The sequence below is a fragment of the Pseudomonas sp. IT-P4 genome (assembly GCF_949767755.1).
Lineage (GTDB): Bacteria > Pseudomonadota > Gammaproteobacteria > Pseudomonadales > Pseudomonadaceae > Aquipseudomonas > Aquipseudomonas monachiensis.
Window position 1 is genome coordinate 1 of record NZ_CATKPX010000033.1, and the last position, 56,868, is coordinate 56,868.

At 60.2% G+C, this 56,868-nt stretch carries 52 protein-coding genes (1 of these 52 only partly in view); 24 read left to right on the forward strand and 28 right to left on the reverse strand.

The window, feature by feature from the left end:
• Positions 1-133: 133 nt before the first annotated feature.
• Positions 134-733, reverse strand: a complete 600-nt coding sequence (locus ACM6IT_RS13125) for an FMN-dependent NADH-azoreductase (protein ID WP_046043697.1) — start codon at positions 731-733, stop codon at positions 134-136.
• Positions 734-898: 165 nt separating this feature from the next.
• Positions 899-1,213 carry a hypothetical protein gene (locus ACM6IT_RS13130; RefSeq protein ID WP_056721393.1) on the reverse strand — a complete coding sequence of 105 codons (315 nt, stop codon included), beginning with the start codon at positions 1,211-1,213 and terminating at the stop codon, positions 899-901.
• 49 nt (positions 1,214-1,262) lie between these two features.
• Between ACM6IT_RS13130 and ACM6IT_RS13135 the strand changes: the two genes are divergently transcribed.
• The 5 genes from ACM6IT_RS13135 (at position 1,263) to aqpZ (ending at position 6,492) form a co-directional block, all read left to right on the forward strand.
• Positions 1,263-2,186, forward strand: a complete 924-nt coding sequence (locus ACM6IT_RS13135; protein ID WP_008018223.1) for a LysR family transcriptional regulator — start codon at positions 1,263-1,265, stop codon at positions 2,184-2,186.
• A 14-nt stretch (positions 2,187-2,200) separates the two neighbouring features.
• Positions 2,201-3,004: an alpha/beta fold hydrolase gene (locus ACM6IT_RS13140; RefSeq protein ID WP_056721391.1), complete on the forward strand. Its 804-nt coding sequence runs from the start codon at positions 2,201-2,203 to the stop codon at positions 3,002-3,004.
• Positions 3,005-3,007: 3 nt separating this feature from the next.
• Complete coding sequence (locus tag ACM6IT_RS13145) at positions 3,008-3,565, forward strand: peptidylprolyl isomerase (RefSeq protein ID WP_056721389.1); 558 nt, start codon at positions 3,008-3,010, stop codon at positions 3,563-3,565.
• A gap of 94 nt (positions 3,566-3,659) precedes the next feature.
• Positions 3,660-5,492 carry an ABC transporter ATP-binding protein gene (locus ACM6IT_RS13150; protein ID WP_409079343.1) on the forward strand — a complete coding sequence of 611 codons (1,833 nt, stop codon included), beginning with the start codon at positions 3,660-3,662 and terminating at the stop codon, positions 5,490-5,492.
• A gap of 301 nt (positions 5,493-5,793) precedes the next feature.
• Positions 5,794-6,492 carry an aquaporin Z gene (aqpZ, locus tag ACM6IT_RS13155; protein ID WP_056721385.1) on the forward strand — a complete coding sequence of 233 codons (699 nt, stop codon included), beginning with the start codon at positions 5,794-5,796 and terminating at the stop codon, positions 6,490-6,492.
• Between the two features lie 11 nt (positions 6,493-6,503).
• On the opposite strand, the gene ACM6IT_RS13160 is transcribed toward aqpZ, so the two are convergent.
• Positions 6,504-7,628: a GNAT family N-acetyltransferase gene (locus ACM6IT_RS13160; protein ID WP_056722284.1), complete on the reverse strand. Its 1,125-nt coding sequence runs from the start codon at positions 7,626-7,628 to the stop codon at positions 6,504-6,506.
• A gap of 280 nt (positions 7,629-7,908) precedes the next feature.
• On the opposite strand from ACM6IT_RS13160, the gene ACM6IT_RS13165 reads away from it, so the two are divergent.
• Positions 7,909-9,240 (forward strand): putative porin, encoded by a 1,332-nt coding sequence (locus tag ACM6IT_RS13165; protein WP_056721383.1) that lies wholly within the window; start codon positions 7,909-7,911, stop codon positions 9,238-9,240.
• Positions 9,241-9,471: 231 nt separating this feature from the next.
• Here the strand turns inward: ACM6IT_RS13165 and ACM6IT_RS13170 are convergent, their stop codons facing one another.
• From ACM6IT_RS13170 to aceK, 3 genes are all read right to left on the reverse strand, one after another.
• A complete protein-coding gene (locus ACM6IT_RS13170) occupies positions 9,472-10,593 on the reverse strand; it encodes a beta-ketoacyl-ACP synthase III (protein WP_056721381.1) in 1,122 nt (373 codons plus the stop codon).
• Between the two features lie 344 nt (positions 10,594-10,937).
• On the reverse strand, positions 10,938-14,849 hold the full coding sequence (gene hrpA / locus ACM6IT_RS13175) for an ATP-dependent RNA helicase HrpA (RefSeq protein WP_414918147.1): 3,912 nt from the start codon (positions 14,847-14,849) through the stop codon (positions 10,938-10,940).
• A gap of 161 nt (positions 14,850-15,010) precedes the next feature.
• Positions 15,011-16,729 carry a bifunctional isocitrate dehydrogenase kinase/phosphatase gene (gene aceK, locus ACM6IT_RS13180; RefSeq protein ID WP_056721377.1) on the reverse strand — a complete coding sequence of 573 codons (1,719 nt, stop codon included), beginning with the start codon at positions 16,727-16,729 and terminating at the stop codon, positions 15,011-15,013.
• Positions 16,730-16,888: 159 nt separating this feature from the next.
• Here aceK and ACM6IT_RS13185 point away from each other — a divergent pair, with 159 nt between their 5' ends.
• Positions 16,889-17,797, forward strand: coding sequence for a DMT family transporter (locus ACM6IT_RS13185; RefSeq protein ID WP_414918148.1), 909 nt, complete (start codon positions 16,889-16,891; stop codon positions 17,795-17,797).
• Between the two features lie 114 nt (positions 17,798-17,911).
• Here ACM6IT_RS13185 and ACM6IT_RS13190 read toward each other — a convergent pair whose 3' ends face one another.
• The 3 genes from ACM6IT_RS13190 to cysK all read right to left on the reverse strand — a co-directional run bounded on the left by ACM6IT_RS13190 (position 17,912) and on the right by cysK (position 21,417).
• The gene (locus ACM6IT_RS13190; RefSeq protein WP_056721373.1) at positions 17,912-18,775 is read right to left on the reverse strand and encodes a DMT family transporter; all 864 of its coding nucleotides are present in this window, start codon (positions 18,773-18,775) and stop codon (positions 17,912-17,914) included.
• 465 nt (positions 18,776-19,240) lie between these two features.
• Positions 19,241-20,179, reverse strand: a complete 939-nt coding sequence (locus ACM6IT_RS13195; protein WP_056721371.1) for an aspartyl/asparaginyl beta-hydroxylase domain-containing protein — start codon at positions 20,177-20,179, stop codon at positions 19,241-19,243.
• Between the two features lie 263 nt (positions 20,180-20,442).
• Positions 20,443-21,417, reverse strand: coding sequence for a cysteine synthase A (gene cysK / locus ACM6IT_RS13200; RefSeq protein WP_056721369.1), 975 nt, complete (start codon positions 21,415-21,417; stop codon positions 20,443-20,445).
• Positions 21,418-21,547: 130 nt separating this feature from the next.
• Between cysK and ACM6IT_RS13205 the strand changes: the two genes are divergently transcribed.
• The 3 genes from ACM6IT_RS13205 to ACM6IT_RS13215 all read left to right on the forward strand — a co-directional run bounded on the left by ACM6IT_RS13205 (position 21,548) and on the right by ACM6IT_RS13215 (position 24,807).
• A complete protein-coding gene (locus ACM6IT_RS13205) occupies positions 21,548-22,624 on the forward strand; it encodes a DUF748 domain-containing protein (RefSeq protein ID WP_414913217.1) in 1,077 nt (358 codons plus the stop codon).
• 146 nt (positions 22,625-22,770) lie between these two features.
• Positions 22,771-23,616, forward strand: coding sequence for an AAA family ATPase (locus ACM6IT_RS13210; RefSeq protein WP_007911294.1), 846 nt, complete (start codon positions 22,771-22,773; stop codon positions 23,614-23,616).
• Positions 23,617-23,628: 12 nt separating this feature from the next.
• Entirely contained in the window at positions 23,629-24,807 is a 1,179-nt protein-coding gene (locus tag ACM6IT_RS13215; protein WP_056721361.1) for a vWA domain-containing protein, read from the forward strand.
• A gap of 117 nt (positions 24,808-24,924) precedes the next feature.
• Here ACM6IT_RS13215 and ACM6IT_RS13220 read toward each other — a convergent pair whose 3' ends face one another.
• The 4 genes from ACM6IT_RS13220 to ACM6IT_RS13235 all read right to left on the reverse strand — a co-directional run bounded on the left by ACM6IT_RS13220 (position 24,925) and on the right by ACM6IT_RS13235 (position 28,661).
• A complete protein-coding gene (locus ACM6IT_RS13220; RefSeq protein ID WP_414918149.1) occupies positions 24,925-25,851 on the reverse strand; it encodes a biotin-dependent carboxyltransferase family protein in 927 nt (308 codons plus the stop codon).
• On the reverse strand, positions 25,848-26,552 hold the full coding sequence (locus ACM6IT_RS13225; RefSeq protein WP_056721357.1) for a 5-oxoprolinase subunit B family protein: 705 nt from the start codon (positions 26,550-26,552) through the stop codon (positions 25,848-25,850). Before ACM6IT_RS13225 ends, ACM6IT_RS13220 begins: the two co-directional genes overlap by 4 nt.
• A complete protein-coding gene (locus tag ACM6IT_RS13230; RefSeq protein WP_056721355.1) occupies positions 26,549-27,301 on the reverse strand; it encodes a 5-oxoprolinase subunit PxpA in 753 nt (250 codons plus the stop codon). The genes ACM6IT_RS13225 and ACM6IT_RS13230 overlap by 4 nt, the downstream gene beginning before the upstream one ends.
• A gap of 73 nt (positions 27,302-27,374) precedes the next feature.
• The gene (locus tag ACM6IT_RS13235; protein ID WP_056721353.1) at positions 27,375-28,661 is read right to left on the reverse strand and encodes an MFS transporter; all 1,287 of its coding nucleotides are present in this window, start codon (positions 28,659-28,661) and stop codon (positions 27,375-27,377) included.
• 146 nt (positions 28,662-28,807) lie between these two features.
• Here ACM6IT_RS13235 and ACM6IT_RS13240 point away from each other — a divergent pair, with 146 nt between their 5' ends.
• From ACM6IT_RS13240 to ACM6IT_RS13255, 4 genes are all read left to right on the forward strand, one after another.
• A complete protein-coding gene (locus ACM6IT_RS13240) occupies positions 28,808-29,737 on the forward strand; it encodes a LysR family transcriptional regulator (RefSeq protein WP_056721351.1) in 930 nt (309 codons plus the stop codon).
• Positions 29,738-29,850: 113 nt separating this feature from the next.
• On the forward strand, positions 29,851-31,773 hold the full coding sequence (locus ACM6IT_RS13245; protein ID WP_414913214.1) for an IucA/IucC family protein: 1,923 nt from the start codon (positions 29,851-29,853) through the stop codon (positions 31,771-31,773).
• Positions 31,763-32,974 (forward strand): MFS transporter, encoded by a 1,212-nt coding sequence (locus tag ACM6IT_RS13250; RefSeq protein WP_414918150.1) that lies wholly within the window; start codon positions 31,763-31,765, stop codon positions 32,972-32,974. The genes ACM6IT_RS13245 and ACM6IT_RS13250 overlap by 11 nt, the downstream gene beginning before the upstream one ends.
• Positions 32,975-32,987: 13 nt before the next feature.
• Positions 32,988-35,099, forward strand: coding sequence for a TonB-dependent receptor (locus ACM6IT_RS13255; protein ID WP_414918151.1), 2,112 nt, complete (start codon positions 32,988-32,990; stop codon positions 35,097-35,099).
• A gap of 44 nt (positions 35,100-35,143) precedes the next feature.
• On the opposite strand, the gene ACM6IT_RS13260 is transcribed toward ACM6IT_RS13255, so the two are convergent.
• From ACM6IT_RS13260 to ACM6IT_RS13270, 3 genes are read right to left on the reverse strand one after another with little or no spacing between them, the layout of a single operon-like run.
• Positions 35,144-35,686: a DUF2937 family protein gene (locus ACM6IT_RS13260; protein WP_056721343.1), complete on the reverse strand. Its 543-nt coding sequence runs from the start codon at positions 35,684-35,686 to the stop codon at positions 35,144-35,146.
• An 11-nt stretch (positions 35,687-35,697) separates the two neighbouring features.
• Positions 35,698-36,474, reverse strand: coding sequence for a class II glutamine amidotransferase (locus ACM6IT_RS13265; protein ID WP_414913211.1), 777 nt, complete (start codon positions 36,472-36,474; stop codon positions 35,698-35,700).
• A gap of 32 nt (positions 36,475-36,506) precedes the next feature.
• Positions 36,507-37,004 carry a hypothetical protein gene (locus ACM6IT_RS13270; RefSeq protein ID WP_056721340.1) on the reverse strand — a complete coding sequence of 166 codons (498 nt, stop codon included), beginning with the start codon at positions 37,002-37,004 and terminating at the stop codon, positions 36,507-36,509.
• Between the two features lie 125 nt (positions 37,005-37,129).
• Between ACM6IT_RS13270 and ACM6IT_RS13275 the strand changes: the two genes are divergently transcribed.
• The gene (locus tag ACM6IT_RS13275; RefSeq protein WP_414918152.1) at positions 37,130-39,184 is read left to right on the forward strand and encodes a S9 family peptidase; all 2,055 of its coding nucleotides are present in this window, start codon (positions 37,130-37,132) and stop codon (positions 39,182-39,184) included.
• A gap of 118 nt (positions 39,185-39,302) precedes the next feature.
• Entirely contained in the window at positions 39,303-39,776 is a 474-nt protein-coding gene (locus ACM6IT_RS13280; protein WP_056721336.1) for a cyclic nucleotide-binding domain-containing protein, read from the forward strand.
• Here ACM6IT_RS13280 and ACM6IT_RS13285 read toward each other — a convergent pair.
• Complete coding sequence (locus ACM6IT_RS13285) at positions 39,773-40,063, reverse strand: hypothetical protein (protein ID WP_056721335.1); 291 nt, start codon at positions 40,061-40,063, stop codon at positions 39,773-39,775. The two genes, ACM6IT_RS13280 and ACM6IT_RS13285, sit on opposite strands and share 4 nt — an antisense overlap.
• Positions 40,064-40,158: 95 nt before the next feature.
• Here ACM6IT_RS13285 and ACM6IT_RS13290 point away from each other — a divergent pair, with 95 nt between their 5' ends.
• The 4 genes from ACM6IT_RS13290 (at position 40,159) to ACM6IT_RS13305 (ending at position 42,393) form a co-directional block, all read left to right on the forward strand.
• Positions 40,159-40,845: a spermidine synthase gene (locus tag ACM6IT_RS13290; RefSeq protein WP_056721332.1), complete on the forward strand. Its 687-nt coding sequence runs from the start codon at positions 40,159-40,161 to the stop codon at positions 40,843-40,845.
• Positions 40,846-40,895: 50 nt separating this feature from the next.
• Positions 40,896-41,267: a YajD family HNH nuclease gene (locus ACM6IT_RS13295; RefSeq protein WP_007898702.1), complete on the forward strand. Its 372-nt coding sequence runs from the start codon at positions 40,896-40,898 to the stop codon at positions 41,265-41,267.
• A gap of 198 nt (positions 41,268-41,465) precedes the next feature.
• Positions 41,466-41,936, forward strand: a complete 471-nt coding sequence (locus ACM6IT_RS13300; RefSeq protein WP_007993783.1) for an RNA methyltransferase — start codon at positions 41,466-41,468, stop codon at positions 41,934-41,936.
• 79 nt (positions 41,937-42,015) lie between these two features.
• Positions 42,016-42,393 carry a DUF2892 domain-containing protein gene (locus ACM6IT_RS13305; RefSeq protein ID WP_414918153.1) on the forward strand — a complete coding sequence of 126 codons (378 nt, stop codon included), beginning with the start codon at positions 42,016-42,018 and terminating at the stop codon, positions 42,391-42,393.
• Between the two features lie 113 nt (positions 42,394-42,506).
• On the opposite strand, the gene ACM6IT_RS13310 is transcribed toward ACM6IT_RS13305, so the two are convergent.
• Entirely contained in the window at positions 42,507-43,736 is a 1,230-nt protein-coding gene (locus tag ACM6IT_RS13310; protein WP_414918154.1) for a hypothetical protein, read from the reverse strand.
• A gap of 35 nt (positions 43,737-43,771) precedes the next feature.
• Positions 43,772-44,221 carry a YcgN family cysteine cluster protein gene (locus ACM6IT_RS13315; RefSeq protein WP_095945369.1) on the reverse strand — a complete coding sequence of 150 codons (450 nt, stop codon included), beginning with the start codon at positions 44,219-44,221 and terminating at the stop codon, positions 43,772-43,774.
• A 164-nt stretch (positions 44,222-44,385) separates the two neighbouring features.
• Here ACM6IT_RS13315 and ACM6IT_RS13320 point away from each other — a divergent pair, with 164 nt between their 5' ends.
• Positions 44,386-44,979, forward strand: a complete 594-nt coding sequence (locus ACM6IT_RS13320; RefSeq protein ID WP_414918155.1) for a nitroreductase family protein — start codon at positions 44,386-44,388, stop codon at positions 44,977-44,979.
• Between the two features lie 91 nt (positions 44,980-45,070).
• Here the strand turns inward: ACM6IT_RS13320 and ACM6IT_RS13325 are convergent, their stop codons facing one another.
• The 6 genes from ACM6IT_RS13325 to ACM6IT_RS13350 all read right to left on the reverse strand — a co-directional run bounded on the left by ACM6IT_RS13325 (position 45,071) and on the right by ACM6IT_RS13350 (position 51,616).
• Positions 45,071-46,003 (reverse strand): D-2-hydroxyacid dehydrogenase, encoded by a 933-nt coding sequence (locus tag ACM6IT_RS13325; protein WP_414913206.1) that lies wholly within the window; start codon positions 46,001-46,003, stop codon positions 45,071-45,073.
• Between the two features lie 121 nt (positions 46,004-46,124).
• Positions 46,125-46,418, reverse strand: coding sequence for a YcgL domain-containing protein (locus ACM6IT_RS13330; protein ID WP_056721318.1), 294 nt, complete (start codon positions 46,416-46,418; stop codon positions 46,125-46,127).
• Positions 46,415-47,548, reverse strand: a complete 1,134-nt coding sequence (rnd, locus tag ACM6IT_RS13335; protein ID WP_056721316.1) for a ribonuclease D — start codon at positions 47,546-47,548, stop codon at positions 46,415-46,417. Before rnd ends, ACM6IT_RS13330 begins: the two co-directional genes overlap by 4 nt.
• 123 nt (positions 47,549-47,671) lie before the next feature.
• Positions 47,672-48,322, reverse strand: coding sequence for a class I SAM-dependent methyltransferase (locus ACM6IT_RS13340; protein WP_056721314.1), 651 nt, complete (start codon positions 48,320-48,322; stop codon positions 47,672-47,674).
• A 72-nt stretch (positions 48,323-48,394) separates the two neighbouring features.
• Entirely contained in the window at positions 48,395-50,044 is a 1,650-nt protein-coding gene (locus ACM6IT_RS13345) for a phosphoethanolamine transferase (protein WP_414918156.1), read from the reverse strand.
• Between the two features lie 189 nt (positions 50,045-50,233).
• Positions 50,234-51,616: a glutamine synthetase family protein gene (locus ACM6IT_RS13350; RefSeq protein ID WP_414913204.1), complete on the reverse strand. Its 1,383-nt coding sequence runs from the start codon at positions 51,614-51,616 to the stop codon at positions 50,234-50,236.
• A gap of 472 nt (positions 51,617-52,088) precedes the next feature.
• On the opposite strand from ACM6IT_RS13350, the gene ACM6IT_RS13355 reads away from it, so the two are divergent.
• The 3 genes from ACM6IT_RS13355 to ACM6IT_RS13365 all read left to right on the forward strand — a co-directional run bounded on the left by ACM6IT_RS13355 (position 52,089) and on the right by ACM6IT_RS13365 (position 55,256).
• Positions 52,089-53,273, forward strand: coding sequence for a cyanate transporter (locus tag ACM6IT_RS13355; RefSeq protein ID WP_414918157.1), 1,185 nt, complete (start codon positions 52,089-52,091; stop codon positions 53,271-53,273).
• A gap of 13 nt (positions 53,274-53,286) precedes the next feature.
• A complete protein-coding gene (locus ACM6IT_RS13360; protein ID WP_056721307.1) occupies positions 53,287-54,204 on the forward strand; it encodes a DMT family transporter in 918 nt (305 codons plus the stop codon).
• 113 nt (positions 54,205-54,317) lie between these two features.
• A complete protein-coding gene (locus ACM6IT_RS13365) occupies positions 54,318-55,256 on the forward strand; it encodes a LysR substrate-binding domain-containing protein (RefSeq protein ID WP_414918158.1) in 939 nt (312 codons plus the stop codon).
• Between the two features lie 3 nt (positions 55,257-55,259).
• Here the strand turns inward: ACM6IT_RS13365 and ACM6IT_RS13370 are convergent, their stop codons facing one another.
• The 3 genes from ACM6IT_RS13370 to ACM6IT_RS13380 all read right to left on the reverse strand — a co-directional run.
• Positions 55,260-55,625: a 5-carboxymethyl-2-hydroxymuconate Delta-isomerase gene (locus tag ACM6IT_RS13370; protein WP_414913202.1), complete on the reverse strand. Its 366-nt coding sequence runs from the start codon at positions 55,623-55,625 to the stop codon at positions 55,260-55,262.
• Between the two features lie 57 nt (positions 55,626-55,682).
• The gene (locus ACM6IT_RS13375) at positions 55,683-56,609 is read right to left on the reverse strand and encodes a LysR substrate-binding domain-containing protein (RefSeq protein ID WP_056721301.1); all 927 of its coding nucleotides are present in this window, start codon (positions 56,607-56,609) and stop codon (positions 55,683-55,685) included.
• A 136-nt stretch (positions 56,610-56,745) separates the two neighbouring features.
• Positions 56,746-56,868, reverse strand: the 3' portion of a protein-coding gene (locus tag ACM6IT_RS13380) for a YegP family protein (protein ID WP_056721298.1). 69 nt of this gene lie beyond the right edge of the window; the window shows 123 of its 192 coding nt (coding positions 70-192); the start codon falls outside the window, past its right edge; it ends in the stop codon at positions 56,746-56,748.

Below are 56,868 nucleotides of genomic sequence, written 5' to 3' on the forward strand. Positions count from 1 at the left end.
GATCTCGCTAAAGCGTTCAATCGGGCCAGGGCACTCAGGAGCAACCAGTGCGAAGGGAGGTTCGATGCGCGTACAGGCTTGAAGGGTTGCGCCAGGTCACTAGACCATCCAGCGATTATCTGGCGATTAACCGTCAGGCCACTTGCGAAAGCTTGGCGTTCGCCTGGTTCAGGCCTTTCTCCTGGAAGTCGCCGCCCAGGTTCATGCCTTCGGCGTGGATGAACGTCACGTCGTGGATGCCGATGAAGCCCATGACCTGGCGCAGGTACGGTTCCTGGTGATCGGCGGTGCTGCCGGCATAGATGCCGCCGCGAGCCGTCAACACATAGGCACGCTTGCCGCTGAGCAGGCCTTGCGGACCGGTCTCGGTGTACTTGAAGGTCACGCCGGCACGCAGCACATGGTCGAGCCAGGCTTTCAGGGTGCTGGGGATCGCAAAGTTGTACATGGGCGCGGCCATGACCAGTACGTCGGCAGCGAGCAATTCATCGGTCAACTGGTTGGAACGCTCCAGGGACGCCTGCTCGATGTCGCTGCGCTGCTCGGCGGGCTTCATCCAGCCACCCAGCAGGTTGATGTCCAGGTGCGGCACGGGCTTGACGGCCAGGTCCCGGACGGTGATCTGGTCATTCGGGTGAGCGGCTTTCCACTGGCTGATGAAGGTCTGGGTCAACTGGCGGGAAACCGAGTCTTGCTGACGGGCACTGCTTTCGATGATCAGAACGCGGGACATGGGATGTAGCCTCCATCTGAGAATGCGGTAGGTCGATGGAGTGAAGGTTAAACAGAGTCATATCGATGAAAAAGCGCAAATAACTGCTATAACCCATCAAGAAATTCGTTTATAAGCTCTGCATACCCTGTGAGAGCGGGCTCGCTCCCACAGAAGAGCCTGGCGTCATTTCGGGGTGCAGGTCAGCTCGATGCGCAATTTGATGATGTTGCGGCTGAATTTGGCCGTGGCGTTTTTGTGTTTGCCGGCCGGTACATCGATCTTGCGAGTGCGGGGGGCTTCCGGGCCATTGCTGAAAACCGCCTTGCAGCTCGCATCGACGTCGCCGTAGTTGGCGACCCGGATGGAGCCGATATCGCTGTCGGTGTCGAAGGTTTCAAAGTCTATCTTCATTCCGTTGAGGTTCTTCTGCACATCAATCGGATAAGCAAACGCCGTCAGCGGCAGCAGCGCCAGCAGCACACAACAGATTTTTTTCATTCGGCAGCCTCCAATAAGGGCTGCCAGCTTAGGACAAGAGGAGCTCAACATGAAAGCGCCCCGCGTGACCCTCGATCAATGGCGAACGCTGCAGGCCGTGGTCGATCACGGTGGTTTCGCCCAGGCCGCCGAGGCGCTGCATCGCTCGCAATCGTCAGTCAGCTACACCGTGGCCCGCATGCAGGATCAACTTGGCGTGCCGTTGCTGCGCATCGACGGACGCAAAGCCGTACTGACCGAAGCCGGCGGGGTGTTGTTGCGCCGCTCCCGGCAACTGGTGAAACAGGCCAGCCAGCTCGAAGACCTGGCCCATCACATGGAGCAGGGTTGGGAAGCCGAAGTGCGCCTGGTGGTCGATGCCGCCTACCCAAGCGCCCGCCTCGTCCGCGCCTTGACCGCGTTCATGCCGCAAAGCCGTGGCTGCCGGGTGCGCCTGCGTGAGGAAGTGCTGTCGGGGGTGGAGGAAGTCTTGCTCGAAGGCGTGGCCGACCTGGCCATCACGGGCTTCAGTATTCCCGGTTACCTGGGCGCGGAATTGAGCGACGTCGAGTTCGTCGCAGTCGCCCACCCGGAGCATCCCTTGCACCGCCTCAACCGCGAACTGAGCTTCCAGGACCTGGAAAGCCAGATGCAGGTGGTGATCCGCGACTCAGGCCGCCAGCAACCGCGGGACGTCGGCTGGCTCGGCGCCGAACAGCGCTGGACCGTCGGCAGCCTGGCCACCGCCGCGACCTTCGTCAGCAGCGGCCTGGGTTTTGCCTGGCTGCCCAGGCACATGATCGAACGGGAACTCAAGGAAGGCACGCTCAAGCTGCTACCGTTGGATCAGGGCGGCAGCCGTAACCCGAGCTTCTACCTGTATTCGAACAAGGACAAACCGCTGGGGCCGGCCACGCAGATTCTCATCGAACTGCTGCGTACCTTTGACACCGCACCACTGGACGCACCGTTCGCCGCCCCCGAACAAGCCTGACACGGAGTGTATGCATGGCCTATTTCGAACACGAAGGTTGCAACCTGCACTATGAGGAATATGGCCACGGCACGCCGCTGCTGCTGGTCCATGGCCTGGGCTCCAGCACCCTGGACTGGGAAAAACAGATCCCGACACTGGCCACCCGCTACCGGGTGATCGTCCCGGATGTGCGCGGTCACGGCCGTTCGGACAAACCCCGGGAGCGCTACAGCATTGCCGGATTCAGCGCCGACCTGATTGCATTGATCGAACACCTCAATCTCGGTCCGGCACATTATGTCGGCCTGTCCATGGGCGGCATGATCGGCTTCCAACTGGGCGTGGATCAGCCACAACTGCTCAAAAGCCTATGCATCGTCAACAGCGCGCCAGAGGTCAAACTGCGCAGCCGCGACGATTACTGGCAGTGGTTCAAGCGCTGGAGCCTGATGCGCGCCCTTAGCCTGGGTACCATCGGCAAGGCGCTGGGCGGCAAGCTGTTCCCGAAACCCGAGCAGGCCGACTTGCGACAAAAAATGGCCGAGCGCTGGGCAAAAAACGACAAACATGCTTATCTCGCCAGCTTCAACGCCATTGTCGGCTGGGGGGTTCAGGAACGACTTTCGAAGGTCACCTGTCCAACCCTCATCGTCAGCGCCGACCGTGACTACACGCCGGTGGCGCTGAAGGAAAACTACGTAAAACTGCTGCCCGACGCGCGGCTGGTGGTGATCGCCGATTCACGCCACGCCACGCCGCTGGACCAGCCGGAACACTTCAACCAAACACTGCTGGAGTTTCTGACCGCAGTCGATACCACCACTCAGGATCACTGACCCATGCTGAAAAAAATCGCCCTCGCCGCAGGCTCCGTCCTGTTTGCCGCCAACCTGATGGCCGCGACGCCGGAAAAGGCACCGCATGTGCTGCTGGACACCACCAACGGCCAGATCGAAATCGAACTGGACGCGGTCAAGGCCCCGATCAGTACCAAGAATTTTCTTGAGTACGTCGACAAAGGCTTCTACAACAACACGATTTTCCACCGGGTGATCCCGGGCTTCATGGTCCAGGGCGGCGGATTCACTCAACAGATGCAGCAAAAAGACACCAACGCACCGATCAAGAACGAATCGAAGAACGGCCTGCATAACGTGCGCGGCACCTTGTCCATGGCCCGTACGTCGGTGCCTGACTCGGCCACCAGCCAGTTCTTCATCAACGTCAAGGACAACGACTTCCTTGACCAGGGCGACGGCTACGCGGTGTTCGGCAAAGTGGTCAAAGGCATGGACGTGGTGGACATCATCGTCAACTCGCCAACCACCGCCCGTGGCGGCATGAAAGACGTGCCGGCGGACCCGGTGTTCATCAAGTCGGCCAAGCGCATCGACTGAGACTAAGCTGGACAAGGATGTCCGAGCCGTTGCCGGTGTCTGCCGGCAACGCTCAACACGTTAAAAGGAGAGCCCGTTCGCGGGTGAACAACCAATGCTTTATCGCCGCTTTGAAAAACTGATCGATGTTTTCCGTGAAGCACCGACGGCGTCTCCGCCGGACCGGGTTTTCCCTTTCTACACTTATTACCTCAAGCAGGTCTGGCCGAGCTTCGCCGCCCTGCTGATCGTCGGCCTGATTGGTGCCTTGATCGAGGTGGCGCTGTTCAGCTACCTGAGCCGCATCATCGACCTGGCCCAAGGCACGCCAAACGTCAGTCTGTTCCAGGATCATGCCCTGGAACTGACCTGGATGGTGGTGGTTGCGCTGGTGCTGCGCCCCATATTTGTCGGCCTGCATGACCTGCTGGTGCACCAGACCCTGAGTCCCAGCATGACCAGCATGATCCGCTGGCAAAACCACAGCTACGTGCTCAAGCAGAGCCTGAATTTCTTCCAGAACGACTTCGCCGGGCGCATCGCCCAACGCATCATGCAAACCGGCAACTCACTGCGCGATTCCGCCGTGCAGGCGGTGGATGCGTTGTGGCATGTGCTGATCTACGCCATCAGTTCCCTGGTGCTGTTCGCCGAAGCCGACTGGCGCCTGATGATCCCGCTGCTGACATGGATCTTCGCCTTCATCGCCGCCCTTTGCTATTTCGTGCCACGGGTCAAGGATCGCTCGGTGGTGGCGTCCGATGCGCGCTCCAAACTCATGGGGCGGATTGTCGACGGCTACACCAACATCACCACCCTGAAACTGTTCGCCCACACCAACTTCGAACAGCAATACGCCCGCGAAGCCATCAAGGAGCAGACCGAAAAAGCGCAACTGGCCGGCCGCGTGGTCACCAGCATGGACGTGGTCATCACCAGCATGAACGGCTTGCTGATCGTCTGCACCACCGGCCTGGCCCTGTGGTTGTGGACACAGTCGTTGATCAGCGTCGGGGCGATTGCCCTGGCCACCGGCCTGGTGATCCGCATCGTCAACATGTCCGGCTGGATCATGTGGGTGGTGACCGGCATCTTCGAAAACATCGGCATGGTGCAGGACGGTCTGCAGACCATCTCGCAACCGGTCGGCATCACCGACCGCGACCAGGCCAAACCCCTGGCGGTGGCCCGTGGCGAAGTGCGCTTCGAACAGGTGGATTTCCACTACGGCAAGCAGAGCGGGATCATCGGCGACCTCAACCTGACCATCAAGGCTGGCGAGAAAATCGGCCTGATCGGCCCGTCCGGCGCCGGCAAATCGACCCTGGTGAACCTGCTGCTGCGCCTGTACGACGTTGAAGGTGGACGCATCCTGATCGACGGCCAGAACATCGCCGACGTCAGCCAGGAAAGCCTGCGCGAACGCATCGGCATGATCACCCAGGACACCTCGCTGCTGCACCGCTCGATCCGCGACAACCTGCTGTACGGCAAACCCGACGCCACTGACGCGCAACTCTGGGAAGCGGTGCACAAGGCCCGGGCCGACGGTTTCATTCCATCACTGTCGGACGGTGAAGGCCGCACCGGTTTCGATGCCCACGTCGGTGAGCGCGGGGTGAAACTCTCCGGCGGCCAGCGCCAGCGCATCGCCATCGCCCGGGTACTGCTCAAGGACGCGCCGATCCTGATCATGGACGAGGCCACCTCGGCACTGGACTCGGAAGTCGAAGCAGCGATCCAGGAAAGCCTCGAAACCCTGATGCAGGGCAAAACCGTGATAGCCATCGCTCACCGGCTCTCGACCATCGCCCGGATGGACCGGCTGGTGGTGCTGGAAAACGGCAAGATCGCCGAAACCGGAACCCACGCCGAACTGCTCGCCCATGGCGGTTTGTATGCGCGGTTGTGGCAACACCAGACCGGTGGTTTTGTCGGGATCGATTGAGTATTGCGGCGGCCACAAAACCTGTGGGAGCGGGCTTGCTCGCGAAGACGGAGTGTCAGTCGACAGCAATGTTGCCTGGTCCACCGCTATCGCGAGCAAGCTCGCTCCCACAGGGTCCCCAGTGAAGCAGATCGATCACAGATATCCGCCAGGCCCCCTCAACCACAGGGTCCTGGCGGTTTTTTATGCCTGCTGGAATTATGAAAAAACCGTGCTGTACTCACTCCAACGTTCTGGAGATGGTTCTGCAGTCCATCGGCTGGATGCTCAAGGCAGCATAATCTCGAAAGGGCACTCTCTTATGTCTCTGTTAAAACGTTCGGCGACTGAGTTGGTAGGTACGTTCTGGCTGGTGTTGGGTGGTTGCGGCAGCGCGGTGTTGGCCGCGGCTTTTCCGGAGGTGGGGATCGGCCTGCTCGGGGTGTCCTTCGCGTTTGGCCTGACCGTGCTGACCATGGCTTTCGCCATCGGCCATATTTCCGGCTGTCATCTCAATCCCGCGGTATCTCTCGGCCTGGTGGTGGGTGGGCGATTTCCGGCCAGGGAATTGCCGGCCTACATCATTGCCCAGGTCATCGGCGGCGTGATTGCCGCCGCCCTGCTGTACTTCATTGCCAGCGGCAAACCCGGTTTCGAACTGGCGGGAGGCCTGGCGTCCAACGGCTACGGCGAACACTCCCCTGGCGGCTACTCGATGGCGGCAGGGTTTGTCTGTGAACTGGTGATGACCGCGATGTTCATCCTGATCATCCTCGGCGCCACCGACAAGCGTGCACCGGCAGGACTGGCGCCGATTGCCATTGGCCTGGGGCTGACGCTGATCCACCTGATCTCGATCCCGGTCACCAACACCTCGGTCAACCCGGCGCGCAGCACCGGCCCGGCATTGATCGTCGGCGGCTGGGCGATTCAACAACTGTGGATGTTCTGGGTCGCACCGCTACTCGGCGCAGTGGCCGGCGGCGTGCTGTATCGCTGGCTGGGCAAGGAAGAAAGCTGAAACGCTGAAGATCAGCCTTGTCGATAAGGCAAGGCTGACTTCGCATCCTCTGCATAAGCCAGCACTCCCAGGCGTTCCTGCTCCAGAAAGTCTTTCACCGCCGCTTTCAATCCCGGATGTCGCAAGTAGTGCCAGGAATGGGTAATGACTGGCTCGAATCCGCGAATCAACTTGTGCTCGCCCTGGGCACCGGCATCAAAACGCTGGAAACCGTTGGCAATGGCATAGTCCATGCCCTGGTAGAAACAGGTCTCGAAATGCAGGCGATCGAACTCCGCCAGGCATCCCCAGTAACGCCCATAAAAGCTGTCGCCCCCCACCAGACTGAACGCCATCGCCACCGGCCGTGAACCTTGCCTGGCCAATACAACGCGAATCGACTCCGGCATGCGTTCGGCCAACAGGCTGAAAAACTCCCGGGTCAGATACGGCGCTTGCCGGCGCACTGCGTAAGTATTGGCGTAGCAGGCATAAACGAAATCCCATTGCGCCTGGCTCAGTTCCCGACCTTCGAGCCATTCGAAATCGAAGCCCTGCCCCGCCACCTGTTCGCGCTCCTTGCGCATCTGTTTACGCTTGCGTGAACTGAGCACATCGAGGAAGTCCTGGAAATCCCGGTAGCCGCGATTCTGCCAGTGGTATTGACAGCCAACGCGCTGCAGCCAGCCCGGTTGCTCGCTCAGTGCCGCGTCGGTGAACAGATCGGTGAAGTTGATGTGGGCGCTGGAGAGCCCTTCAAGCTCAAGGTAGCCAGGCAGGCTTTTCAACAACTCGAAACCGTCTTCGACCGTGGCCGCCAACAGCCGTGGTCCCGTGACGGGACTGAACGGCACCGCGCTCAACAGTTTGGGGTAATAGTCGATGCCGGCACGTTCACAGGCATCGGCCCAGGCGTGATCGAACACGTACTCGCCGTAGGAATGCCACTTGCGGTAACCAGGCAGCGCGGCGATCAGTCGATCTCCTTCGACGTGCAATAAATGCTCGGGCTGCCAGCCTGTATGGGGTCCGACGCTGCCGCTGTCTTCCAGTGCACTCAAAAAAGCGTGACGCAGAAAAGGCTGAGTCTCAGGCACCAGTGCGTCCCACGTCTGCGGGGCGATTTCTGACAGTTTTTGCAGGCGTTGCAACGGCATCACCATCCTCACTCTTCATGGCGTGAAAGCCCCGCGAGTATCGCCTATCGCTCTGCAATGCACACGGGCAAAACGACGGCAGTGTTCTAACTCAATAGTTCACGGCGACTTTGTATCGTCACCGACATGACATCACATTGCCACCGGTCTGTAATAAACCATCGCGATACTGGCGCCTGTTTTTAGAGCGTCGGGTTATACCCGGCCACTGTTTTCCGCCCCTTACGGTCGGTTGTGTCCCGGATGGCTCTGTCATCCCCTCTCATCTTCGGAGATTGATATGCGTCTTGCTTCCATGAAAACTGCGGCGGCCTTGTGCGGTGGCCTGTTGCTGGCCATGAGTGTTCCGGCCAGTGCCGCAGTCGACGCCAAACTGCTCGACATGCTCAAGGCTAACGGCTCGATCACCAACGCGCAGTACAGCGAACTGCAAGCCGAGCTGGCCAGGGATCAGAAAGACCAGCAGATCGCCCGTCAGGCTCAGCAAGAGACCAACGAGCAAATCGCGGCCACCGCGAAGAAAACCGACACACTGAGCGCTTTCGACCAGAAGCTTGCATGGGCGGCAAAGACCCAGTTCAAGGGTGACGTACGCTTCCGTCAAGAAACCGTGCACAACGATGGCGTGCCAAACAACAAGGACCAGGACCGTCAGCGCATTCGTGCCCGCCTGGGTGCCTACAGCGAAATCAACCCGCAGGTCGACACCGGTATCCGTATCGCCACCGGCAGCAACGACGACGCTCGCTCGACCAACCAGGACCTGAACAACTACTTCGACAAGAAGCAGATCTGGCTGGACCAGGGTTACATCGACTACCACCCGGACGCGATCAAGAACCTGCACCTGGTTGGCGGCAAGATGCCGCAACAATGGGTGAGCATGGGCGACATCATCTGGGATAGCGACATCAACCCGGAAGGTCTGGCCGTCACCTACAAATACCCACTGAGCGGCAGCACCGAGCTGTTCGGTAGCGCCGGTCACTACACCCTCAAGGACAACGTCGACGGCGAAGGCGTGCAGTTCAAGCACGACCTGCGTCTGTACGCCGGCCAGTTGGGTGCGCGCTTCGCCATCACCGACAGCATGAAAATGACGTTGGGCGGCAGTCTCTACGCCTATGACAACGACGACAGCAGCGCTTGCCCTACCTCGGGTACCGTCACCGCGCCATGCGCACTGGCCGTCAACGGCAACAGCCCGGGCGAGCAGTTCAAACTGTACGAAGGCTTTGGTCAGCTGGACTTCAGCAACCTGCCAGTACCGCTGTCGATCTACGGTCAGTACGTCAACAACACCGATGCCAGCAACGACCAGGACACCGGCTGGCTGGCCGGCGTGAAGTCAAAGCTCTACGGCTTCAACGTGGACTACAACTACCGCGACGTGCAGCGTAACGCTGTGGTGGGTGCCTTCACCGACTCCGACTTCGCCAACGGCTACACCGGTTCGCGCGGCAGCAAGCTGAAAGTGAGCTACGACCTGGACAAGAACTTTGCCCTGGGCGCGACCTACTTCATGGCGACCTCGGACCAGACCAACGCCAACATCAACAAGAAGGATTCGGACATCAACACCCTGCAACTGGATGCCGAAGCCAAGTTCTGATTCCCCCCCGCTACACGACTCGGGCAAGGAAGCCCGGGCCCCTTTTACAGCCTGGCTGTTGATGTGTCGGTCCCCATCATCCTCCGATGCATCAACGCGAGACTGTTTTCTCTCCCGCAAAAAAATCGCAGCCTTCGGCAGCTCCTACACAGAGCGGATTCACCGCGATATCACGTTGAAATCCAGTCCCGTAGGAGCTGCCGCAGGCTGCGATCTTTTTAAGCCGCAGACTCAGCGCTTGCGCAGCAACACGCTACCAATCGAATAACCGGCACCGAACGAACTGAGCACGGCCAGCGAACCGGCGGCCAGATCGTCCTGATTCTTGTGGAACGCAATCACGGAACCGGCGGAACTGGTGTTGGCGTAGGTGTCGAGAATCACCGGCGCTTCCTGTTCGGTGGCGTCGCGACCCAGCAGTTTCTTGACGATCAGGTGGTTCATGCTGAGGTTGGCCTGGTGCAGCCAGAAACGCTTCACGTCGCTGACGTTGAGCTGGTTCTCTTGCAGATGCTCACTGATCAGCTCGGCAACCAGCGGGCAGACTTCCTTGAACACCTTACGGCCTTCCTGCACGAACAGTTTGTCCTTGGCGCCGATGCCCTCTTCCGCCGCGCGGTTGAGGAAGCCGAAGTTGTTGCGGATGTTGTTGGAGAACTTGGTCAGCAGCTTGGTGCTGACGATGTCGAACTGGTACCTGGACGTCGCCAGGTCGGCACGCTCGATGATCACCGCAGTGGCAGCGTCACCGAAGATGAAGTGGCTGTCGCGGTCACGGAAGTTCAAGTGGCCGGTGCAGACTTCCGGGTTGACCATCAGGACTGCCCGGGCCTGGCCCAGTTGAACGCTGTTGGCGGCAGTCTGGATACCGAAGGTTGCGGACGAGCACGCCACGTTCATGTCGAAACCGAAACCCTGGATGCCCAGCGCTTCCTGGACTTCGATGGCAATGGCCGGGTAGGCACGTTGCAGGTTGGAACAGGCGACGATCACGCCGTCGATGTCCGCGGCGGTCTTGCCGGCACGCTGCAAGGCTTGTTCGGCAGCGCCGATAGCCATTTGGCAAAGCACCGACCACTCGTCGTTGGAACGCTCCGGCAGGCGCGGGGCCATGCGTTGCGGGTCGAGGATGCCTTCCTTGTCCATGACAAAGCGGCTCTTGATGCCGGAAGCTTTTTCGATGAACGCGGCGCTGGACTCGGTCAATGCTTCCACTTCGCCGCGCGCGATAGCGTCGGCGTTGTCGGCGTTGAATTGCGCGACGTAAGTATTGAAAGACTGCACCAGCTCTTCGTTGGAGATGCTGTTGGCCGGGGTGTACAGGCCGGTGCCGCTGATGACGACGTTATGCATGGTCGTGTCTCTAATCTGTTCAGGCAGAAAGCATTGGTACCTTCGTACCAACACACAAAGGGTCTATTCCCATCCGTGGGACGAAAACCTGGCATCGCTTTATTCCGACCTGCCCGAGACCGTGAAGGCTCAAAACCGCGGGGCCGGCGTTTATAGGCGCGAAGTTTGCCATAAACCTAGGGGTTTGGCCCCTTTTTGCTGGATGACGCACCAAAGCCGATACCACACAATCTCTGTAGGAGCTGCCGAAGGCTGCGATCTGTTGATCTAGGTTTTAAAAATCAAAAGATCGCAGCCTTCGGCAGCTCCTACAGTGGATCATAGGAGTCGCGAAGTAGTCGGGTTCAGGGTTCGACTTGCGACCACTGCTTGTTCAATCGCTTGTCGGAGATCGGCACCTTGGTCCCCAATTGCTGGGCGAACAACGAAACCCGATATTCCTCCAGCCACCAGCGATACAACTCCAACTGCGGGTCGCGCTTGCCTTCCTGGGCGTGTTTGTTGGCGCGGGTCTGGTATTGCGTCCACAGCCCGCTCAACTCACCGCTCCACACCCGATCGCGCTGCACCTGGGCAGCGATTTTTTCAAAGCGCTGCTCGATCGCCTTGAGGTAACGCGGCAATTCCTTGAGCCACTGCATCGGCGTTTCCCGGACAAACCCCGGATACACCAGGTGGCTAAGTTGCTGCTTGATGTCGTTCAGGGCCACGGCTTGCGCCAGGTCGATCTTGCCCTTGAAGCGTTTTTGCAGGCCATGCCAGAGCTTGAGGATTTCCAGGGTCAGCTTCGCCACACGCTCGGCGTGCTCGGTCCAGACGCCACGCTTGCGCTCAGCCAGGGACGCCAGACCGGCGCCATCACGGGGCAGCGGGTCTTCGCCCTCAAGAATGCAGCTGTCGAGACTGGCCAGCAGAATGTCTTCCACCAGCGCATCGACGCGGCCCATGTCGCGGTACAGCAGGCCAAGTTCGGTCAGGCCAGGCAACTTGCCACGCAGGAACCTGGCAGGTTCGGCCAGTTGCTGCATCAGCAAGCGTTGCAAGGCACGGCGATGCTGGAACTCGGCCTCGGCCGGGGTCGAGAAACGCCCCTCCTTGACCGTCCCGCCCTCTTCCACCAGCGCCGGGTAGACCGTCATCGACAGCCCGGCGATCCTCTGCTGGGTTTTCTCGGCCACGGCGGCGAACACTTTCGGCTCCACCGGCTGCTGGCTCTTCGCGGTTTGCGGCACGGCCAACGCGGCTTGACTGGCCTCGGCGAAACGCGCAGTCAGTTCAGCCAGATCGCGACCTTCACCGAGGAACTTGCCCTGGGCATCGACGATTTCCAGGTTCATCCGCAGATGGCTTTCGACCTGCTGTGTCGCCTCGGCCCAGGCTTCATCGCTGACGCGGGCACCGGTCATGCGCAGCAGTTCGCGACCCAGGGCCTGGGGCAGAGAACCCTCGGCAAAGGTCATGCGCTGCAAGGCCGCCTTGACGAAGTCTGGCACTGGCACGAAATTCTTGCGCAGTGCCTTCGGCAGGTTGCGCACCAGGGCAATGCACTTGGCCTCGATGACACCCGGCACCAGCCATTCCAGGCGTTCCGGCGGCAGCATCGGCAACAACGGTGCCGGCACGCGCAGGGTCACGCCGTCGCGCGGGTGATTCGGTTCGAAGTGGTAGCTGAGGGCCAATTCCAGATCGCCGATGTGCAGCGTATCCGGGTAGTGCTGGGCAGTGACTTCACTGGCTTCACGGGCCAGCACGTCTTCTTCACGCATGATCAGCAGCTGCGGGTCTTTCTGGCTGTTGATCCGATACCAGCTGTCGAAGGTCGCGGTCTGGTGGATCTCCGCCGGCAGCCGCGCGTCGTAGAAGGCGTACAGGGTTTCTTCGTCGGCGAGGATGTCGCGACGGCGGGCCTTGGCTTCCAGTTCGTCGAGCTGTTCCAGCAATTGCTTGTTGGCCGTCAGGCACTTGGCCCTGGACTGGATTTCACCGCGCACCAGCGCTTCGCGGATGAACAACTCGCGGGACACCACCGGGTCGACCGGGCCGTAATGCACCGGCCGGCGCCCGACCACGATCAAGCCGAACAGGGTGATCTGCTCGAACGCTACGACCTGACCGCGCTTCTTCTCCCAGTGGGGTTCGAAGTGGTTTTTCTTGATCAGGTGACCGGCCAGCGGCTCGATCCAGTCGGCGTCGATCTTGGCGACCATACGCGCATATAGCTTGGTGGTTTCCACCAGTTCGGCCGTCATCAGCCACTGCGGGCGCTTCTTGCCGATGCCCGAGGACGGATGAATCCAGAAGCGCCGCTGACGGGCGCCAAGGTAATCGCCGTCTTCGGTTTTCTGCCCGATCTGGCTGAGCAACCCCACCAGCACCGCCTTGTGCAGTTTCGGATAGTCCGCCGGCTCTTTATTGAGGCTCAACTGCATGTCGCGGCAGATCAGGCTCAATTGGCGATGGGAGTCACGCCACTCGCGCAGGCGCAGGTAGTTGAGGAAATTCTTGCGGCACCAGTTACGCAGCGGACTGGCAGTCAGCGCCTGGCGCTGCTCTTCGAAACCGCGCCACAGATTGACCAGCCCGGCGAAATCCGAGTCGGCGTCTTTCCACTGGGCGTGGGCCTGATCCGCTGCTTGCTGACGCTCCGGCGGACGCTCGCGCGGGTCCTGGATCGACATGGCGCTGGCGACGATCAGCACTTCCTGCAAGCTGCCGAGCTTCGCCGCTTCGAGCAGCATGCGGCCCATGCGCGGGTCCACCGGCAGGCGCGCCAGTTGCCGACCGAGCGGGGTCAACTGGCTGTTGCGGTCCACTGCCGAGAGTTCTTGCAGCAGGTTGTAACCGTCGCTGATGGCCTTGCCATCCGGCGGCTCGATGAACGGGAACTCGCTGACCTCGCCGAGGCGCAGGTGCAGCATCTGCAAAATAACCGCCGCAAGGTTGGTGCGCAGGATCTCAGGATCGGTAAATTCCGGGCGACCGAGGAAGTCCTCTTCGCTGTACAGGCGCACGCAAATGCCCGGCTCGACCCGTCCGCACCGACCTTTACGCTGGTTGGCGCTGGCCTGGGAAATGGCTTCGATCGGCAGGCGCTGGACCTTGGCCCGGTAGCTGTAGCGGCTGATGCGCGCGGTGCCACTGTCGATCACATAACGTATGCCCGGCACGGTCAGCGAGGTTTCCGCGACGTTGGTTGCCAGCACCACGCGACGGCCCGGGTGCGACTGGAAAATCCGCTGCTGCTCGGCCGGCGACAGCCGCGCGTACAACGGCAGGATTTCGGTGTGCTTGAGCTGGGCCTTGCGCAGCATGTCGGCGGCGTCGCGAATCTCGCGCTCGCCAGGCAGGAACACCAACACGTCACCGGGACTGCGGCGTTCACTGCGCTCATAAGCGGCGATTTCGTCGAGGGTGGCGAGGATCGCCTGATCCACCGTCAGGTCGTCCTCGACGCGGTTGCCCTCTTCGTCCTGCTCAAGCGTCAGCGGGCGATACCAGGTGTCCACCGGGTAGGTGCGGCCGGATACCTCGACAATCGGCGCGTCATCGAAGTGCTTGGAGAAACGCTCCAGGTCGATGGTCGCCGAAGTGATGATGACCTTCAGGTCGGGACGACGCGGCAGCAGGGTTTTCAGGTAACCGAGCAGGAAGTCGATGTTGAGGCTGCGTTCGTGGGCTTCGTCGACGATGATCGTGTCGTAGCGTTCCAGATAGCGGTCGTTCTGGGTTTCCGCCAGCAGGATGCCATCGGTCATCAGCTTGATCAGGGTGCTGGAATCGCTCTGATCCTCAAAGCGCACCTGATAACCGACCAGCGCGCCCAGCGGCGTGCCGAGTTCTTCGGCGACACGGCTGGCGACGCTGCGCGCAGCGATCCGTCGAGGCTGGGTGTGGCCGATCAGGCCATGCTGGCCGCGACCGATTTCCAGGCAAATCTTAGGCAACTGAGTGGTTTTACCCGAGCCGGTCTCACCGGCAATGATCAGCACCTGGTGTTGTTCCAGCGCCTTCTTGATTTCGTCGCGCTTGGCGGCGATCGGCAGGCTGTCGTCGTAACGAATCACCGGCAGGCTGGCCTTGCGCGCCAACACCTGCTCGCAGGACGTCTGCATCCGCGTCACCCACTGGCCCAGTTTGGCCTCGTCGGGTTTCTTGCGCAGCTCAAGCAACTGCCGCCGCAGCCGGTGGCGGTCGGCGAGCATGGCGTGATCGAGGTTTTTCAGCAGTTTGTCGATGGAGGGCGATTCGTCGGTCATCGGGTACGCAATTCAGTCGTCTAGTGGCGCAGGGTGCGGATTGTCGCAGATTTGGCATGGATTGGCTGGTTCCCCTGTAGGAGCTGCCGAAGGCTGCGATCTTTTGATCTTGTCGACGCGTCTGAAAAACAAAATCAAAAGATCGCAGCCTGCGGCAGCTCCTACTCGTTATCGAGGCCTTTACGCCGATACGGAAACACATCAATCACCTTCCCCGCCCGAATCGCTTCCTGCAGGCTCTTCCAGTAATCGGCGTTGTACAGCTCGCCATGCAGTTGATCGAACAACTTGCGTTGCCCGAAATCGGCAAACAGGAACGGCGGAAACTCCTCCGGGAACACATCCAGCGGCCCGATCGAATACCAGGGTTCGGAAGCCATTTCATCTTCCGGGGTGCGGGGTTGCGGGATATGGCGGAAGTTGGCCTCGGTGAGGAAGCAGATCTCGTCGTAGTCGTAGAACACCACCCGACCGTGACGGGTGACACCGAAGTTCTTCAGCAGCATGTCGCCGGGAAAGATGTTGGCCGCCGCCAGTTGCTTGATCGCCAGCCCGTAGTCTTCCAGGGCCTCACGCACCTGCGCCTCGTTGGCGTGTTCCAGGTAGAGGTTCAGCGGGGTCATGCGGCGCTCGGTCCAGCAGTGGCGGATCAGCACCGTATCGTCTTCCACCGACACCGTGGACGGCGCTACTTCCAGCAGCTCCTCCAGGCACGCCGGATCGAACTTGCTCAGCGGAAAACGGAAATCGGCGAATTCCTGGGTATCGGCCATGCGCCCGACGCGGTCGACGCTTTTCACCAGGCGGTACTTTTCGATCACCGTGGCGCGGTCGACGTTTTTCGACGGCGAGAAACGGTCCTTGATGATTTTGAACACGGTGTTGAAACCCGGCAGGGTGAACACGCTCATGACCATGCCGCGCACGCCTGGGGCCATGATGAACTGGTCGTCGGTGTTGGCCAGGTGATTGATCAGCGCCCGATAGAACTCCGACTTGCCGTGCTTGTAGAAGCCAATCGAGGTGTACAGCTCGGCAATGTGCTTGCCCGGCAGAATACGCCGCAGGAAGCCGATGAACTCCGCAGGCACCGGCACATCCACCATGAAATACGAACGGGTGAACGAGAAGATGATCGATACGTCCGCCTCATCGGTGATCAGCGCATCGATCTGGATGCCGCGACCCTCCAGGTGCAGCAATGGAATTGCCAGCGGCCATTGCTCGTCGGCGGTGTAGATGCGCCCCACAAGGTACGCGCCTTTATTGCGGTACAGCACCGAGGAAAACAGCTCGACACTCAGCTCCGGGTCTTTGCACACCCAGTCCGGCAGATTTTCGCGCAGTTGCGCTTCGAGGCGCTTCAGGTCCCCGGCCAGGTCGGCGTAGTCCTCGCTGAAGCGATAGTCGGCGAAGATGCTGGCGAGCATCGCCGACAATTGGCCTTGCGGCTTGTAGGTGCGGGTTTGCGCGGCCCGGGCACGGCGAAGGCTCGGCCGGGTGGTGTGGATGAACATGCAACCGTCGCTGATCAGGTCATGGCTGAACAGCCCGCAGAAGATCGAGTTGTACCAGGTCTCGGACAGTTCATCGTCAAAACGCAGGTCGATCAGGCTGATGTAGGCGTTTTTGACCAGCGGCCAGCAGCTGACGTCCAGGGTGTCGGCGTCAAACGCGGTGCGCAGTCGCTCCACCGTTTCACCGACCTTGTCTTCGTACAGATTGATCCGTGCCGCCGACGCCGTCTGCGTTTCCTGCCACCTGGCCTGTTCGAAGCGGGCCCGGGCGCCGTCGGTGATCTGGCGAAAATGCTCGCGGTAATCGTCAAAGCCATCGAGTATCAAGCGGGCGATGTCGGCGGCTGGCCATTGCTGCGGCATGGTGAGACCTCTGCGGGAATTCGGGAGGCTTGAGCTTAGCCAGTGAACCGGGTGCAGGAGAAGCGTAATTTTCCAGCCGAATTAAATGCCCGGTTTTCGGTTGCCATCGATCACACACTCAGCAACACTTTCGCCCCTCCCCCAAGGAAGGACCTCGCTGTGAACCCCGTCGATATTTTCCGTTTACTGTCCCTGGCGGCCATTTGGGGTGCGAGTTTTCTGTTCATGCGCATCATCGCCCCGGTGATTGGCAGCATTCCTACCGCTTTTTTCCGAGTATCGATAGCCGCTGCCGGACTGCTGGTGATTCTTGGGCTGATGCGCATCAGTTGGGATTTCAAGGGCAAACTCAAGACCGTGATGCTGCTCGGGGTGATCAACTCCGGGATTCCGGCGACGCTCTATTCGGTGGCCGCGCAGGTGCTGCCGGCCGGTTACTCGTCGATCTTCAATGCCACGACACCCTTGATGGGCGTGCTGATCGGCGGCCTGTTTTTCCATGAAAGGCTCACTGGCGCCAAACTTGGCGGCGTGTTTCTGGGGCTGTTCGGCGTGGGCGTGCTGACCCGTGCCGGGCCGGTGGCGTTCGATATGGAACTGCTGATGGGTGCCGTCGCCTGCCTGCTTGCGACCACCTGCTACGGATTTGCGGGGTTTCTGGCCCGCCGCTGGCTCGATCAGGCCGGTGGTCTGGACAGCCGTTTGTCGGCACTGGGCAGTATGCTCGGAGCGACGTTGTTCCTGCTGCCGCTGTTCGGCTACAGCGTGATCAGCCAGCCACCCGCAAGCTGGGGCGGCTGGAGTGTCTGGCTCTCGTTGCTGGGGTTGGGTCTGGGATGCACGGCGTTTGCGTACATTATTTACTTCCGGCTCCTGAGCTCGATTGGTCCGGTGAAATCGATGACTACGACCTTTTTGATCCCGCTATTCGGCGTGTTGTGGGGGGCGCTGTTTCTCGATGAGCCGCTGTCGTTGGCGCATATCTATGGCGGGTTGTTGATTGCGCTGGCGTTGTGGCTGGTGTTGAAGCCGGCTGTCGTGAAACCGGGCTTGGTGGCTAATCGATAGCGTTGTGGTGTTGTGGATGACGCCTTCGCGAGCAAGCCCGCTCCCACAGGGTTCCGTGTTGTACGCAAAATCCGTGTACGACATCAATCACTGTGGGAGCGGGCTTGCCCGCAATTACGCGGTTTTACGGAACACAAACACCAGACCGACGATGATCAACAGCATACCGAACAGGCTCAACAGCGCCAGGCGATTGCCGAAGATCAGATAGTCCATCACCGCCGTGACCGCCGGCACCAGGTAAAACAGGCTGGTGACATTCACCAGATTGCCCCGGGCGATCAAGCGGTAGAGCAACAGTGTCGCCAGCACCGACACCACCAGCCCCATCCATAGCACCGGCAGGATGAAACCGCTGCCGTGCTCGAAGTGAAACGGCTGGAAGGGTACGAAAATCCCGCACAACAGCAGTCCGGCCAGATACTGCACCGGCAGTGTGCCGAGGGGATTGTCGGTGATGCGTTTCTGCATGATCGAACCGAAGGTCATGCTCGCCAGCGCCAGCAGACCGAAAAGCATCCCGACCAGCGACATCCCGGCCAGCCCGATGCCCTGATAGACCACCATGACCAACCCGGTCAGCCCCAGGGCCAGGCCGAACATCCTGCTCCAGGAACGCTGGCGCTCCATCAGCACCACGGTGAGGATCGGCTGCACGCCCATGATGGTCGCCATCACCCCAGGCGTGACTTTAAGGTCCAGGGCCAGCAGATAGAAAATCTGATACGCCCCCAACAACACCACGCCGGTGGCCATCGCATACAGCATCGGCTTGCCACCCGCGGGCAACTTCAGCTTGAGCAACGGCACCAGCAACGCCAGGCCGCCCAGGGCGATGACGAAACGAAACATCAGGAAGGCGAAGGGCGACGCGTGGGCAAGCCCCCATTTGGAGAAAATCGCCCCGCTGCTCCACAGCAGAACGAACAGGCTCGTGGACGCCGCCGCGAGCGCGGACTTTTTCGAAAGGACAAACATGAAGACCACCTGTAGTCAGGCAAAAAGCCAACTCAGCCGAAGCTGAAATTCAGTAGTTTTTCCAGGCAGGCAGGGGAACAGCACAAAGCAGCTGATCAGCCCGAAATGCCAACGCCTGGCGGTGATACGACTGCGCACACCGGCGTGCTACTGACAGGTGGGGGGTAATGACTGATCTGCCCGGGCTGCTGATTCCCGCACGGCACGACGCCAGCGTTGACCGCTGAATCGACTACCGCGTTGATGAGGGATGCAGGCATTGGGCTGATCTTTTCTCGAAGGATAAAAAGTGAGTCCGAAACTCACCGTGCGCCGACTATAACCAGCGTACGACATGGATTGCAACGACTCGGCAACGACAGTCGGCACAGAGTCCGCATTGTGCGGTGGAGGAGCACTCAGGGATTACGTGAAGATCCATAAAAAACCGCTCACAACGAGCGGTTTTTTATTCTGTCTACGGCTTCAGCCGAACAACCAATACCCCAACAACGTCGCCACCGCCACCGCCAGCACCGGACGTAGTACGCGGTAGGCCTTGGGGTTGCGCCGCTTCAATTGCTTGACCACGCCACTGAATTTATCACTGGAACTCTTGCTCCAGGCATAGACCCGGTTAATCCCCCCCACACGCTCGTCGTCCAGGTTCTGAGGGGCTGTGGCGCGACCCAACCAGGTGCTGACACCGCGATTGACTCGGGTCATGAAGCGATTGCTCAGTGGACGCTCGATATCGCAGAACAGAATGACACGGGTCTTTTCCGTTTCATTCTTGACCCAGTGCACGTAGGTCTCGTCGAACATCACGTCTTCACCGTCGCGCCAGGCGTAAACCTGCCCATCGACAAAGATGCGGCAAGCATCGGAATTGGGGGTGGACAGGCCCAGGTGATAACGCAGGGAGCCGCCAAACGGATCACGATGCGGGTTGAGGTGGCTGCCGCCCGGCAGCAGCGCGAACATTGCACCTTTGACGCTGGGAATGCTGTTGACCAGTTCCACGGTTTTCGGACACAAGACCTCGGCGGAAGGCAGCGGTTTGTCATACCACTTGAGATAGAAACGTTTCCAGCCCTTCTTGAAGAACGATCCGAAACCGGCGTCGTTGTTCTTTGCCGCCGCGCGGATATACCCCTCGTCGAACAAGTGCATCGCTTCATCGCGAATCACCTCCCAGTTGTCCTTGAGCACATCCAGTTCCGGGAACTTGCTGCGATCCAGATACGGTTTCGAAGGCACACCGGAAAACAGGTACATCAAGGCGTTATAGGGGGCGAACAGTGCCGAATGGTTAACGAACTGGCGCAGAACCGGCAGGCGCGCCTTACCACGCAAATGCACATAGAGGGTGCTGCCGAGAAACAGCAACAACAACGATGCCTTCGCGGCAACCGATAAGGTCATCAACAACTCCTTTGAAGATAGACTGCACTGCACCACGTCTATTGCCCGACATGGCTGCCAGTATGATAAACACTACCGACCCGGTGAAAACCTGCACTTTTCAACATTCAATGTTAATGAATGTGCAACAAAGCATTTATTAACATAAGGTGCCTGAACGCTGGCTGATGTAATCCATCATCAACCGGACCAGTTCAATGGATCGCAACCAGCGATAACGCCTCAGCCATCACCGCCAGCCACAATCGGCCAATGTTTAGTGCTTACTGCTGATTCTCCTGCTCGGTAAACAGATCACTGAACAGCATGCTCGACAGGTAACGTTCACCGGAATCCGGAAGAATCACCACGATGGTCTTGCCCTGCATTTCCGGGGTCTCGGCCAGCCGAACGGCCACTGCCATGGCGGCACCGCAGGAAATCCCGCACAAGATTCCTTCTTCCTGCATCAAGCGCAAGGCCATGGCCTTGGACTCTTCGTCACTGACCAGCTCCACCCGATCGACAATCGACAAATCGAGGTTCTTCGGCACAAAACCGGCACCGATGCCCTGGATCTTGTGCGGGCTCGGCTTGATTTCGTCACCGGCCAGGGCTTGGGTGATCACCGGAGACACCACGGGTTCCACCGCCACCGAGAGTATCGGTTTGCCCTGGGTATTCTTGATATACCGTGAAACCCCGGTGATGGTTCCACCGGTTCCGACGCCTGCCACCAGCACGTCGACCGCGCCGTCGGTATCGTTCCAGATTTCCGGGCCGGTGGTTTTTTCGTGGATGGCCGGGTTGGCCGGGTTGTCGAATTGCCCCGGCATGAAGTACTTCGACGGGTCGCCGGCAACGATTTCACCGGCTTTCTCGATCGCCCCCTTCATACCCTTGGCCGGCTCGGTCAACACCAGTTCGGCGCCCAGTGCCTTGAGCACCTTGCGGCGTTCGATACTCATGGATGCCGGCATGGTCAGCATCAGCTTGTAGCCCCGGGCGGCGGCCACGAAGGCAAGGCCTATGCCAGTATTGCCGGAGGTGGGTTCGACGATGGTCATTCCCGGTTTGAGTTTGCCGCTACCCTCGGCATCCCAGATCATGTTCGCGCCGATCCGGCACTTTACCGAGTAACCGGGGTTGCGCCCTTCGATCTTGGCCAGGATGGTCACACCACGCGGCGCAATGCGATTGATCTGCACCAGAGGCGTGTTGCCGATGGAGTGGGCGTTGTCAGCGAAAATGCGGCTCATGGCTGGGTCCTTAACGACAGCATTGAAATAGGGCATCAAGGTAAGCCCTCTTGCCTGCAGGCGTCCAGTCAGGTCGAACGTCCGCTTATCAGTGCAGTCAATGGCTTTAGATCGCCAGAGATTTGCCGCCATGAAACGTCGATACAGTTGGCCCCTGCTAACCCTCATCGGCCTCGTTGTGTTGCTGATAACGCTCCACATCGCCTTGCCCTATCTGGTGCGCGACTACCTCAATGAGCGGCTGGCGAACATGGGCGACTACCGTGGCCAGATCACCGACGTGGACCTGGCCCTGTGGCGCGGGGCCTACAAAATCAACGGACTGAAAATCGTCAAGATCGATGGCAAGGTTCCGGTGCCTTTCGTCAACGCGCCGTTGATCGACCTCTCGGTCAGTTGGCATTCGCTGTGGTACGACCGGGCGGTAGTGGCCGAAGTGCAGTTCATCAATCCCGAGATCAACTTCGTCGACGGCGGGGCCAACAAGAAAAACTCCCAGACCGGCGAGGGTACCGACTGGCGCGCGCAACTAGGCAAGCTGCTGCCCATTACCCTGAACGAAGTGCAGATCAACGATGGCAAGATCAGTTTTCGCAACTTCAACTCCAAACCACCCGTAAACATGAATGCCACAAAAGTGGATGCCAACATCTACAACCTGACCAACGTGGTCGACACCAAAGGCAAGCGTGATGCGCGCTTCAAAGGTAAAGCCCTGCTGCTGGGGCACGCGCCACTGGAAACCACGGCCACTTTCGATCCCTTGAGCGACTTCGAAGACTTCGAGTTTCGCTTGCGCACCACGGATATCGAACTCAAGCGTTTGAACGACTTCGCCGCGGCCTACGGCAAGTTCGACTTCAATGCCGGCCATGGCGACGTGGTGATCGAAGCCTCGGCCAGCAAGGGGCGACTGACCGGCTATATAAAGCCACTGCTGCGCGATGTTGATGTGTTCAACTGGCAGCAGGATGTACAAAACAAGGACAAAGGACTGTTCCGCTCGATTTGGGAGGCCCTCGTCGGCGGTACCGAGACCGTCCTGAAAAACCAGGGCAAAAACCAGTTTGCGACACGGGTTGAACTCAAGGGCAACGTGCATCAGAAAGATGTCAGCGCATTCCAGGCTTTTTTACAGATTTTACGCAATGGTTTCATCCAGGCATTCAATGCGCGGTATGAGCGACCCCAGCCGGATTCAGGCTGAGTCACCAAGTGACGCCCCATTCAGAGACTGAATAAGCCGTCTGCGTTCACAGTCGACCGGGCACCGCGTTATAGTCGGGGCTGACCATTTTATTGCGCCCCCGCCCTGCCTCGTTCAGGTCGGCGTTACCGTTCGAGGATTAGCAGATGAAGTTCGAAGGCACCCAGGCCTACGTCGCCACCGATGACCTGAAGCTGGCGGTCAACGCCGCCATCACCCTGGAGCGGCCATTGCTGGTCAAGGGCGAACCGGGCACCGGCAAGACCATGCTCGCCGAGCAACTGGCCGAATCCTTTGGCGCCAAGCTGATCACCTGGCATATCAAGTCCACCACCAAGGCCCACCAGGGCCTGTACGAGTACGACGCGGTCAGCCGCCTGCGCGACTCGCAACTGGGCAACGAAAAAGTCCACGACGTACGCAACTACCTGAAAAAGGGCAAGCTCTGGGAAGCCTTCGAATCCGAAGAGCGGGTGATCCTGCTGATCGACGAAATCGACAAGGCCGACATCGAGTTCCCCAACGACTTGCTGCAAGAACTCGACAAGATGGAGTTCTACGTTTACGAGATCGACGAAACCATCAAGGCCAAGAAACGTCCGATCATCATCATTACCTCCAACAACGAAAAAGAGCTGCCCGACGCCTTCCTGCGCCGCTGCTTCTTCCACTACATCGCTTTCCCCGACCGCACCACCCTGCAAAAGATCGTCGATGTGCACTACCCGGACATCAAGAAAGACCTGGTCAGCGAAGCGCTGGACGTGTTCTTCGACGTGCGCAAGGTGCCGGGCCTGAAGAAGAAACCTTCGACCTCCGAGCTGGTGGACTGGCTCAAGCTGCTGATGGCCGACAACATCGGCGAAGCGGTGCTGCGCGAGCGCGATCCGACCAAGGCTATCCCGCCGCTGGCCGGTGCGCTGGTCAAGAACGAACAGGACGTGCAACTGCTGGAGCGTCTGGCGTTCATGAGCCGTCGCGGCACCCGCTAAGAGGCTGATGCCATGCTGCTCAACCTGTTCAATGAAATGCGCGCAGCCAAGGTGCCGGTCTCGGTGCGCGAGCTGCTGGACCTGATCAACGCGCTGAAACAGCGCGTGACCTTCGCCGACATGGACGAGTTCTATTACCTGTCCCGGGCGATCCTGGTGAAGGACGAACGGCATTTCGACAAGTTCGACCGGGCCTTCGGCGCCTACTTCAATGGCCTGGAAAAGCTCGACGACCACCTGCAGGCACTGATCCCGGAAGACTGGCTGCGCAAGGAGTTCGAGCGTTCGCTGACCGACGAAGAGCGGGCGGCAATCCAGTCCCTCGGTGGCCTGGACAAGCTGATCGAAGAGTTCAAGAAACGCCTCGAAGAACAGAAGGAACGCCACGCCGGTGGCAACAAATGGATTGGCACCGGTGGCACCAGCCCGTTCGGCTCCGGCGGTTTCAACCCGGAAGGCATTCGGGTCGGTGATGCCGGCAAACGCCAGGGCAAGGCGGCCAAGGTCTGGGACCAGCGCGAATACAAGAACCTCGACGACTCGGTTGAGCTGGGTACGCGCAACATTAAGGTCGCGCTGCGTCGCTTGCGCAAATTCGCCCGTCAGGGCGCGGCGGAAGAACTCGATATCGATGGCACCATCGACCACACCGCCAAGGATGCCGGCCTGCTGAACATCCAGATGCGACCGGAGCGGCGCAATACCGTCAAGCTATTGTTGCTGTTCGACATCGGCGGCTCGATGGACGCCCATGTGAAGATTTGCGAGGAGCTGTTCTCGGCCTGCAAGACCGAGTTCAAGCATCTGGAGTACTTCTACTTCCACAACTTCATTTATGAATCGGTGTGGAAGAACAACATGCGCCGCACCTCCGAGCGCACGTCGACCATGGACCTGCTGCACAAGTACGGTGCCGACTATAAAGTGATCTTCATCGGTGACGCGGCCATGGCGCCGTATGAAATCACCCAGGCGGGCGGTAGCGTCGAGCACTGGAACGAAGAAGCCGGTTACGTGTGGATGCAGCGGTTCAAGGAGAAGTACAAGAAGCTCATCTGGATCAACCCGTATCCGAAGGACACCTGGGGCTATACCTCGTCGACCAATATCGTGCGGGATTTGATCGAGGACCAGATGTATCCGCTGACCCTTCGGGGGTTGGAGGAAGGGATGCGGTTTTTGTCCAAGTAGAAATTCGTCGCCTGTGAAGGCCTCTTCGCGAGCAAGCCCGCTCCCACATTGGTTTTGTGCACGACACAGATCAAATGTGGGAGCGGGCTTGCTCCGGGCGGCGATCCGACGAAGCTTTTAGCGGTGAGTGAAACGCTGCAAGTACTCGACCTGTTCGCGATGCGCCATTTCCTGCACCACCGGCCGCAACCGCACCTTCGCCCCCGGCAAACACTGCGCCAGCCTCGCCAGCGCCAACGGCGTCAACGCTCCCAATCGCGGATAACCGCCAATGGTCTGTCGATCGTTGAGCAACACAATCGGCTGCCCGTCGGGCGGCACCTGGACTGCCCCCAACGGAATACCTTCGGAAATCATCGGTTGGCCCTGGTACTGCAGCGCCGCGCCCAACAGGCGAATGCCCATCCGGTCGGCTCGGCTGTCGATGCTCCACACGCTGTTGAACGCATCGAACAGGCTCTGCCCGCCAAACTCGCCAATCTGCGCACCGAGCACCAGATCCAGCAATGGCTCACCGGTGAAATCCGGCACCCATTGGCCCGGCAACTCCCGGAGCAATACCAGCGAGTTCCCCGAGTAGCTCAAGGACGCGCCTTTACCCAGCGCATGGCCCATTCCGTCCAGGCCGCCGAGTTCCTCACGCACCACCGTCGCGCTGCTGCCCAGCACTTTCGGTGCATCAAACCCACCCGGCGCCGCCAGATAGGCCCGGGCACCGAGTAGCGGCCGGGTGAATTGCAAACGCTGACCTTTGTGCAACCTGAAACTGCGCCAAGGCGCCAGCGCCTCGCCATCCACCTGCGCACCCAAATCCGCTCCGGCCAGCGCCAGTACGCAATCATCCTCGGCAACGACGGTGAACCCGCCGAGGGTGATTTCGATCACCGACGCATCCAGTCCGTTGCCCAACAGCCAGTTGGCCCAAGACATCGAACGCCAATCGGCCGCTCCGCCCTGGGTCACGCCCAGATGCCGCACGCCGAATCGGCCGGCATCCTGCAACAGGCACAGCGCCGTACTCGCTTCAATCATCAGACGGCTCATGCCTGGGCCTCCAGTGGCGTATCGTCACCGCCCAGGTTAATGAATTCGGCATGGCCGACCGCTTCGAACCTTACGGTGTCACCGGGTTGCATCAAGCTGTAGCCGTCACGGTTGCGATCGAACAGTTTGGTCGGCGTGCGGCCGATCAAATTCCAGCCCCCCGGCGACACCACCGGGTAAGCCGCCGTTTGTCGTTCGGCGATGCCGACACTGCCGGCGGCGACTTTCTTGCGTGGCGTGTTCAGACGCGGCGCGGCGAGCACCTCCTCCACCAACCCCATGAAGGCGAAGCCCGGTGCAAAGCCCAGGGCAAACACCTGGTACTCACGCTCGCAGTGACGACGGATCACCTCCTCCACCGCCAATCCGCTGCGTTGCGACAACAGGCTCAGTTCCGGCCCGACACTCAAGTCGTACCACACCGGCAACACATGGCAGGTACCGCGCGTACGCGCATTGGGCGACAGATCGATCAGTGCCAGGGCAATCAACTCGCGGGCCTGGGCGGGACTCAGTGCGTTCAAGTCGTAATGCACCATCAAGGTGGTGTAGGACGGCACCAGATCGATCAGATGCCCGGCGAATGCCGCGCGCAGACTTTCACTGGCCGCCAGCATCCACGGCATGTTGGTTTCGGCAATTTCATCGAACAGGCGCACCATCAGGCAATCCAGCGCCACAACCTCTACCCGCAGTTTCATGACGCGCTCTGCCGGTTCAAGGCTTCACGGATACGTTGCACGGCAGCGACCGAACTGGCGTTGTCGCCGTGCACGCACAGGGTATTGGCCTGCAAATGCAGGGCACTGCCGTCACTGGCGGTGAGCGGATCGCCACGGGCGATGGTCAGTGCCTGCCCGATGATTGTTTCCGGGTCGTGATGCACCGCTCCCGGCAGTTGTCGTGACACCAGCCTGCCGGCGCTGTCATAAGCACGGTCGGCAAAGGCCTCGAACCACAGGGTCACGCCGTATTCATCGCCCAGTTGTTGGGCGGCGCTGTTGTCGCGGGTGGCCATCAACATCAACGGCAGGTTGCGGTCATAGGACGCTACCGCTTGCAGCACAGCGCGCAGCAGTGTCGGGTTGGCCATCATGTCGTTGTACATCGCGCCATGGGGTTTGACGTAGCTGACCCGCCCGCCCTGGGCCCGGCAGATACCGTCGAGGGCGCCGATCTGGTAATGCAGGATGTCTTGAAGTTCCTGGGTGGCATAGGCCATGGAGCGACGGCCGAACCCCACCAGGTCCTGATAGGCCGGATGCGCACCAACTTGCACACCGTGGCCGAGGGCCAGGCTGACAGTCTTGCGCATGATGCTCGGGTCGCCGGCGTGAAAACCGCAGGCGATGTTGGCGCAATCGATGAAGGGCATGATTTCCGCGTCCAGACCCATGGTCCAGCTGCCGAAACTCTCGCCGATGTCGCAGTTCAATAGCAGGCGGCTCACACTGAACACTCCTGTAGGCTTTATTCTTTTCAGCTGTGGGACATATCTATAAGACAGCCCCGCAGGTTATCAGTTACTGGGCGTCGAGTTGCTTGCCACGGGTTTCCGGCAGGCTCAGGGCCGCGAGGATCACCACCCCGTAGGAAACCGCCGCAAAGGCACCGATGCCTACACTCAGTGGCACGGTCTGGCTGAGCAGGCCGATCAGCAGCGGAAACAACGCCGCCAGCGCCCGGCCGATGTTGTAGCAGAAACCCTGGCCCGAACCGCGAATGCGTGTAGGGAACAATTCGGTCAGGAATGCGCCCATGCCGCTGAAAATCCCCGAGGCGAAGAAGCCCAGCGGAAAGCCCAGCCACAACATCACGCCATTGCTGACCGGCAGTTGGGTGTACAGCAAGACAATGGTGAACGAGCCCACGGCGAACAGGATGAAGTTCTTTTTGCGTCCGAGGATGTCGGTCAAATAGGCGCTGATGACATAACCGACGTAGGACCCGACGATCACCATTGCCAGATAACCGCCTGTGCCGAGTACGCTCAAACCGCGCTCGTTTTTCAGGAAAGTCGGCAACCAGGACGTGATCGCGTAGTAGCCACCCAGCGCGCCGGTGGTCAGCAACGAAGCGCGAATCGTGGTGAACAGCATGCCGGGGGCGAAGATCTCGTAGAACTTCGACGGATTGCTCGGCTCCTGTTTAGCCTTGGCCTCACGGTAGATTTCCGGGTCTTTCACCAGTCGGCGAACGAAGATCACGAAAATCGCCGGCACGATGCCAAGGATGAACAGCGCGCGCCAGGCGTCTTCCGGTGGCAATACCGAGAACAGTAGCGCATATAGAATCGCGGTCAGCCCCCAACCCAGCGCCCAGCCGGACTGCACCATGCCCACCGCCTTGCCACGGTCCTGGGCACGAATCACTTCGCCGATCAGCACCGCTCCGGCCGTCCACTCGCCGCCGAAACCGAATCCCATCAACGTGCGGGCAATCAGCAGTTGCTCGTAGCTCTGGGCAAAGCCGCAGAGGAAGGTGAAGAAGGCAAACCACAGCACGGTCAGTTGCAAGGTGCGCACACGACCGATGCGGTCGGACAGAATCCCCGCCACCCAGCCACCGATGGCCGAAGCGATCAGCGTGCTGGTGTGAATCAGCCCGGCCTGGCCGGTGGTGATGCCCCACATGGCAATCAGGGTCGGCACCACGAAGCTGAGCATCTGGGTGTCCATGCCGTCCAGGCCATAGCCGATCTTGCAGCTCCAGAAGGTGCGGCGTTCCTGCTGATTGATGTTGCGATACCAGTCGAAAGGTCCCGGGCGGGCCGAGGCTTTCGGAATGAAGGGGGTGTCGGGCGCACTCATGGCAAATCTCCGCGCTGATTTTATTGGTATTGTTCTGAGCCCCGACGACGCCTATCGTGGGAACCGGATGCGCCGATTTTTGGACGCGTGCCCCTGCTGCGTCCAACTAATAAAAACCCGCCTTAGACATAAGAAATCTTTATCCCATGAACCTGAAGTTTCTCGAGACCTTCGTCTGGGTCGCCCGACTCAAGAGTTTTCGCCTGACCGCCGACAAGCTCTTCACCACCCAGGCCTCGATTTCCAGCCGCATCGCAGTGCTTGAAGGCGAGCTCGGGGTAAAGCTGTTTCTGCGGGATTCACGCGGCGTAAGCCTGACGCCCGAAGGCCTCAAGGTGCTCGATTACGCCGAGCAGATGATGGACACCATGCAGGCACTCAAGCAGTCGATCGAGACCCGCTCGAGCAAGGCCGGACGGGTGCGCATCGGCGTGATGGACACAGTGATCCACACCTGGCTCAGCCCGCTGGTGGCGCAGATGACCGATCACTACCCACTGGTGGAGATCGAGCTGGTGGCCGATACCTCGCTCAACCTCTGCGATCAGCTGCAAAAAGGCTTCCTCGATGTGATCCTGCAAACCGACCTGCTGCGCCAGGAAAGCGTGCGCAGCCTGGAACTGGCGAGCCACCCGATGGGCTGGATTGCCGCCAGCAACTCCCTGTACAACCGTGAGTATTCAGGCGTCGCCGATCTGGCGAAAGAGCGGATCATTACCTACTCGAAAAACTCTCACCCGCATCAGCAAGTGCTCGCCCTGATGCAGGCCAATGGCGTGACGGCGCCACGGCTGAATTGTGTGAACTCGGTGTCGGCGATTACCCGGCTGCTGCGCGACGGCTTTGGCATCGGCGCGTTGCCTCCGGTGCTGGTGGCCGAAGAGCTGGCACGGGGTGAACTGACCCTGCTGGACATCGATCAGCGACCACCCGACCTGCAGGTGGTGGTGTCGTGGCGAGTGGGCGTGGAATGGGTCGAGGAGATTGTGACGTTGTGTCAGCAAGTGCTGGAGGAATATGCGCGAAAGGTGGGAGAGCGCTACATGGTCTTGAGCAAACCCCTGGCCAGCCCCTGAAAAGGCGACCCCTAATGTCATAAGTAGTAATTGCTATCATTTGCATTAATATTTTGAAAATGTATTCTCTGCGCGCACTTAGCTAAATCACTGTCCAGAAGGAGTCGGACTCGATGCGCGCTTACACGCAAAAACAGCAGCAATTGCTCTCAAACTGGAGCGAAGCTCTCGGCACTCCGGCCTTCCAGTCCCAACGCATCACCCTCGACCATTTGAGCAATGCCCTGGAGCCCGCCGCGCAGCGCAGCTTCCAACGCCTGATCCAGGCGCTGTTTCGCGAAGGCCTGATCAACCCTGACGCCTGCGAATACGACGACAACAGCCGTTGCTGGTTGCCGCTTGGCGACGGTGCGCGGCTTTGCTTCGATCACCTGTCGAGCGGAAGAATGAACAGTTGGGACGTTCGCGGCAGCATCGTCCTGCACACCCCCGACAGCCTGCCCCACAAAATCCAGTTGCCCAGCGAACTGCTCGCTCACCTCGGCACTCAGCTCAACCCGCCCGCCTCCCCGCAGGTACTGGAACGTCTGGCCCGCGAACTGGACGATAGCTACAGCAACGACACCCTGTGCCTGGCGTTCCACCATGGATGGACCGAGCGCCTCAGAGAGCAGATCGACACCGAGCACGACGACAACTTACTCGCTTGGCTCAAAGCCAGCCCCGACCATCAGAACCCGACGTCATTGCTCGAACAGTGGGGCACGCTCGGCCACCCCTGGCATCCGAACTACAAGACCAAACTGGGCTTGAGCGCTGCACAGGTCATCGCGTTCTCGCCGGAATTCGAAGCGAGTTTTCCGATTCTGCTGTGCGCCCTGCACCGTCAGTACGCACACGTCGAGTCACTGGCCGGCACCGCCGATTACTGGGACTGGTGGCAGGGCCACTTCCCGCAGGCCGCTGAACAATTGCAGCACCATTTGCAGCAACGGGGCCTGGAGGCAGCGGACTATCTCCCGCTGCCGTCGCACCCATGGCAAGTCAATCAAGAACTGTCCAGTTCGTTTGCCGGCGAGATCGCCGACAACCTGCTGATCGTCACCGACATCGTTGCCTTCACCGGCCACCCGACCATGTCCTTCCGCACGGTCGTACCTGAGGCCAGCCGCGTTGCGCCGATGGTCAAACTGCCGGTGGCCTTGCGACTGACCAGCGTACAGCGCACCGTGTCGCCGCGCTCGGCCCGGATGGGACCGCGCATCAGCCAACTGATATTGCAGATTCTCGATCATGAACCGCAGATTCAGCGCCTGCTGAACATCGTGCCGGAGCGCATCGGCGTTCATTACGCGCCACAACCGGCCAATGACGAACGGTCCCGGCATGCCGCCGTGTTGTACCGCGACAACCCGCTGACCCTGCTGCAAGAAGGCGAACTGGCCGTGCCGGTCGGCAGCCTGTTCGCCGTCAACGAATTCGAACAACCGTTGCTGCGTGACTGGGTGCAACTGGCTCAGGGCCGTGACGACAGCGAGGCCATGCTGGCGTTCTTCGATGATTACCTGTCGATTGCCGTCCCGAGCCTGCTGGGCATCTACCTGATGTATGGCGTGGCGTTCGAAGCGCACCAGCAAAACAGCTTCATGGTGATGGGTGCTGACGGGCAGTTGAATCGGCTGCTGCTGCGAGACTTCGGCGACATTCGCATTGATCGCAAAACCCTGCACGCCAAGGGTCTGGATATCCAGCTGCACGATCCGAAAATGACCCTGTTCGACGACGCCGGTTTTGTCCGCGACAAGCTCCTGCACACCACGTTCATGTGCCACCTCGGTGAGTTGACGTTGCTCTGCGCCCGCCACTGGAATGTGCCGGAAAACAGCCTTTGGGATCGCTTGGCCATGCACGTTGAACAGTGCTTCGAGAACGTGCGCGAGCACGTCGAACCGGCGCGCTGGGAAAGCGAGCGTCACGCCCTGCTGGAACAGGACTGGCCAGCCAAATCGTTCATGCGCATGCGCTTGCACGACAGCCACGCCGACATCGTCGGACGCCTGAGTAATCCGCTGCGAACCAACGCCAATGCTCGCTGATGGTCGTGCATTACGACTGCTGATCGTCATCCAGTTTGTCTCCATGGGCGCCATGGAAATGAGCGGCCCGTTCTGGCCCTTGCAGATCCAGCATCTGCTTGGACCAGAGGGCGCCGGCTACACCGCACTGCTATCGGCGCTGGTGTATGCCGGCCCGATGCTGGCGGCCATGCTGCTGACGCCAGCGTGGGGACGGTTGGGTGATCGCACCGGGCACAAGCCGATGATCGTTCGGGCGTTGCTGGCACTTGCGCTGTGCCAGGGGCTGGCGGCGCTTACCCTCGACCCGTGGCTGCTGGTGGGCATTCGCGTGATGCAAGGTGCATTGGCCGGTTTTCTCGCCGCCGCGCAAGCCTATGCCCTGACCTGTTGCGACAGCTCCCGGCGCGGTCACACCCTGGCCCGCCTGCAGTCGGCAACCGCCGTCGGCTCGCTGATCGGCCCGGTACTGGGTGGCTGGCTGATGGACATCTCGGGGTTTGCCCTGCTCTGTTATGGCGCGTCGGCGATTTGCCTGGTGTGTGCACTGGGGAGCTTTTTCCTGCCGGCCGACAAGGCGCGTGCCTCGACGAAGAAACCGGTTGCGCCTGTGGCCCTGCCTAAAGGCTGGCTCAGTGGAATCCTGTTGGTGATCGTGTTGATTCAAGCCGCGAAGATGATGCCGCAACCCTTCTACGCGCTGTACGTCGCCGACATTCTGCGCGCGCCGGGCTGGCTGATTGGCGCTACTTACGCGGCGAGCGCCGCGACCCTGGCCATCTCCGCACCGCTGTGGGGGCGTCTGTTCGACCGCTGGCAGCCGGCTTACACCTTGCGCGTCATCGAAGGCATTGCCTGGCTCTGCGCCCTGACGCTCGCGGCCACGGCACTGGCCAGCGAATGGCTGGGTTTTCTCGTCAGCCGGTTGGTCTGGGGCATCTGGCAAGGCGCACTGCTCCCCGTCGCCTATGCGCTGATCGCCAACACCGTGTCTTCAAGCCAGCAGGGTTTTGCCCTCGGCCTGGGCAACAGCGCGGCCAAGGCTGGCGCTCTGCTCGGTGCCGTCCTCGGCGGGATCGGCATGGGGCTGGTCGGGCTGGCCCACAGTTTCTGGTTGGTAGCGTTGACCTACGCACTGGCCGCCATCGGGATCCGCTGGGTGCGCTCTTTCAGCTCCACACCAGCCCCCGCAATCGTATCTGCCCACACTTATCACGACTAAAAAAGACCACCTCATGACCCGAACCAAACTTTCCCTGTTGATTCCGTTGCTCGGCTCCGTCGGCGCCCAGGCCTGGGCCGAAGACACCGACCAGCAACCCGGCACCTTAAACATGCAGGCCACCGTCGTTTCCGCGACGCGCAGTGAAGCGACCATTGCCTCGATTCCAGGCTCGGTCCAGGTGATCGACGAACAACAGATCCGCCAACAGAGTGGCGCCGGGCGTCGGGTCTCCGACATCCTGGGGCAACTGGTTCCCGGCCTGGCGCCGTCCAGCGGCGGGATGAGCAACTTCGGCCAGACCCTGCGCGGGCGCAACATGCTGGTGTTGATCGACGGCGTGTCGCAGAACGCCACGCGTGACAACTTCCGCCAGCTCAACAGCATCGCACCGGCCAGTATCGAACGTATCGAGGTGGTTTCCGGCGCCAGCAGCATTTATGGCGCCGGTGCTTCCGGCGGCATCATCAACATCATCACCAAGCGCAATCAGGGTCAGGACCTCGCCTACAGCAGTAAACTGGGCCTGACCACCGGCAACAACCTCAACAGCAAGGGTTTCGCCTACGAGGCCTTTCAGAGTGCGACCGGGCGCAAGGATGCCCTGGACTGGTATGTGTCCGCCGACCTGACCCAGCGCAACGATCAGTACGACGGCAACGGCAATCGCATCCCTCAGGACACATCCCAGGGCAGCAACATGGACACCGACACCTATGACCTGCAAGGTCGTTTCGGTTACGAACTGGATGCCGACAAAAAACTCAGCCTGTCGCTGCAGGACTACAAGGACCAGCAGGACACCGGCTACACAAAAGACCCGAACAACCGGCAAGAGGCCGTGGCGGTCAAAGGACTGAAACTCGACGACCAGCCCTACACCCATAACCAGGCGGCCAACCTCAACTACACCGACAACGACTTCTACGGCCAGGGCCTGCAAGTGGAAAGCTACTGGCGCCGGGCCGACGCGCTGTTCTTTCCGGACCTGTCGCGGGGCAAGGCCGGGATCTCCGACAACAACAGCGTGCAGGATGTGTACGGCCTGCGTGCAGCCATCGACACGCCGTTGCCGGCCATCGGCAGCGCCACGGGCAACCTGGTCTGGGGCGCCGACTATGATCACGAACGGTCCCGCCAGCGCGGTGACCAATACACCCTCAATGGGCTGACCTACACCAAGACCGGCACCACTTACGAGTTGGGCCCGGATATCGAAACCACCACCAAGGCGCTGTTCGGGCAGATGTCCTGGGACATCGGAGACTGGACCTTGCGTGGCGGCGTGCGCCGCGAATGGATCGAAAGCGAGGTCTCCGACAGCATCGCCTACGGTCAGATCGTCCAGACCGGCGTACGCGCCATACTGCCCGGTGACACCCTCAAATACGATGCCACGCTCTATAACCTGGGCGCGGTCTATCACCTGAGTGAACATCAGGACGTCTTCGCCAATTACAGCCAGGGGTTTTCGCTGCCGGACATCCAGCGCTTCTTGCGTGACGTGAGCAGCACCTTCGACATCCAGAGCCTCAACGCCCAGGCCATCAAGGTCGATAGCTACGAGCTGGGCTGGCGCGGTGACTGGGACCAGTGGCAGGCCGACGTCACCGTCTATGAAAACACCTCGGACGTGACTCAGTTCTACGATGCCAATGAACGTGTCTTGCGTCTGATCAACCAGAAGGAGCGGGTTCGCGGCATCGAAAACAGCCTGACCTACCGCGCTACCGATCACTGGTCGGTGGGTGGCACCTATGCCTGGGCCAAAGGCGAAACCCAGCAGAACGGCAAATGGATCGATCTGCCGGCGACACGCATTTCTCCGGCCAAGACCACGCTGTTCGTCGGCTACACCGAAGACGACTACTCCCTGCGTCTGCAAGGCATGCACCTGGCCAGTTACGACGCCGCCGCCAAGGACAACAACGGGCGCGACATCGAAGGCTATACGCTGGTGGACCTGCTCGGCTCCGTGGACTTACCGGTCGGTCGCCTGGAAGGCGGGGTGTACAACCTGACCGACCGCACATACGTCAACCTGTTCGCCCAGGCCAACGCCAGAGCGCCCTACCCCAACGCCGAAGGGCGTACCTTGAGCATGACCTATTCGATAGATTGGTAATCAAACAAGGAGCCGGCTTGCCGGCTCCTTGACGCTCAAGGGTGTTACAAGCCGCGCAAATCCCGCTCTTCGATCGGCCGACTCTGGCGCAGACGCTTGCCGCCCAACACCACCCAGTCAATCAGCCGGAACAGGCACTCGATCCCGAACGACAGCAGCAACGCGCCGCTCATACCCCAGACCATCGCTTCGGGCGTCAACAGGATCTGGTAGCTGTAGCCATTCCAGGTTTCCTTGCGGATATCCGGATCGGCAGCCAGCATCACCTGCAGGAAGCGGATGTACCACGGGCCCTGCATCGCCTGGAATTGCTTGTCCAGCGCCAGTTGACGGGTCAGCAGGTTGCTCAGGCTGTCGGCGTCACTGCGAAATATCGGGTCTTCGCTCGCGCGGTAGTGGGCCACCAAGGCTTGCATGTCCCCCTTGAAGAACTGATTGGCGGTGTTCTGGAAGCCGCTCAGGCTGGTCTGCGCCTCGATCAGGTGCGCCTCGACCCGTTTGGCATAATCGCTGATGAAGCCCGGCACCTGGACACCGATCAACAGGCCCGCCGCGAACAACACCAGCCGTAGATAACTGAGCAACATGCAAGGAGTCCTTATTCGGTCTGGCCCTGGCTGACGCATTCGCCGCGTCGCCACAGGCTCCATTGACCCGGTTCGTAACGGGTCCAGGTTTCGTTTTCGGTCAGGGGTTCGGTGGCGATGACGGTCACCACATCGTTCGGCGTGGTTTCGGCCTGAAAATCGACGATCACGTCGACATCTTTCAAGCGCGCTGGGCCAAACGGTGCGCGACGGGTGATTTGTGCCAGCTTGGTCGAGCAATAGCAGAACAGCCAGTCGCCGTCGCTGAGCAAACAGTTGAACACGCCTTTGCTGCGGTACTCGGCGCAAGCGGCCACCAAGTCAGGCAGCAAGGCTTCGACCTCGACCGGCTCGGGAAACGCCGCACGCACACGGTTGAGCAAATCACAGAAAGCCGCTTCGCTGTCGGTATCGCCGACCGGGCGATAGAAACTGGCCACTGGCTGGAAGTCCGCCAACTGGCCGTTATGGGCGAAACACCAATTGCGCCCCCACAGCTCACGGACGAACGGATGCGTGTTGGACAGGCAGACCTTGCCGACATTGGCCTGGCGGATGTGCCCGATCACCACTTCGCTCTTGATCGGATAGCGTTGCACCAGGTTCGCAACTTCCGACTCGCAACTCGCCGCCGGGTCCTGGAACAGCCGCAGCCCACGGCCTTCATAAAAGGCGATGCCCCAGCCATCGCGGTGCGGGCCGGTACGCCCGCCGCGCTGCATCAGCCCGGTGAAGCTGAACACGATATCGGTCGGGACATTGGCGCTCATGCCCAATAACTCACACATGCTCGGACTCTCGCTCAATCGCAGGGGCAAGGTTACAGACGGGGTTCGACTCGCATCCGCTGAGGGCTGCTCGGCACAGGCGGACGACCGTAACGATCATCGCCGGCACCGCCAAACGGTTGATCGTCCTCGGGCTCATCGGCACGGGCGGCGGCTTTGGTGGCGGCCTCACGTTCCTTGCGGGCGTTGGAGGCGCGTTCGATAGGGAAACGGATCGCCACCAGCACCAGATAGAGGCCGAACGCGATCATGCTGTACATGAACAGATCGGAAATCGCCCGCCAGGCGTTGTTGCCGACCTTGAACAGCAGGTCGAGTGCGGTAATGGCGACAGCCGGTGCGACTTTGTCCTTCACCGGGTCGATGATGGTCGGGCTGAACAGCAGCACGGCCATCGCCAGCCGCAGCGGCTCGCGCAGCCAACGCCACATCCAGCGGGTCAAGCGCATCCACACCAACAGGCAGCCCAAAGCGGCGAAGGCGTAGAGGCCCCAAGCGATCAGATAGTCGTTCTCGGTCATGGTGTCCATGGCAAGGCAGGCAAAGAGGCGCTTATGATAACGGCTTTTCGCCCGTCAGGCTGCATCAATGCCTGACTGTCGGGTGCTATCCAGGTTGCCAAGCCCCTATTCCGTACACTGTTCGAGAGCCCTTCATGCCCCTATCCGCCACCATTCACGACGCTCCGATTGCCCGCAAGGCTGAAGGCTCCGATCCGTATGCCTGGCTGCAAGAGCGCGACACCGAGGCAGTACTCGACTATCTGAAAGCCGAAAACAGCTATCAGGAGGCGCAAACCGCCGACCAGGCCGGATTGCGCGAAACCCTTTTCGAGGAAATCAAGGGGCGGATTCTCGAGACCGATCTGTCCCTGCCCTCGCCGTGGGGACCGTATCTTTACTACACCCGCACCACGGCGGGCGATGAGTACGCCCGGCACTACCGCTGCCCGCGCCCGGCCGATGACAGCCTGACCCTCGACGAAAGCCGCGAACAACTGCTGCTGGACCCCAACGAACTGGCCAAGGGCGGCTTCTTTTCCCTGGGTGCGTTCAGCATCAGCCCGGACCATCAGCGCCTGGCCTACAGCATCGACTCCACGGGCGATGAGATTTACACGCTGTTCGTGAAGGAATTGTCCGATGGTCGTGTCAGTGAACTGGAATTCCAGGACTGCGACGGCAGCATGACCTGGGCCAACGACAGCCTGACGCTGTTCTTCGGCGAGCTGGACGACACCCATCGTCCGCACAAGCTGTATCGCTATCGCCTGGACGGCACGGCGGCCGAAGAAGTGTTCCATGAGCCGGACGGGCGCTTCTTCATGCATTGCTATCGTTCAAGCTCCGAGCAGCAATTGCTGCTGTCCGTGGGCAGCAAGACCACCAGCGAAGCCTGGGTCCTCGACGCCAACCAGCCGCAGCACGCTTTTACCTGCATCGCGCCACGGGTCGAGGATCATGAGTACGACGTCGACCACGGCGTACAAGTCGGCCAATGGACCTGGTTCATTCGCAGCAACCGTGACGGCATCAATTTCGCCTTATACACCGCCGCCGATACCGGCGCCGCGCCCACCGAAGCCGACTGGCAGAACCTGATCCCCCACAGCGACACGGTGATGATCGACGGGATCAGCCTGAACACCGGGGCCATGACCCTGAGCCTGCGGGTTGGCGGCTTGCCGGTCATTGAAGTTCACCCACAAGGCCGGGCGCCATATCGCGTGCAACTGCCGGATGCGGCCTACAGCCTGCATGTGCAAAACAGCCTGGAGTTCGAAAGCGACCGTATTCGCCTGCGCTACGAAGCGTTGAACCGTCCGGCGCAAATCCGTCAGCTTGAACTGGCGACCGGCGAGCAGAAAGTCCTCAAGCAAACCCCGGTGCTCGGCCCGTTCGATGCCGACGCATACGTCAGCCAGCGCCTGTGGGCCACCGCGCCAGACGGCACGCAAGTGCCCATCAGCCTGGTGATCAAACGCGCAGACCTGGGCAAACCCGTGCCGCTGTACCTCTACGGTTATGGTGCTTACGGCGAAAGCCTCGACCCATGGTTTTCCCATGCGCGCCTGAGCCTGCTGGATCGCGGCATGGCGTTTGCCATTGCCCACGTACGTGGCGGCGGCGAACTGGGGGAAGCCTGGTATCGCGCCGGCAAGCAGGAGCACAAGCACAACACCTTCAGCGACTTTATCGCCTGCGCCGAACACCTGATCGCCCAAGGCTTCACCACTGCAGCGCAGTTGGCGATCAGTGGCGGCAGCGCCGGTGGCTTGCTGATCGGCGCGGTGCTCAACCAACGGCCGCAGCTGTTTGGCGCCGCCATCGCCGAAGTGCCGTTCGTCGACGTACTCAACACCATGCTCGACCCTGACCTGCCCTTGACCGTGACGGAATACGACGAGTGGGGCAACCCTGAAGAACCGGACGTCCATGATCGGATCAAGGCCTACGCCCCGTACGAAAACGTCACCGCGCAAGCTTATCCGGCGACCCTGGTGATCGCTGGCTACAACGACAGCCGCGTGCAGTACTGGGAAGCGGCCAAGTGGGTGGCGAAATTGCGCGCAACCAAGACCGACAGCAATCCCCTGCTGCTCAAGACTGAACTGGGTGCCGGGCATGGCGGGATGAGCGGTCGATACCAGGGATTGCGTGACGTAGCACTCGAATATGCATTTTTGTTCAAGGTTCTAGGCATTGCCTGAGGAACTTGGGCCGACGAACCGGTCTTAATTCCGCACAAGACAGGCCGATACACTGCATATCCCCATAAGAACGGCTCAACCCCGGAACAACAGACACTACAAAAAAGACCGTGACGACATGTCTGAACCAACCTTTCTGAACAACGAAATTCGCGACTGGCTGATGGATTGCGGCCTGTTCAATCAACTGCTGCCGGCGGACTTCGCCGCGGCTTCGGGCTATTTCAGTATCAGCACCATTGCCCAGGGCGAGGAGATTTTCCAGGAGGGTGATGCCGGCAGTTTCATGTGCATCATCCACACCGGTCAGGTGGCGGTGCAAAAAACCAACGCTGACGGGCAGCGAGTCACCATCGCCACGTTACGCAGCGGCCGCTCATTCGGTGAAATGGCCGTGCTGGATGGCGAACGGCGCTCGGCCAGTTGCGTGGCCGCGAGCAACTGCCAGTTGCTCAACCTGGGTAAGGACTCGCTGGAAAAGATGCTCAACGACGCACCGAAAATCGCCGCCAAAATCATCCGCGCCCTCGCCGTGTCCCTCTCCAAACGCTTGCGCATGGCCGACGGCCAACTGCTTTCGCAGCAGGTCTAGCCACCCGGTGACTTGGCTTTCGGCGGATTGGTCTCCAGGCCCGGCACGGGCTGGTCCTTGATCGGCGGGCTCGGCATCTCGATCGGCACCAACGGCGGACCGCTACTGCCGGGGCCGACTCTAGGCAAAGGCGCCGGGGTGATCTGCGGGTACGGTGTAGGCGTCGCGGTACCGGGCGAACCGGGCATCGGCGCGGGGCTGACGGGAATCGATTGCAGCTGTTGAGCCTGCACTGCAGTTATCGAGAGCGCGGCCAGGGCAATGACCGTTAGAATGGTGCGCTTCATCAATGGCTCCGTTGGCCTTGTCGTCATGAACAGGCTACTCCCAACTGCGTCTGTTTGCCCTCCCGAGTTCTGCCAATTTTCTTCAAGTGAGCCCCATGAAACGTTTCGTTCTGCTGGACACCACCCCCATCCCTGAAAACGGCGGCGCCCTGTGCCTGTTCGAATACGGCGAGGATTTTGTCATCAAGATCCAGGGCGGCGACGGCGGACAATTGATGAACACGCGCATGCACGGCTCCGAAGATGCCTTGGCCGAGATCCCGTGCCGCAAAGTCGCCGGCCGACCAGATTCACGAGTGCTCATCGGCGGCCTGGGCATGGGCTTCACCCTCGCTTCGGCGCTCAAGCATCTGGGCAAGACCGCCGAAGTGGTGGTCGCTGAATTAGTGCCTGGCGTCGTGGAATGGAATCGCGGGCCACTCGGCGAAAAAGCCGGAAACCCGCTTCAAGACCCGCGGACCGTTATTCGCATGGAGGACGTGGCCAAAGTCCTGCAGGCCGAGCCCCAAGGCTTCGATGCCATCATGCTCGATGTCGACAACGGCCCCGAAGGCCTGACCCAGAAAGCCAACAGCTGGCTGTACTCCGCCGGCGGCCTGAGCGCCTGCGCCAAGGCCCTGAGACCAAAAGGCGTGCTGGCCGTGTGGTCGGCCAGCGCTGACCGGCAATTTTCCGACAAACTGAAAAAAGCGGGTTTCAAGGCCGAGGAAGTACAGGTCTTCGCCCACGGCAACAAGGGCACCCGCCACACCATCTGGATTGCCGAGAAGCTCAAGGGCTAGGCTAAACTTCACCCTATAACCGTCATTAGTCTTTCTACAAAGGTGAACCCATGAGTTCGTCCACCCCGACCAACACTTCGAAGCTGGATCGCATCCTCGCCGACAACCAGCGCGACAAGGAAATGGGCTACCGCGACAAGGCCCTGAAGATGTACCCGCACGTCTGTGGCCGTTGCGCCCGTGAATTCTCCGGCAAGCGCCTGAGCGAACTGACCGTGCACCACCGCGACCACAACCACGACAACAACCCGCAGGACGGCTCGAACTGGGAGCTGTTGTGCCTGTACTGCCACGATAACGAGCACTCGCGTTATACCGACCAGCAGTATTTCGACGAAGGCTCGCTGAGCACGCCGAAAATCGCGAAGGCCACGCACAACCCGTTTGCGGCGTTGGCAGGGTTGATGAAGAAAGAAGACTGAAGTTCTTCGGTACCTGAATTGGCTTCTTCGCGAGCAAGCCCGCTCCCACATTGAATCGCGTCCGTCCGGACACCTCGGTCAACTGTGGGAGCGGGCTTGCTCGCGAAGACGGACGTCCACTCGCCACCAATCTCAAACCGAACACCCCCGCCCCAATCCCCGTATAATCGCGCTTTTTTCCCGAAAGGCACCCCGCTCGTGGCAGACAAACGGTACAGCTGCATTGGTTTGTATAACCCCAAATCACCGGAGAACGTCGGTTCGGTGATGCGCGCCGCTGGCTGCTATGGCGTGGCGTCAGTGTTCTACACCGGCAAGCGCTATGAGCGCGCGGCCGACTTCGTCACCGATACCAAGCGCGTGCACTACGACATCCCGCTGATCGGCATCGACGACCTGAAGAAAATCCTGCCCCTCAACTGTGTGCCCGTCGCCGTGGAACTGGTCGAGGGCGCCCGCCCGTTGCCGGAATATACCCACCCGGATCGCGCGCTCTACATCTTCGGCCCGGAAGACGGATCGCTGGATAAAGAGATTCGCGACTGGTGCGAAGACGTGGTCTACATTCCGACCACCGGTTGCATGAACCTGGCCGCCACGGTCAACGTCGTGCTCTACGACCGCATGTCCAAGGGGCTCAATACCCGCTCCGGGCCAAAATTCCGCTAATCGCCGCACATCCGATTGAACGAGCTGCCCGCCCCGGCTGTCAGCTTGACTATCGATCCCTGAAGCCTGGAGACAGACCATGAGCGAACTCAAACGCGTCGAGCGTATCGAATCCACCCCGTTCCAGAGCCCTTCCGAGCAGAATGTGCAGGGCTGGGAGCGCATCGGTTCCCTGGCCGGTGGCGTGGTGATGGTGGGCAAGGGGCTGCGACGTGGCGGGATCTTCGGCCTGATCCAGGTAGCCATCGGCGGCGTGGCCCTGGCCCGTGGCATTACCGGCCACAGCTCGGCGAAAAGCCTGCTGGAAAAGGGCCGTCAGGACATGAACAACGTGCGGGCGAAAATCCAGCGGGCGGGGGAAGAACTGAGCCAGTTGAAGGCCAATGCCGAGGCGGCGACCAAAACCGCCACCGTTACCGGCAATGATTCCTTGAGGTCACCGAAGACCGGGGGTTGAATCGGGATTTGCGCTGAAGCCACTGGCCTCTTCGCGAGCAAGCCCGCTCCCACATTGGTTTTGTGTCTGGCACAGATCAAATGTGGGAGCGGGCTTGCTCGCGAATGGCGGTATTACTGAATCAATTCGGTACTGAGCACTTTTGAAGAACCACCGATCACGCTCTCGCTGAGCTGAACAAACGCCTGGGTATCGATAACCCCCTGCCGCATCGCCCCGCGCAGCACATCATCCAGCGACCGCTTGTTGTGGGTTTTCAGGCGAATCTCACGATCCAGCTCCTGCAGCAACACCACCGCCCTGGTCACCTGAACAGCAGTGATCTGATCTCCACGCAGCGTGGTGACTTTCTGGCTGCTCCCGACCAGTTTGCCGTGCAGGCTCTCGTAGCGCTCATCGCTCATGCCGCCGGCCCGGCGCATCAGTTCGATGGCGTAATACTCGGCAAAGCCTTCGCTGATCCAGTCACTGCGCTGGGTGCCTTTGATCCGCCCGAACATCTGGGCCAATTCGCGGACCAGGGCACTGGTGCCGCTTTCGCTGACCAATGGCAGACGGCTGTTGAGGTAGATCGACTCGTGCGCCGACTGGCTGCCGCGCCACATTGGGTCATTGGCCCCGACGATCAGCAGTTTGCCCGGGTGTCGCGGATACAGCGCCTGCACTTGCGGCCAGACGAAGGTCAGCAGCGTCAGCACATCCATACGGCGCATGCCCTGCCCCAGCGGCGAGGCGACGGTGACCTCGGTCTCGCCCAGACGGGTACGGCGGCTGCCGAGCTGGCCAGCGAGCATCCAGCCCGTGGGCCGGTCGAACAGTCGGGAGGGGTTGTCGATACGGAATTTATTCGGGCCGATTCGTGGCCACGCAGTTTCAATGCTTTTCCAGCCACCGGGCAGCTCGAACTCCAGGCGTGCAACCAGTTCGATGCCGTCCTGTTGATCGAGTCTGGCAGCCGGCACCAGATCGTCGCCGCGCATCAACGCCCAGTTTGGCGTCATGCGCGTGTCAAAGCTGCCGTTCTTGCGCCCGTGGCTGATGTTCACGCGGTAGGTCAGGCTGGCCTTGTCGGCAGCCGGATGCCACACACCGCGCGCCGCTTTGCCGGGGGTCATCTGCCACTGGCCGTCAGCCTTGAAATCGCTGTAGTGGCTGCCATCGCCGAGGTCGAAATCCAGGCTGCGTACCGCCGAGCCCTGGGCGAGCGTCAGGCGCACTTCGGCCTGATCGCTCTGGGGCAACAGGCGCACGTGGTAATCCAGATTGACCTTGTTCGCAGCCCATACGGGCGAATTCACGGCCAGTAATCCAACGACCCACGCCTGCCGCCATCCCACAGCCATACACACTCCTTCGTGAAACGTTGAACTTCAGGCAGTCAGCCTGCGCGGAAAATCAGGTGATCTTCCCAGTCATCCTCCGGCACGCTGCCTTCGGCGAGCATGCGCCCGGACTGGGAAATCCGCTCGTGATGAACGGCATCGCGATCACCACACACAAGGTGATGCCACAACGGCAGGTCCTTGCCTTCACTGACCAGGCGATAGCCGCAGGTCGGCGGCAGCCATTTGAATTCGTCGGCCTTGCCCGGCGTGAGCTGGATACAGTCCGGCACGGAGTCACGACGGTTGGGATAGTCCTTGCACTGACAGGTTTTCAGATCCAGCAACTTGCAGGCGATGCGCGTGTAATAGACGCTGTTGTCGTCTTCGTCTTCAAGCTTTTGCAGGCAGCACAATCCACAGCCGTCGCACAGCGACTCCCATTCCTCCTGATCGAGTTGATCGAGGGTCTTGCGTATCCAGAACGGTTCTACTTTGGCGGCCATGGTTCGAGTATCGACATCAGGTGGTGAAAAGGCCGCCAGTCTAGTGCCCGTAGCCCCTTGGGCCAAGCATTGGCGACTGTCGGTAGAACGGGCTTGTCAGTTTTTGCGCCGCCAAGTAGGGTTTTGCGTTGCTCCCACTTTCAAACGTAGCCAGGAATCTCTTGATGAGTGCCAACCCACGCGTTGCCGATTACGCCATTCACCCTCAGTTCACCGAGCGCTGGTCGCCCCGTGCCTTCACTGGCGAAACGATTCCAGAGCGAACCCTGCTGAGCTTCTTCGAAGCCGCCCGCTGGGCACCCTCGGCCTACAACTCGCAACCCTGGCGTTTCCTTTACGCACGTCGCGACACGCCGAACTGGGAGCGTTACCTGGGCCTGCTGAACGAATTCAACCGCAGCTGGGCTCAACATGCGTCGGCCCTGGTGATCGTGATTTCGAAAACCACCTTCACCGCGCCTGGCGCCACCGAAGAAACCCCGGCCCTGTGGCACACCTTCGACACCGGTTCCGCCTGGGGCCACCTGGCCTTGCAAGCGAGCCTGAGCGGCTGGCACACCCACGGCATGGCCGGCTTCGACCAGGAGCTGACCCGCAAAGAGCTGAACATTCCTGAAGGCTACGCCCTGCACGCGGCCGTCGCGGTGGGTAAGCTGGGGGACAAGGCGAGCCTGGCGGATTACCTGCAAGCCCGCGAAGAACCAAGCCCGCGTCGTCCGTTGAGTGAGTTGGCGGCTGAAGGTGACTTCACCCTCTAACAGCAAAAGATCGCAGCCTGCGGCAGCTCCTACAGGTGTACACATAACCCTGTAGGAGCTGCCGCAGGCTGCGATCTTTTTTCGTTGCGCCTTAGTACCCGCGATCGAAATCCACTTCCCCGCGCAACGCCTCTCCTGCCTGATACGCCCGCAGGTTCTCGACAAACAGCTTCACCATCATCGCAGGCGAAGTCGGTGCCGAGCTGTGGCCGGTCAGCAACAGGCCCCAGGCCGTCCAGAACGGATGACGCTGGGGCAAGGGCTCCTGACGGCACACGTCGATCACTGCGCCCGCCAGATGACCTTCCTTCAAGGCTTCCACCAGATCCGCATCGACCACCGCCACACCGCGTCCGGCGTTGATGAACAACCCGGTCGGTTTGAATTGCTTGAACAGCGCCGCGTCGTAGATATCGTGGGTTTCCACGGTGTTCGGCAGCAAATTGACCACGTAATCGACTTCGCCGACCAGCCGCGGCAGATCCGCCAGTGAACCGACCTCGATAAACGGTGCCTGCTCCCGCGCCGTGCTGGCAACGCCATACAACTCGACGCCAAACGGCACGAGGAACTGCGCGACACTTTGACCGATATCACCGGTGCCGACGATCAACACCTTGCGTCCCGCCAGGCTCTGGACCTGGCGACTGTCCCACTTGCGCTCGACCTGGCTGACCAGTCGCGCCAGTACTTCACGTTCGTGACCAAGCATATACGTGAGCACGTACTCGGCCATGACCTGGCCGAAGATTCCGACCGCACGGGTCAGCCGATAGTCCCGCGGCAAACCATCGGCCAGCAGCGGCGTGATGCCTGCCCAGGTCGATTGCAGCCATTGCGGTTGATGGCCCTGGCGCAACAGGGTCGCCAGCAAATCAGGCTGGCCGAGCCACACCGGGCAATCGGCGGCCTGGCTGGCCAGTTCGGCGGAATCACCGCTGGTCAGCACCTCCAGATCCGGTGCCGCCTCGCGCAACAGTTGGGCGTACACGGGGTGGTCGTGTTCAGCAATCAGGACGCGCATGCTTCAAACCTTTCAAAAACGGTGCAGACGGCCGCCGACGGAGCAAGTGCTCCGCCGATGCTGCCAATCGCTAAAATCAATCAGTGTTTCATAACCACGCTGAACAGAGTCTGTCTGCCGCTCACATCGGATCGTTGCGACGCAACAACTCTTCCGGCAGGTGCTCGATATACTCGTCTTCGGCAGGTGGCATTTGCAGGTGATAGCCCTGTTTTTCGAGGTTATCCAGCACGACCGTGATGTCCTCGCGCGACAGTTTGCGCTCGGGGCTCAGCACCAGGTCGAACGCGTGGATAGCCTTGCCGAAGGCTGCCATCAGGGACTCCGGCACGCGCTCCAGAGCATCGCTCTTGAGCACATACAGGTACATTTCGTTTCTCTTCGAGCTGCGATAGATGGAACAAATACGTTTCAAGGCTGTTCTCCGGCGGTGGCCAGGCTGTCGAGCAGCGCCTGGCCCATCAATTCGCGGCGCCAGCCACGCAGCGAATCAGGCAATTGGTAGGGACCATTGGGGAAGCCACTTTTAAGCAACGCTTCCAGGGTTTTCTTGCGCAGCATCAGTTCCGGCGCGATGTTCAGGCGCTCGGCTTCGGCCTGGCCTATGGCCTTCATTTGTTTGAGCAACGCAGCAGCATCCACCGGCAACGGCTCCGGCACGGCTGGCGGCCATTGATCAGGCGACACACTGCCAGAGCGCTTGATCAGATCAAGCAGAAACTCGCCGTCCTGACGCACGGTACGCGGGTGCATGTCTTCGATTTTCGCCAGGGCGCCGAGGTTATCCGGTTGCGTACGCGCCAGCGGCCACAACGAATGCTCGCGGATAATCCGGTTGCGCGGCAGATCGCGGACCCGGGCTTCCTTTTCGCGCCAGGCGCAGAGCTCACGCAAAACGGCGAGTTGGGCGCGGGACAGCTTCCAGGCCAGCTTGGCATCGCGATAGACCTCATACGGATCGATCTCGCGGCGCAGGTTGGCCACCAGTTCGGCGCCGTCTTCCAGGACCCAGGCGTATTTCTCGTCAGACAACTTTGGACGCAGCTTTACGAAAACTTCAGCCAAATGCACGGCGTCTTCGGCGGCATAGCTGATCTGGGTTTCGGAAAGCGGACGTTGCAGCCAGTCGGAACGGGTTTCACCCTTGGGCAGGTCGATGCCGAGCACTTCCTGCACCAGTCGCGAATAGCCCATGGAAAAACCGAGGTTCAGGTAAGCGGCAGCCAGCTGCGTATCGAACAGCGGCGCCGGCAGGCTGCCGGTCAGGCGTAGCAGGACTTCGAGGTCTTCGCTGCACGCGTGGACAACCTTGAGCACCGCCGGGTTTTCCAGCAACGCGGCCAATGGCTGCCAGTTGTCGATGGTCAGCGGGTCGATCAGATAGGCGCGAACGCCATCACCGATCTGCAGCAGGCCGGCGATTGGGTAGAAGGTGTCGACCCGCATGAATTCGGTGTCGAGGGCAACGAATGGCAACTGCTGCCACTCGGCGCACAACCGTCCGAGGCTATCGTTGTCGCGAATCCAGTGAATATCGATGGCCACACGGCTCTCCCTTGAAGAATGGCGCGCAGTATATATCGCCCCCGGCGATTTCCGCGCATCCACTGAACAAGAGCGTTAGCGAAAATTACTGCGTGACATAAAGAATAGTCCTACAAAGCCGAGCTAGCTGGTCTTACCCAGCACGTAGACCCGCATGCGCGCGCATCCGGGGAAAAAGTCCTGATGGCTGAGCAAACGGAAACCCGCCTGCCTGAACTCGCTTTCCACCTCGGTCTTGCTCGGTAACGGCCCTTCCACACCCGAACGCGCGCCCTTGAAAAGACCGTCGAGGCGCACCGCGACAATCACCGTATCGCGACTGACCCGGTAAAACTCGCCCAGCATCGCCAGACGATGTTGCGGGTTATGGAGGTGCTGGAACAGTTGCATGCAAAAAATGCAGTCAACCGCGTTCTCCGACAAGCCAATCGAGAACGCGGAGCTTTGGAAGGTCTTGACCCGCTTCAACAGGCTCTGCGAATGATGTGTCCGGGCATGATCGAGGATGTCCTGGGACGGATCCGTCGCGAGGATCACCCGATTCGCGTGCTCGGCCAGCACTGGCCAAAACCGCCCCACACCACAAGCCACATCAAGGATCAAGCCAGGCTCGCCAGCGACCTTGAGTGCATTGTGCACCAGGCGCTCCTCACGCCAGAGCGCCAGACGCCCGCCCAGATCCGGTGCTTGCGGCCGGAGGCAGACGCGCGCGTGCTCCTGGTCGTAGCGCCGGGCGATCTCAAGCTCGATGGCGGATGGGGGCTGAGCGGACATGTGCAATGGCTCTTGGTAAAAGTTCTACTGACCGCAGGTCGGCGGCCGCCGCGAGAAACAGAATGGGAGTGCTCAATCCTTGGCCAACACGCCGTCGGTCACTGGACCACGACATCCTGCAAACATGTCCAGATCCTGGTTGTAGACCTTGCTGTTGACCTCCAGCAGCCCAAGCATCGAATGGAACAGGTTGTCCTGGCTCAGGGATTTTTCACGGCTCTGTTGCAAGCAGCGGGTATCTACCGCAAACGATTTTTTATAGCTGTCGGAGAACCAGGCAAACATGGCTACATGCTTTTGCTGCTCCGGTGCCAGCATGTAAGGCGTGCCGTGGAGGAACAAGTTGTACTCACCCAGGGACTCGCCGTGGTCCGACAGATACAGCATCGCGGTATCCACTTTGTCCTGGTTGTTGCGCAGCAGATCAATCAAGGTCGACAGCACATGGTCGGTATAGACCAGGGTGTTGTCGTAGCCGTTGACGATACTTTCGCGACTGCAATTGTTCAGGGCATTACTCTCGCAAACCGGGGTGAAGCGCTCGAACTCTTTCGGGTAACGCTTGAAGTACTCCGGACCGTGGCTGCCCATCTGGTGCAAGACCAGTACCGTGTCCTTGTCCAGGGTATCGATGAAATGCTGCAGCCCTTGCAGCAGGATTTCGTCGCGGCATTCACTGTTGGCGCACAGCGCCGGATCTTTCAGACTGCTGACGTCCTGAAGGGTGACGCGATCGCACGTACCTTTGCAGCCAGACTGGTTGTCACGCCAGATCACGTCGATACCCGCGTGCTTGAGCACGTCCAGCAGACCTTCTTCGTTCTTTGCCTTGCTGGCGTTGTAGTCCTTGCGCCCCATGTTGGAGAACATGCAAGGCACCGATACGGCAGTTTCAGTACCGCAGGAATGCACGTCGGTGAAAGCGATCAGGCCATCTTCCTTACTCAGTTTCGGAGTGGTGTCACGGTTGTAACCAAGGATGCCGAAGTTTTCCGCCCGGGCACTTTCACCCACGACAAGCACCGTCAGGGATTTGCGCCCGTGAGTTTGCCAGGCCGGATTGCGCCGGGCATCTTCACCGAGCTTCACAAAAGGTTGATGTGCAGACGCGACCTGCTCACGCAAGAAACCAGCCGAGGCACCAATGTAATTGCTTGGCACCACCATCAGGCGCAACTCGTGGTGATTGCGAAACAGCGAAGACAGGCCTTGATAGTTAACCAGTGCAACACCACCAATGACCGCTGCCGAGGCAAACGCCACCAGAACTTTACTGAGTAGTTCACGGTGCCAACGACGATAATTAATCGGCATCTTCCACAACAGCCAGGACGGTAAAACGCCGAGCAGAAAAATATAAACAAATAATTTGAGCGACAGTAAGTCACGCACTTCCGTGGCATTGGTTTCAGCGAAGTTACGCAACATGCCGGTGTCGATCAGAACACCATACTGGCTCATGAAATACGCCGCGCCAGCGCTGGTCATGAACAGCAGGGTCAGGACCGGCTTGAGCAGCGGCCGGAATGCCAGCAGGGTCAGCACAATGTTGAAAGCCGCAAAGATCATCACCCCGAAGGCCACGCGCATGACGATGCCTTTGCCATCGGACGCGGTGATTTCGAACAGGTGTTGCCAGAGTACATAATTGAAGCCAACTAACAAAAATGCACTGGCAATCAGCGTCACCCATTCGGGGCGCACGGATTTAATCTTAAGCATGAGTTTCGGCGGGTCCTGAAAAAGGTGTCTCCGACAAATGTGAAAATTTCATTTACCGAGACAGCCCTGATTTTAGGTAGCCAACCATCAATTTTTTGTGAAAAATAAGCCAACAATTAGTTGGCTTATTTATCCCGCCTTACACTTACAGAGCATTTGAGAATGGTTCAGCCCTGATTCAGATCCGACTCAGGCCTGATGCAAATACCAGCGCCAGTCCTGCTCACCGACCTCCCCCATGAATTGACGATATTCAGCGCGCTTCACCGCAAGGTAGACGCCGAGGAATTCGCCGCCGAAGGCTTCCCTGGCCCAACTTGAACCCTCCAGCGATCGCAAGGTGGTCAGCCAGTCTGTCGGCAACAGTTTCGCAGCCTGGGCATAGCCATTGCCTTCCACCGGCGCACCGGGATCGAGCTGTTCGCGGATACCGCGATGAATACCGGCCAGAATTGCTGCAGCCGCCAGATAGGGGTTGGCATCTGCGCCACAGATTCGGTGTTCGATGTGCCGGGAATACGCCGGCCCGCCAGGTACGCGCAGGCTCACGGTGCGATTGTCCACGCCCCAGGTGGCCGCCAGGGGCGCATAGCTATTGGCCTGGAATCGACGGTAGGAGTTGGCGTTGGGGCAGAACAGCAACAGCGAATCGAGCAAGGTACTGAGCATGCCGGCGACGGCCTGCTTGAGCAGTGGCGTTCCATCCGGGGCCTGGCTGGCGAAGAGGTTGTTACCGTCCTTGTCCGCCAGGCTCACGTGCATGTGCATCCCGGTGCCGGCCAGGTCATCGAAAGGCTTGGCCATGAAGCAGGCTGTCATGCCGTGCTTGTGCGCCACCCCCTTGACCAGACGCTTGTAGCGCACCGCCTCATCCATCGCCTGTAGCGCGTCGGAGCGGTGCTCAAGGGTGATTTCCACTTGCCCCGGCGCGTATTCGGAAATGGCCGTGCGCGCCGGAATCCCCTGGAGCTTGCAGGCGCTGTAGAGATCGGCCAGGAATGGTTCGATCTGTTCAAGCTCGCGCAACCCATAGACCTGGGTACCGTGCGGACGCCCGCCATCGACATCCCGTGCCGGTTGAGGTCGGCCATTGCTGTCGCGTTGCTGATCGAGCAGGTAGAACTCCAGTTCCGCTGCCATGACCGGGTAATAACCGTCGGCCTGCAAACCCTCGATGACTTTGGCCAGCAAATGACGAGGATCGGCAATGGTGGCGGGCATTCCCTCCGTCGGGTGCATGCTGACCTGCACGGCTGCGGTTGGTATCAGACGCCACGGCATACGCGTGAGGCTGCCGCTGACCGGGTAGGCCCGGCAGTCGATATCACCGACGTCCCAGACCAGCCCGGAGTTTTCCACGTCGTCGCCGTTGATGGTCAAGCCGAGGATGGTGCTCGGCAATGGCCGCCCGCTTTCATACACCGCCAACAACTCGTCACGATGGAGCAACTTGCCCCGTGGCACACCGTTGTTGTCGAGGATGAACAGCTCGAACATTTCAATGTCCGGGTTCTGCTCCAGAAAGGTCAGGGCTTCTTGTCGGGTGGCAAACGAGGTCGTGGCACAACTCATGGGAACTCTCTTTTTCCGTGTCAGACGGGCACCCAAAAGCACCCGCACGTTAATCCCGCCATCGAGCGGAATATGTAGGAACAATCAGCGGAAAAAGCAGGAATCCGGCGGGCGCGCATGGCGGCAATGCCACAGCGCCCAGAAAGCCAGTTCAGACGGAAGTGCAGAGAGGTTTGGCGCGGTGGCGGGCGTGAATCGACGACCAAGGCTCGACGCCCGAGCGTCGATGGATGCCTTGAGGTGGATTGCGACTGGCCAACCGTCCATAGAGAGAACCGCAGAAAACAGATGACCCGCAGCGTCACACGACAGCTTAAGTCGTTAAATCAGGATTTGAAGAACCTTGGATATCGTCTGGCTAAACATTTAGCTGCGACATGTATTTAATTTCTAAATACTTCGCCGGAATTTCTGATTTGCCGCCTCCAGGCCACGCGCGCCTAATCGGAACCCTATTGTTCTAGGTCCGATCATGGAAAACACCCGAGCCACTTCCCGCCCTGCCCTCTGGCTCATGTTCAGCATTGTCCTGGTTGCCCTGAACCTGCGCCCTTCCATGGCGGCTGTCGGGCCTCTGCTGTCGGCGATTCGCGACGACATTGCGCTGAGCTTCAGCCAGGCTTCCCTGCTGACCATGTTGCCGGTGACGGCCATGGGACTGGCGATGTTTGTAGGCCTGCGCGTCAGCCAGCGATTCGGCGAGCAGCGCACGGTGGTGTTCTCGTTGCTGATCATCGGCGCGGCCACATTTTCGCGGTTGTTCCTTGATTCAGCCGCGCAGTTGCTCCTCAGCGCAGTGCTGGCAGGTATCGGGATCGCCTTGATCCAGGCCCTGATGCCGGCGCTGATCAAATCCCGCTTCAGCGACCACGTTGCCCTGTGCATGGGACTCTACGTCACGTCGATCATGGGCGGTGCCGCCATGGGTGCTTCCTTTGCGCCGCTGGTGATGGAGCGTACCGGCAGCTGGCGTATGGGCCTGGCGATCTGGGCCGTTCTCGCCGTGCTGGCGTTGCTCTTCTGGCGTAGGCAAAGCGCGGGGATGCCGACACTGGACTCGAGGGCATGCAGTAAAGGTTCGTACTTCGCCAATTCCCGCGCGTGGTTACTCGCTATTTTCTTCGGCCTGGGCACTGCGTCCTACACCTGTGTTCTGGCCTGGCTGGCGCCGTACTACGTGGAAAAGGGCTGGAGCGAACAGCATGCCGGATTGCTGCTCGGGTTTCTGACTGCCATGGAAGTGCTGTCGGGCCTGCTGACGCCCGTCATCGCCAACCGCAGCCGCGACCGCCGCGTCGTGCTGATGGTGCTGCTGACACTGATCATCGCCGGTTTCTGCGGACTGATTCTGAGCCCACGGCATTTGAGCCTGATATGGCCATGCCTGCTGGGGCTGGGCATTGGCGGCCTGTTCCCGATGAGCCTGATCGTATCGCTGGATCACCTGGACAATCCCGTGCGTGCCGGTGGCCTGACGGCATTCGTGCAAGGCATCGGCTACTTGATCGCCGGCCTGTCGCCGTTGCTGGCGGGGATCATCCGCGACCGGCTCGGCAGTTTTGAATGGGCCTGGTGGTCGCTGACGGCGGTCATGGCGCTGATGATGCTGATGGTTTTGCGCTTCAACCCAAGGCACTACAGTCGCCACATCCATTGATCCGGAGCCTGCCATGAAAACCACCGGTTTTGCCGGCGCTCACGCCAGCATGCTGCTTTGGGCCTTGTTGATCGCCGCATCGTTTTCCGCGGCGGCGCAAGTCAGCCAGGCCATCGACCCGATCCTGCTGACCGGTTTGCGCCTGCTGTTTTGCGCCTTGGTGTTTCTGCCACTGTTACTGCTCAAAAGCGATGCCGTCATGACCGCCCGCGCGCTGTTCGGTCACGCGGTGCTCGGCCTGCTGCTGGCGCTGTACTTCGGTTCGCTGTTCGAAGCACTGCGCTACACCTCGGCCGTCAATACCGGGACGATGTTCACGCTGGTACCACTGATGACCCTGGGTTTCGAAGCCGTGTTGGCACCTGACAGCCGTCTGAAACGACGGATTGTGCCGATGCTGCTCGCCGCCGCTGGGGCAGTTTTGTTGATCATGAAAGGCACCGGCCCCAGCGAGTTGCCATCGCCCTATGCATTGACGGTGTACGGCATCGGTTGCCTGGCGATGGCGCTCTATGCCCCCCTCAGCCAGCGCCTGAAAGCCGATAGCCTCAAGGGACGCGGGCCGGTGCCCTTGACGTTCTGGAACATGCTGTTCGGTGCGCTGTTTCTGCTGGTGTTCTGTGGATTGAGTGGCGGTTGGCGCTCGGCATCACTACTGACGCTCAACGATTTCTATTGGCTGATGTACCTGGCGGTGTTCGCCACTCTGGCGACGTTCTGGCTACTGCACCGGGCCATCGGCGTGATCGCACCGTCCTCGGTAATTTCCTACATCTACGTGAGTACGCTGTTCATCACCTTGTTTCACTGGCTATGGGGGCGCCAGATGCCGCTGCCGCTGGAAATGGCCGGCGCGGTGCTGGTGGGCCTCGGCATGTTCGCGCTGTTGATGTCCAGCCGCCGCGCCGTGTCGGCGATGGTCCAGGGTTGACAGGGTCTTGGGCGAAACGTCCTGCAAGGCGTTTTCCCTGCTCGCTCATTCCGCTAGGATGATTCACCCACCTTGCACACGGTCAGCGCAAGGGACGTAGCGAGACGCCATGGATGCTGAACAGTAATTCGCTTAGAAAACTCGACATGCAGGACCTCATGGTGTTCGTCGCCGTGTATGAGCAGAACAGCGTCACAGCCGTATCCGAGACGCTTTGCGTCAGCCAGTCCACGGTAAGTTACTGCCTGAAAAAAATGCGCACCGGCTTCGAGGACGAACTGTTCATCAATACCCGTACCGATGGCATGCAGCCCACCGGCAAGGCCAGCGCGATGTACCCTCACGTGCTGAAAATCCTCGAAAGCATCAATCTGTGTCACGCAGGCTTACCCACATTCGATCCGGGCCTGCAACCCGTGACCTTCAATATCTGCGCACCGGAATACTTCGAGCAACTGATCCTGCCGCGCCTGTTGAAAACCTTCGACCTCGCCGATCTTCCGGTGATGGTCAATGTGTTCAAACTCCAGGCCGATATCCCAGCCGAAGCGTTGCGCGAAGGCAGCCTCGACCTGGTGATGTGCTTCGGCCCGAACTTTCATCGCAGTCACGTTGACTTCAAATCGCAGACGCTGCTCGAAGATGATCTGGTGTGTGTTTTCGACAAGCACGCCACACCGACGGAACCACGCCTGAGCCTGCAAACCTATGTCGAACGTCGACATGTGTTCCCGACACCCTGGACGTCCGCCACCAACATGGTCGACGGCTGGCTCGCGCAGCAGGCACAACAGCGCCAGATCGTCGCACGCGCCAACAGCTACAGTGCAGCGCTGAAGCTGATTACCGGCACCGACTATGCCCTGACCCTGCCCCGGCGCATCCAGCGATTGCTGGCCAGTGCAGACACCTTCAATCACTGTGAAGCGCCCGAAGGCTTGCCGGGTTTCAGCCTCGACATGCAGTGGAACCAAAGTGTCGATCAGGACAGCGCCAACATTTGGCTGCGAGCGCAAATGATCCGGGCCTGCGTCGAGCAGGAAACGGCCTGATACTCAGTTGTTGATGGCGGTCTTGCTGTAGGAGTCGCGATCGATGTCGAGAATTTCCACGCACAACTGGACCTCAATGCTGCTCGGCCACTCACAAAGGTCCTGCACTACCGCCAACAGGCTTTCAGACAGCTGTTTCTTGATCTCTGAGGAACGACCACTCAACAGCGCCAGTTTCACATGCACGAACGCCCGCTCAGCCAGTGCCGTGCCGACCTTGAACGTCTCGACCTTGACCGCGCGGCTCTTGATGTCGAATTCGGCAGCAAACTGACCGGAACCCACCAACGTATTGTTCAACCGCATCAATGCCACATCGGCATTCAGATCAGTCAGGTTGGCGGTGTATTCCATGTGCAGGTGAGGCATGAGTCAGTTCCTGTAAGTGGGTGGAAAGATCGTACATATAGCACAGCGCAGCCCTGTTCATTCGGGCAGCGGCAAAACGGCACGCTCACTCATGAACGCTTCCAGGCGCGAGCGCAACCAGCGTTCGGCAGGGTCGGTATCGACATGACTGAGCCAGACCATGGACAGGTCCAGGGTGGGTGTCTGGATGGGAAAGGGTTCCTTGAACAGCACTCCCGATGCAGCCATCGCCTCGGCGGTGTAGTCCGGCAGGCTGGCAATCAGGTCTGTCCCGGCAAGCAGGGCCGGCAAAGAACTGTATTGCGGGACCGAGAGCACCACCTGGCGCGTTCGGCCGATGTCCGCCAGCCACTCGTCGGCGTAGCCACTGACGTTGGCGGTATGGGACACCAGCACGTGCGGCCGGGCGCAATATTCATCGAGGGTCAGCGGTGTGTCGGAGGCATCGGCGCGCAAAATGCTGGGCTGGATGTGCCGCAGCAACTTGCGCTTGGCATTGGCCGGCAAGCCACGGGTCTGGCTGATACCCACCGTGATATCGCCGGACGCCAGCAAATCGGGAATCCGCCAGTAATCGACATGCTGCACCACAAATACCACGTTGGGCGCTTCCTGGCGCAGCGCTCGCAGCAGTGGCGGCAACAGGCCGAACTCGACATCGTCGGACAACCCGATGCGGAACGACATCGTGCTGCTGGCCGGGTCAAAATCATGGGTCAGGCTCAAGGCCACGGACAACGAATCCAGCGCCGGCGACAGGTGCCTGATGATTTCTTCGGCCCTTGCCGTCGGCTCCATGCGATGGCCAACACGTATGAACAGCGGGTCATTGAACATCGCACGCAAGCGGTTGAGCGCGGAACTGATGGTCGGCTGACCGAGAAACAGCTTCTCCGCCACCCGAGTGACATTGCGCTCGAGCATCAGCGTTTCGAATACCACCATCAGGTTGATATCCGCCTTGCGAAGTTCGTTGCGATTCATCCACTGCCCCCCGATCCCTAAATCTGCAGACAGTTTAGGTAGCGGATGCGACTGCCGTCTATCCGACTCAGGTCCAACAGCCTGACGCAGATTGAAAACAAAGCTGCCCTGAACGAGCAGCTTCATCCTCCTCAAACTAGATTTCCTTGATCGGGGTCTGCTCGCAGGTCCCCTTGATCAAACTGATTGCATGCAGGCAATCGGCCTTGTTGACGTACGCCTCCCCGCTGGCAATCGTTTCATGATTCCCTGCCCTCAA

What these genes read in the sequence shown, in the direction of transcription:
- ACM6IT_RS13125 (WP_046043697.1), bottom strand. Translation starts at nt 733, where the DNA reads ATGTCCCGCGTTCTGATCATCGAAAGCAGTGCCCGTCAGCAAGACTCG.
- ACM6IT_RS13130 (WP_056721393.1), bottom strand. Translation starts at nt 1,213, where the DNA reads ATGAAAAAAATCTGTTGTGTGCTGCTGGCGCTGCTGCCGCTGACGGCG.
- ACM6IT_RS13135 (WP_008018223.1), top strand. Translation starts at nt 1,263, where the DNA reads ATGAAAGCGCCCCGCGTGACCCTCGATCAATGGCGAACGCTGCAGGCC.
- ACM6IT_RS13140 (WP_056721391.1), top strand. Translation starts at nt 2,201, where the DNA reads ATGGCCTATTTCGAACACGAAGGTTGCAACCTGCACTATGAGGAATAT.
- ACM6IT_RS13145 (WP_056721389.1), top strand. Translation starts at nt 3,008, where the DNA reads ATGCTGAAAAAAATCGCCCTCGCCGCAGGCTCCGTCCTGTTTGCCGCC.
- ACM6IT_RS13150 (WP_409079343.1), top strand. Translation starts at nt 3,660, where the DNA reads ATGCTTTATCGCCGCTTTGAAAAACTGATCGATGTTTTCCGTGAAGCA.
- aqpZ (WP_056721385.1), top strand. Translation starts at nt 5,794, where the DNA reads ATGTCTCTGTTAAAACGTTCGGCGACTGAGTTGGTAGGTACGTTCTGG.
- ACM6IT_RS13160 (WP_056722284.1), bottom strand. Translation starts at nt 7,628, where the DNA reads ATGCCGTTGCAACGCCTGCAAAAACTGTCAGAAATCGCCCCGCAGACG.
- ACM6IT_RS13165 (WP_056721383.1), top strand. Translation starts at nt 7,909, where the DNA reads ATGCGTCTTGCTTCCATGAAAACTGCGGCGGCCTTGTGCGGTGGCCTG.
- ACM6IT_RS13170 (WP_056721381.1), bottom strand. Translation starts at nt 10,593, where the DNA reads ATGCATAACGTCGTCATCAGCGGCACCGGCCTGTACACCCCGGCCAAC.
- hrpA (WP_414918147.1), bottom strand. Translation starts at nt 14,849, where the DNA reads ATGACCGACGAATCGCCCTCCATCGACAAACTGCTGAAAAACCTCGAT.
- aceK (WP_056721377.1), bottom strand. Translation starts at nt 16,729, where the DNA reads ATGCCGCAGCAATGGCCAGCCGCCGACATCGCCCGCTTGATACTCGAT.
- ACM6IT_RS13190 (WP_056721373.1), bottom strand. Translation starts at nt 18,775, where the DNA reads ATGTTTGTCCTTTCGAAAAAGTCCGCGCTCGCGGCGGCGTCCACGAGC.
- ACM6IT_RS13195 (WP_056721371.1), bottom strand. Translation starts at nt 20,179, where the DNA reads ATGACCTTATCGGTTGCCGCGAAGGCATCGTTGTTGTTGCTGTTTCTC.
- cysK (WP_056721369.1), bottom strand. Translation starts at nt 21,417, where the DNA reads ATGAGCCGCATTTTCGCTGACAACGCCCACTCCATCGGCAACACGCCT.
- ACM6IT_RS13205 (WP_414913217.1), top strand. Translation starts at nt 21,548, where the DNA reads ATGAAACGTCGATACAGTTGGCCCCTGCTAACCCTCATCGGCCTCGTT.
- ACM6IT_RS13210 (WP_007911294.1), top strand. Translation starts at nt 22,771, where the DNA reads ATGAAGTTCGAAGGCACCCAGGCCTACGTCGCCACCGATGACCTGAAG.
- ACM6IT_RS13215 (WP_056721361.1), top strand. Translation starts at nt 23,629, where the DNA reads ATGCTGCTCAACCTGTTCAATGAAATGCGCGCAGCCAAGGTGCCGGTC.
- ACM6IT_RS13220 (WP_414918149.1), bottom strand. Translation starts at nt 25,851, where the DNA reads ATGAGCCGTCTGATGATTGAAGCGAGTACGGCGCTGTGCCTGTTGCAG.
- ACM6IT_RS13225 (WP_056721357.1), bottom strand. Translation starts at nt 26,552, where the DNA reads ATGAAACTGCGGGTAGAGGTTGTGGCGCTGGATTGCCTGATGGTGCGC.
- ACM6IT_RS13235 (WP_056721353.1), bottom strand. Translation starts at nt 28,661, where the DNA reads ATGAGTGCGCCCGACACCCCCTTCATTCCGAAAGCCTCGGCCCGCCCG.
- ACM6IT_RS13240 (WP_056721351.1), top strand. Translation starts at nt 28,808, where the DNA reads ATGAACCTGAAGTTTCTCGAGACCTTCGTCTGGGTCGCCCGACTCAAG.
- ACM6IT_RS13245 (WP_414913214.1), top strand. Translation starts at nt 29,851, where the DNA reads ATGCGCGCTTACACGCAAAAACAGCAGCAATTGCTCTCAAACTGGAGC.
- ACM6IT_RS13250 (WP_414918150.1), top strand. Translation starts at nt 31,763, where the DNA reads ATGCTCGCTGATGGTCGTGCATTACGACTGCTGATCGTCATCCAGTTT.
- ACM6IT_RS13255 (WP_414918151.1), top strand. Translation starts at nt 32,988, where the DNA reads ATGACCCGAACCAAACTTTCCCTGTTGATTCCGTTGCTCGGCTCCGTC.
- ACM6IT_RS13260 (WP_056721343.1), bottom strand. Translation starts at nt 35,686, where the DNA reads ATGTTGCTCAGTTATCTACGGCTGGTGTTGTTCGCGGCGGGCCTGTTG.
- ACM6IT_RS13265 (WP_414913211.1), bottom strand. Translation starts at nt 36,474, where the DNA reads ATGTGTGAGTTATTGGGCATGAGCGCCAATGTCCCGACCGATATCGTG.
- ACM6IT_RS13270 (WP_056721340.1), bottom strand. Translation starts at nt 37,004, where the DNA reads ATGGACACCATGACCGAGAACGACTATCTGATCGCTTGGGGCCTCTAC.
- ACM6IT_RS13275 (WP_414918152.1), top strand. Translation starts at nt 37,130, where the DNA reads ATGCCCCTATCCGCCACCATTCACGACGCTCCGATTGCCCGCAAGGCT.
- ACM6IT_RS13280 (WP_056721336.1), top strand. Translation starts at nt 39,303, where the DNA reads ATGTCTGAACCAACCTTTCTGAACAACGAAATTCGCGACTGGCTGATG.
- ACM6IT_RS13285 (WP_056721335.1), bottom strand. Translation starts at nt 40,063, where the DNA reads ATGAAGCGCACCATTCTAACGGTCATTGCCCTGGCCGCGCTCTCGATA.
- ACM6IT_RS13290 (WP_056721332.1), top strand. Translation starts at nt 40,159, where the DNA reads ATGAAACGTTTCGTTCTGCTGGACACCACCCCCATCCCTGAAAACGGC.
- ACM6IT_RS13295 (WP_007898702.1), top strand. Translation starts at nt 40,896, where the DNA reads ATGAGTTCGTCCACCCCGACCAACACTTCGAAGCTGGATCGCATCCTC.
- ACM6IT_RS13305 (WP_414918153.1), top strand. Translation starts at nt 42,016, where the DNA reads ATGAGCGAACTCAAACGCGTCGAGCGTATCGAATCCACCCCGTTCCAG.
- ACM6IT_RS13310 (WP_414918154.1), bottom strand. Translation starts at nt 43,736, where the DNA reads ATGGCTGTGGGATGGCGGCAGGCGTGGGTCGTTGGATTACTGGCCGTG.
- ACM6IT_RS13315 (WP_095945369.1), bottom strand. Translation starts at nt 44,221, where the DNA reads ATGGCCGCCAAAGTAGAACCGTTCTGGATACGCAAGACCCTCGATCAA.
- ACM6IT_RS13320 (WP_414918155.1), top strand. Translation starts at nt 44,386, where the DNA reads ATGAGTGCCAACCCACGCGTTGCCGATTACGCCATTCACCCTCAGTTC.
- ACM6IT_RS13325 (WP_414913206.1), bottom strand. Translation starts at nt 46,003, where the DNA reads ATGCGCGTCCTGATTGCTGAACACGACCACCCCGTGTACGCCCAACTG.
- ACM6IT_RS13340 (WP_056721314.1), bottom strand. Translation starts at nt 48,322, where the DNA reads ATGTCCGCTCAGCCCCCATCCGCCATCGAGCTTGAGATCGCCCGGCGC.
- ACM6IT_RS13345 (WP_414918156.1), bottom strand. Translation starts at nt 50,044, where the DNA reads ATGCTTAAGATTAAATCCGTGCGCCCCGAATGGGTGACGCTGATTGCC.
- ACM6IT_RS13350 (WP_414913204.1), bottom strand. Translation starts at nt 51,616, where the DNA reads ATGAGTTGTGCCACGACCTCGTTTGCCACCCGACAAGAAGCCCTGACC.
- ACM6IT_RS13355 (WP_414918157.1), top strand. Translation starts at nt 52,089, where the DNA reads ATGGAAAACACCCGAGCCACTTCCCGCCCTGCCCTCTGGCTCATGTTC.
- ACM6IT_RS13360 (WP_056721307.1), top strand. Translation starts at nt 53,287, where the DNA reads ATGAAAACCACCGGTTTTGCCGGCGCTCACGCCAGCATGCTGCTTTGG.
- ACM6IT_RS13365 (WP_414918158.1), top strand. Translation starts at nt 54,318, where the DNA reads ATGCTGAACAGTAATTCGCTTAGAAAACTCGACATGCAGGACCTCATG.
- ACM6IT_RS13370 (WP_414913202.1), bottom strand. Translation starts at nt 55,625, where the DNA reads ATGCCTCACCTGCACATGGAATACACCGCCAACCTGACTGATCTGAAT.
- ACM6IT_RS13375 (WP_056721301.1), bottom strand. Translation starts at nt 56,609, where the DNA reads ATGAATCGCAACGAACTTCGCAAGGCGGATATCAACCTGATGGTGGTA.